The following is a 52,043-nucleotide window of genomic DNA, read 5'->3' as shown; positions in this document are numbered from 1 at the left end:
CAACGGCTCCAGCTTCGGGCCCCGACGAGGAACTGACGCACCAGCAGTAGGAGTCACAAACCAACTAACGATCAACTACTGGCGCAGGACACTAGGCGGTTTCGTTTGGATCAGCGGGCGGCCCAGAGGAGGATGCCGGCGATGTGGAGTCCGGCCAGGTAGATGGTGGCGGTCTTCTCGTAGCGGGTGGCGATGCCGCGCCACTGCTTGAGGCGGTTGATGCAGCGCTCGACGGTGTTGCGCTGTTTGTAGGTCTCGCGGTCGAAGGCCAGTGGCCTGCCGCCTCGGCTGCGTCGTCGCAGCCGGTGGCCTTGCTGGTCCGCCGGGACCGGAATCACGGCCCGGATGCCGCGCTTGTGCAGGTGGTCGCGGATCGCACGGGATGAATAGGCCTTGTCCGCCAGGACCACGTCCGGCCTGGTGCGCGGCCGGCCACGTCGCCGGGGAACACGCAGGCCGGCCATGACGTCGGTGAAGGCCGGTGCATCGCTGGCCTGACCGGCCGTGAGGACGAACGCGAGAGGCCGGCAGCGGGCATCGGCCGCGAGGTGGATCTTGGTCGTCAGCCCACCATGGGACCGGCCGATGGCGTGGTCGGCCGGTTCACCGGCTGGGGCCCCTTTTTGCGGGCCCCAGCCGCGTGCCGGTGAGCTCGCACGATCGTGGAATTCACGGAAACGGCCCAGGGCAGGTCTTCCTCGGCATCGGCCTGGGCCATCAGCGCGGTGAACACCCGCTCCCAGGTGCCATCGACGGCCCATATCCTCAACCGGTTGTAGACGCCTCGCCAGTTGCCGTACTTCTCCGGCAGATGGACCCACTGCGTTCCCGTCTGGAACATGAACGCGATCGCGTCGATCACCTCACGATTATCCCGCCAGCGACCACCTTGCTTCGGCGTCCGGTCCGGGAGCAACGGCTCGATCCGCGCCCACTGCGCATCTGTTAACGGCACACCCGGACCAACGACCGACTGATCCAAACGAAACTGCCTAGACGTCCACGATTTCTGGGCCACCGACGACACCGTTGCCTCCGCGATGCTCGCCTTCCTCGGCCGCCACAACAGCCGAATCCCCACCATCACCTTCCAGCGCACCAGCCTCCCGCCCCAGCCGCTGCTGCTCCACGGCCTGCGCCGCTACGGCAGCGCCACCGCCGAGTCCTGGCACCCGTGGATGCTGCGCATCCTCGACCTGCCGGAAGCCGTACGGCTCCGCGGCTGGCCCGCCGACCTGGACACCACCCTCCCCATCGGCGTCGACCAGGGCAACGGCGGCACCGACCGCTACCTCCTGCAGATCACGCACGGCGCGGCCGAACTCCAGCCCACCCGCGTCGAGCCCCAGGTGACAGTCGACCGCTGCCAGGCCACCCTCTGGTACGCCGGCGGCTACCGCAGCACCGCCGCCCGCATGGCCGGAGCCCACGCCACCGACGAACAGAGCCTGACCACCCTCATCCGCAGCACCACGGAACACGAACTCTGGTGCGCCGAGCACTTCTGAACCATCACCCGGTCACAAAGGGCACCACGAGTTCGACTTCGCTAACGAAAGTGACATCCCCGTGAGAACAGGGTGTCTGGTGTGACAGCCTGCGACGGTGACCCAACCCTCAACGCACCCACCCGTTGACGTCATCGAGGCCACCGAGCTCCGCCTCCACGAGGAGCCACCGCCGCGGCTGTCCGCCGAACACGAGGCCGCACGCGACCGCGCCTGGGACGAACTGGTCCGCAACAACCCCGCGCTCTTCGACGGCCCCGTCGTCGCCTGCACCAGCCTCGACCAGTCCAACCCGCACGAACTCGTCGTCGGCTGGTCCCGCGTCTCCTACCGCAACTTCGCCCTGCGCCGGGTACCCGGCGCCCACCCCCTGCCGTCCCTGTTCGTCGACATCCTCCAGCCCACCGACAACGGCGCCCTGCTCGTCGCCCAGATGTCGACCGCCACCGCCCACCCCGGCCGCTGGCACCTGCCCGGCGGCTCCGTCGAGCACCCCGACGCCGGCCAGCCCCTGGACGCTAGGGCGCTGCGCCATAACGCAGCGCGGGAACTCCTGGAGGAACTCGGGGTCGACACCGCCCCCGAGGACCTGACCCTGTGGGCTGTCACCCGCGGCGACCACGGCAACATCGGCATCCACTTCGCCGCCCTGCCCCAGCCCGCGACGCTCCTCAACGACCGGTTCAGCGCGGCTGTCTCCGCCACCGCCGCCTTCGGCCAGGCCCCCGAACTCGAACAGATCGCCTTCGTCCACGGCCCGGCCGACCTCAAGGCCCTCGACGGCCCGCACGCCGACTACCTCGAACCCCTCATCGACCGGTACGCACGGATACTCCTGTAATTGTTGGTGTCCACTTTGAAAACCGTTGGGACAGCCAAGACTTGCTCTCTACCCTCGGCTCATGACGTGGAACGAGGACAGCGGCACGGTCAGCCGGGCATTTGATGATTGGAAGTGGAACGACCGGGAGAACCGTGCCTTCCTGCGGCTCTCCGCCCAGTGGTCGGACAAGGCCTATAAGAAGACTTGGGACGAGGCCGAGGAGTCCTTCGCCGCGCGCTTCGACCCGGACCGGCACTACGGGGACGAGCACCTCGACATATTCGAAGATGCAGTCGACGGACTCTGGCCCCACTCCTACGCCTGGATCACCGAAGCGTCGGTCGTGAAGAACGCCGTCGCCGCGTTCGAGGTGTACCTGGAGAAAGCGCTGCAGGAAGCTCTGGGCTCGTCCCTCACCATGGAGGGCAAGAGCACACCATCAAACTGACCTCCCCGCCGAAGTTCGAGTCGCCGGGATGGAAGACCCTGGTCACTGCGCACAAGGTACTCGGAACCGAGGTCGAGACCGACGAGGTGACATGGGCCAGGGAACTGCGGCACCTGCTGACTCACCAGAACGCGAACTGCGCAGCGAGGATGCGCTGGCGCGGTTCCGGGACCTGGACGTGGAACGTGGCCAGGACGAGATCGACCGAGCGCGTATTGGAGGCAAGGTTCCCCTCGGCGCCCCGCGCGTGCTGAAGATCCTCGACTCTCTCGCCGCGGTGATCCGGACGGCTGATGCTCCAGCATGGGCCATGTGCTGGTCCCGCCCCGGCCGTGAACGCTGGTCGGACCCGTCTGAGTCGACGTTGCCGCCGCTGGTACTCGCGGAACCCTCGCTGCTGGGCCAGGCTGAAGAAGAGGTCATCGAACCGGGCTGCGTAGTCCTCCAGCGGACCCGGCGCGGGCGGACACGGACGGCGAGCAGTCATCTTCAGCCCCCCAGTCGGGCAGTTGACTCCTACCACCGGCCTACGACCAACCCAACCCGTCGTCAATCCCCACCACCGGCCGGATTTAACGAACTACCGCTACTACGACAACGTCACCGTGACATCGGCCTCCGGCCTGGACATCGACCACATGGTGCCCCTCGCCGAAGCCTGGGACAGCGGCGCATTCACCTGGACCGCACAGCGCCGCGAGGCCTACGCCAACGACCAGGGACAAGAAGCGTCGCTGGTGGCGGTCACCGCCCGCTCCAACCGCAGCAAAGCCGACCAGGACCCGGCCCAGTGGCTCCCGCCCGCAGCCGACGCGCACTGCCGCTACGCCGCGGAGTGGGTAGCCACCAAACTCCGCTGGAGCCTAACCGCGGACGAAGCCGAACTGGCGGCCCTGTACGAACTGGCCGACGGCTGCCCGGCGCAGAACGTCGCGTACGAGCCGGCCACGTAAGCAGTCGCGACGAGGCGAAGACACCCGCAGCTGGCTTTGACCCTCACTGCTGTGGTCCGAGCTCCTGACGGACATCGAGGTAGCAGCGCAGCCGCACACCGGCTCGCCCGGCACCCGAATCGTGCGGTCCGCCGACGCGGTCGCCCAGCGTCCGGCAAGCAGCGCCTGCACGGCGAACGCGGTCTGGTCGTCACACGCTGAGACATCGACGACGGCCAGGCCCGGCTGCGCCACGTGCGCTTCGCTTCCCGCGGCCGGCGAGCCAGGCCGAGGCCGCCGACCGCACATAGAGGTGATCTGCGCTGTCCACGCTGCGGGAGCTGCGCCCGCACACATGCGGCAGCTCGTCCGGATCCGGGTGATGTGCGAAATGACAGGCCCGATCGGTGTACAGCTTCGTGGTCAACTGGCCGCCGCAGCCCCCGAGCAGCGTCCCGCACCAAAAGGTGTCGTCATCGTGAGAACGGCGGAATGCATCCAGCTCGATCGCTTCCGTCGGCAGCGTCAACGGCTCATCCGAGTCCGCTCCGCCGAGTACCGCCGTCTGAATCCGTCGCCTGTCCGTGCGCACAAACTCCCCCCTCCCATCCGGCCAACACATCCTGGCCCCAGCGGAGTTCACCAACCAGGTCATCTTTCGGCTCGACTCGCGCCGTACGCGCGATGATGGTGACGGCCATCTCGATCTGGTGCCGCCGCTCACGACCGGCGGTTCGTCGGGCACGTTCGGCGTGCCCAGGGCCCGGGCGATCCAGTCCGCAGCCGCTGCGGCGGAGATCGGCTCGTGGGGGGAGCGCGGGGGACCTGGTTCGCGTCCTCCGGGCGACCCGCCGCGGCCGTCCTCCCCGAGGTGCCAGAGGCCGAGGCGGCATGTCCGCAATCCCCCTGACCTGGGATTCATTCCGACTCCCGACGCAAAAATGCCCCGCCGGGAAGCCGGGGCATTTTTTCGTCCATCGCCGTAAATGGCGTCTGAACTGGGCTGCGCGCTGAGGCAGTTAGTAGGTTGAGTTACGAACCCTCTGAGGAGCCGGTGCCTCAGGCAGAACTGCGAGGGCCATGCGCCGAACTGTTTAGTGGACGGAGCGACGCAGGCCCCCGCCAGCACACCCAGTCTCGCACTCATCGCCCCCGTTATGCACGTCTTACGTCATTGCGGGCCACCGGTTGTACCCATGTGCGAGCACGGAGAGTCATGATTCATGAACTGATCGAATCCGCGCCGACGGTGCTTGAGCTGGTGTGGCACCTCGTGTTCGCGCTGCTATTCGCCCTGACCGCCCACCAGGTGATCAGCGCGCTCAAGGTGATGCGCCGCATGGCGCCCGCGCTCAAGTCGGCGCTGGACATGACGAATCCGGTCGTGGTCTTCGCCCTCCAGTTCGTCGCCACCCTCGTGGCACTCGGCCTCTACCGCTTCCTGGAGACCCTGTGACTGCCGCGCCGGATTCGGGAGCCGTTCCGGCGGAGCGCCCGAAGAGCAAGGCAGGGCGCAAGCCGAAGGGCATCTCGGACGACATGCCTCCGGCGGCCACCCGGCTGGCTCGGACGCTCGACCGTTACTGGCCCGACCAGAACCTCGAGGTGATCAGCAAGAGCGCACACTGTTCCGTCGCGTCGGCGTCTAAGGTTCGCCGCGGCGTGCAGGTGCCCTCCTGGGCGGTGTTGAAGAGCCTGACGGACTACATGCGCGTCGAGTACGCGAAGAGCGACGGCGGCGACACCGGGGACTTCCCGAGCCGAGAAGCGTGGTACCGGATGTACGGGGACGCCATGCTGGAGGCCGAGCGGAGCCCCGACGCCATCGGCGAGGAGAAGGACGGGCCCGAAACGGCTGGCAGCGGCGTGCCGCTGAACCCCTCCCACGGGGCGGACTCCGCCCGGGTGGTCCGCACGGGCGGTCGAACAGACCGACTTGGCGTACCTGGCGTGGCCGCGCGGATGGCGCGGGGGGCAGCGATGGGCCTGGCTGTCTTTTTCGTCTGGTGTGCCACTCCCGGAATGGACAGCGAGGTGTTCCGTACCCTGACCCTGTGCGCCAGCGCGGCCCTCGTCGACTGGGTGCTCAGGGGCGATGGGGCCCGAGGGATGCTCGCAGGGAGCCGCCTCGGACTGCCGCCGTCCGTCCGGATGATCATCCGACTGCTCGCGATCACCCGGTGCGTGTGGCCCTCGAAGTCGCAGACCCAGTGGGAAGTCTTCATGGAAGAAAGCACCGGCATGCTGTGGCAGGTCCGGCGGGAACTACCGCTATGGCAACTTTGGCTGTGCGCCACACACGTGTTCTGGAACAGCCTGCGCATCGCGGTCGACTTGCGGGCCCACCGGCGACGCCGGTGAGGGGCCCGCACTGCACGGCGGGCGTCGCCCGTATGGCGGCACTCACCGACGTCGAGGAGCCCCGATGAAGTAGCTTCACGACTGCCCGGCCGTCCTGAGCAGCGGCGCGGTCGGGCAATGCGCTGGCGCAGAAAGGCGCAGAACGACAACCACTCAGGCAGGCCCACAGCGACGACCGGCACCGCCGAATCATCCGGGCCAACGTCGAGGTCGGCCTCTCGCGTCCCGAGATGTCGACGAAAGATCGAAATCGCCTTACGCTGCGTGCCTGGAGGGTGACGAGCTGGGGGACGAATGGCCGATCCGATCGAGATTGAAGCGCCGGATGATACGGGTTCGCCCACATTCCGGCGCTACGAGTATCAGGTCCACATTGCGGTCCAGGCGATCTTGGAGATGTTGGCAGGGGGGACTGTCCAGCACGTCACATGCGAGCACATCGAAGACATTGTCGTAGCCCGCAGTGGCGATTCCCGGTGTGTCGAGGGGGACCTGTACTGGGATTTCCAGCAGATCAAGACTCGCGATTCAGTCGAGCCCTGGTCCCTCAAAGACGTGATCGCCAAGGGGCCGTTGAAGAGCCTGTGGCGTACCCACACCGCCGTACAGGGCAGCGGTCTGGGGCTGGTCTACCAGTTGACCGCAGGGATCGAGGGACACCTCGATCCCGCCGACGCCCCGGTCGTCGCGCTGTCGAGGGGAGAGGGCGCAGCGAATGCGAACTGCCGCAAGCGAGTTGCCGCGCACCTCCGCGTGCCCCAGGACGATGCACTGGACGGCTTTCTCGGGCTCGTTCGTGTGCGTGCCCTGGTCCGGCGTGAAGACGTCGAAGCGCGCAACACGCGCGTCCTCGCTGACCTGGCAGGTCAGCAGATTGCCGTGGGCACGGTGGACGCGCTATACACGGAGCTGCTGCGCCGCACCCGCGAGGCCACGCAAGGCCGCCCCCCGGCCCGGTGGACCGAGTTGCTGGCCGTCGATTCCCCTTTGCCGGCCGTGCTGGGCAAACGGATCACCATGGCTGTCATCGCCGACGTTCGCCAACGGCTGACCCGGCCCGACCACGTGCTGCTCGATGACGTCTCCGACGCTCTCCACGGGCCGGAGACCGCGCTCGTACGCAAACTTCGCCAGGGAGCCGCCTCCAAGGACGTCATCGAGGAGGCGAAGATGCTCCGGGCTCAAGCGGACCACCACCGGTTGAGGGAACAGGCCCTGGGAACCTGGCCCGACAACCTGGCCATCGAGACGGACCTGGACCAGCGGCTGCTGCTGCTGGCCCGCCGCGTCGGACGCACCCACAAAGAGCACCCCCAGCCGGCCGACGCCATCTTCGACGGCCTGCAGGAGGCGCTCCAGGACAACCCGGTCGCGTACGACCGCCACCCCCTCTACGCCCAGGACGGCGTCCTGCTCATGGGACGAGCCTGCGCCGTTTCGGACGAATGCCGATTCAACTGGGGGGACGTCCGTGACGCCTCCTGACACGGCCGCGCCCCTGGCCGCAGCGCCGACGGCCGACGGCCAGCCACCCTCGGCAGACGCCCAGGCACGCCTCCTGCTCCTGATCGATGTCTTCTCCGAGTCCAAACGGAGCAAGGGCATCGAGGGCCGGATGAAACTGGCCAAGCTCGACTTCCTGCTGCGCTATCCCCAGCACTTCAGAAAACTCATGGCCGTCCGGCGGCCCAATACGGACGTCGGCGAAGACCCCTGGCTGACCGGTGCGATCGAACAAAGCATGATCCGCTACCGGTACGGGCCCTGGGACCCGACCTACTACGCGCTGCTCGGCGCCCTCACGGGCAAAGGGCTGATCGAGCCCAAGCACGAGGACGCCGTCGCCACCTACCGCACCACCGCGGCCGGACACGACGTCGCCGTCGCCCTGGCGGAGACCGAAAGCTGGCGCCCCGTCCGCGACCGAGCGCTGCTCCTGCGCCGACACCTCGACGTGAGCGGCACCAAACTGAAGGACCTCATCTACCAGACGTTCCCCGAAATCGTCGAGGCGGACTGGGGGACCCACCTGTGAGACTGCGCATCGAAGAACTGACCCTGGTTGGCACCACGCGCACCGTACGCTTTGAGCCCGGCATGAACGCCATCGTCGGCGCGATGAGCGGCGGCAAGACTGCCACCGTCAGCTGCCTGCGGGCGCTGCTGGGCGCCGACGTGAAGGTCGTCCCCGAACTGAGGGGGCGGACGCTCTCCGGCACCGTGCTCATCGGCGAACGCCGCTTCCGCATCGTGCGGCAGCTGGTCACCACCACGACCGCTAAGGTCGACATCGCGGAGATCGGTGGCCAGCAAGAGCTCTGGCGACTCCCCGCAAGCGAGCTGCAGGCAGGCTACGACCAGACGTTCCGCAACTGGTGGCTCGACATGCTGGACCTTCCCGCCATCCGCGTCCCCCGTGCCCCCACGGATGACGCGAGCCCCTTGGTCCCCGTGACCATCAGCGACTACCTCATGTACTGCGTCCTGAAGCAGAAGGAGATCGACAACTCCGTCTTCGGCACCCCGGACAACAACCACAAGAACATCAAGCGCAAGTACGTCTTCGACATCCTCTACGGCCTCTACGATCCCGAGGCAGCGGGACTACGAGAACACCTGCGCAAAGTCACGACCGAGCTCAACGCCCTCACCACGGATGCGGCCACCCTGGAGCGCATCCTCGAGAACACAGTTTTCTCCTCCCGCCCTCACCTCGAAGTACAGCGCCAGCAGACCGAGCAACAGCTCGCCCAGGCCCGGCAGGCCGACCTGAACCTGACCCAGGAGCTCACCGATACCGCCACCGTCTCGCTGCGCACGCAGATCGGCGAGGCGGAAGCCGAACTTGGCCGCATCTCCGACGCCGCCGCGGCCGAAGCCGTCTCTCGCTCCCGCCTGGAAGAACTGCGCGGCCAACTCATCGCGCAAAGCCGCCGCCTCACCAGGGCCCTGGTCGCCGAGCGACTGCTGAACAACTTCGAATTCCACACCTGCCCGCGCTGTGGTGCCGGCGTACCCGACCGGGGTGACGAGAACACCTGCAGGCTGTGCCTGCAGACCCCGCCCCAGACGCCAGCGCCTTCCACCCTCGCCGCCGAGCAAGACCGCGTCATCGAACAGGTCACCGAGACAGAAGAACTCATCAAGCGCAGCACGAACCGCCTCGACGAACTCCAAGCAGCCCGCTCCGCCCAGGCGCGCCGCCGCACCGAGCTCGGCGAGCAACTCGACCGTGCCAGCGCCACCTACCTCACCGACGAGACCTCACGCATCCGAGCGGTGGCCGCCCAGCAAGCCCGGCTGGAGGAACACCTCGCTCGCATCGACGATGCCCTGGCCCTGCACGAGCGGCTTCAAGGACAGAACGAACGCATCGCCGAGTTGGAACGGGAGCAGGAAGACCTCAACGACCGCATCGCCGCCTCCCGGCACAGCAATGCGGCCGTCCACGAGCGCCTGAACAAGCTCGACGAGGGCCTTCGAAGCCACCCTCCGCAGCTTCGACGCGCCCCGCTTCGACAACAAGCCCGGCTCCCGCATCAACCGCGAGACCTACATGCCCGTGGTCGACGGACGCTCCTTCGCCGACCTTCAGTCCCAAGGCGTCGAAGTCCTCGTCAACGTGGCCCACGTCCTCGCCCACCAGAAGGTGGCGCTCGACGGCAACGCCATCCCTCTGCCCAACCTTCTGATCATCGACGGCATCAGCAGCAACGTCGGCCACGAGGGCGTCGACCTGGAACGGCTCCGCAAGATGTACGCCACCTTGTTGGAGACGGCCACCGAACACATCGACCGTCTGCAGATCATCGTCACGGACAACGACTCGCCGCCCATCGACGGCATTCACCGAGCACTGGAGCTCTCGGACACAGACCGGCTCGTACCAGTAGCACCGTCGGCCGCTGAAGACGGCACTCAATCCCCTGAGGGCGATGAGGCTGAGCCCGGGAACGACGTCCGCGACCCTTCGTGATCGCCGAAGACCGCACGCTCGTTCAGGGTGTGGGTGGTGCGGTGGTGTCCTGACTGGCACTCCATCGTGTTGTCAGGACTTGTACGCCACCGGATGGGCCGTGAGGCTGGCGCGTCTGTAGTGCAGCAGCCATCCGTCGCGGGTGGGGTGGCCAATGGAGCCGGTCAGTCCGATCACGGGGGCGGTGAGAGCGACGTGGAGGTCTTTTTTGGGGGGAGTCCCAGTGGAGGGTGCTCTGCTCGCCTTCGACGGACAGACGGCGGTGGTGGGCGCGTCCGCGGTTGGGCCGGTCGGTGAAGGTCGTTGAACCACATGCCGATGTCCCAGCTGCCGTCCGGGGCGTGGGCGCATAGCCGTGCAGTCAGCGCGGCGAGCAGGGTCTCGGTGCCGAGTGGCCCCGCTGTTGCCGCCCACTCCCGAACGACGCCGTCGCCACCCCGGGCGCCTGCGCGTTCCCGACCGAGTAGCACTCGCTGGGGTGATGTACGTGCTGCGAACCGGTGTCGCCTGGCGCGATGTTCCGACAGAATCCGTCATGAGGGGTCGTTTTCGTCGTTCCTCGCCCTCGGGGATTCACTGTCCTGACGTTGCGATGTGGATCTGAATCGGCTGATAGCCAGGGCGATCAAGCTGGTGATCAGCGCGGTGGGAAGCTGATTCATCAGGCCGTCCACCAGGGTTTCAACCACATGTACTCCTTGCGTCGCGTGTGTACTCGAATTCATACACGGTGCGATCGAGGAAGAGAGTATCCGGGCGCAACATCTGACAGGCATGTGCAGACTTTTACAGATCGATACAGCCTGACACAGAGTCTTACGGGCCAGCCACTCACGGTGTGATCCAGGTGGGGCATCATGGTGCGATGAATGAATCGCAGCGCTATCCCGCACGCGAAGAGATGGGCCGTTGGCTGCACGAGGCCTCGCGTGCACGGGACATGACCACGCGTGAGATTTCGAGGCGGATGAACGCGAAAACCCAGATCAGCCATACATCGGTTGCAAACCTCCTGAACGGTAGGACGGTGCCGCGTCTGGTTTTCGTCGGAGAGGTCGCCAGGGTGCTCCGCCTCGACGAGGCACAGTGCCGGAGGCTCTGGTTGGCTGCCAAATCGGAGAAGGACAGGAAGGGATCCGCCTACTGCGAGACGGAAGATTCCGCTGACATTAGATCGGAAACGTTGGGTCGCTTCAATTACTCCCTTTCTCCTTTGGAATTGGAATCTGCGCGCGAAGAAGTGCGCGAGAAAATTGAGAGCAATCAGGAGAGGGAGCGGGCGAAGCAGGAGGAATACTATGACGTGTGGGAAGAGAGGGCGCTGATCGAAGAGGAGATTCAATTCCTTCGGCGTAGAATCGTCGACGAGCGCAACAGCAAGAAAGAGCTAATTCGGAAGCTGGAAACGCTGGAGGCGGAGTACGCGTCCCTCACCACAAAAATTGGCGAACTTGAGGCCGAGCTCAGCCGGCTGCAGGCGCGGCAGCTGGACCTGACGGAGGAGTCGAACTTCATCAACGAGATGCGGGCCGAGGCGGCGTATGAATGGGGCCGCCGCATGGAGTTTCGGGCCATCGTGCTCGAACGTCGGCAGAACGGTCCCTGACGAGGCGGCTGGGGCTGATCGGTTCGTCACTCCAGGCCTGCGGCGAGTTCATAGAAGGCGGGCATGGAGACCGCCACGCCCCAAGGGCAGATGGATGATCCCGTCTCGAACGAGCCGGGTGGTGACCCTAGGGCGTGTGTGACGTTGTGTTCAGTCAGTTGCCTTCAGCAGGTCGTTGATCCAGATCATTGAGGCACGGAGGTGGAGGCCGGCGAGGTAGCTCTCGGGCGACTTGTCGTATCGAGTGGCGATGCCCCGCCAGGCCTTCAGCTTGTTGATGAGCCGCTCGACCGTGTTCCGCTCCTTGATGGAATGACTGCCTTGATGCTGCGTTTTTGCAGGTAAGAGCGGTTGGCGCGGGACGAGTAGGCCTTGTACGCGGCGACAGCGCCGGGCCGGTTCCGAGGCCGGCCCACAGGCAGACGGACCCGAATCTTCTGCAGCACGGGGACGAACTGCGGGCTGTCGCCGGCCTGTCCCGCAGTCAGCACGAGGGACAGCGGACGGCACCTGCGGTCCGCGGCGAGATGAATCTTGCTCAGTCCGCCACGGGATCTGCCGAGCAGGGCTTGGTTCAGCCGGAACTTGCGCCGCCGTCGGATACGCCGTCGCTCTTCCTGCTCGGGACCGTCCCCGCCGTCCTGCCCGTTCTGTCCCGGCGGGCCGCCCCTTTTTTTGCCGGGCCCGCTCCTGTTCGGCGGCGGCTTCCTCAAGGGCGTCCATGACGTCCTTGCCGAGGTGTGTCCCGGCGGCGTCCTGGTGGGCGCGGGCCGTGGTGGAGTCCACGCTGACCAGGGACAAGTCCGTCTGTCTCGGGCGAGCGGCCTCGGCGATCATGCCCTCCAGAAGAGCGGAGAAGACCCCGGCGTCCCGCCAGACGCGAAAGCGCCCGTGGACCGTCGGCCACGGTCCGGACTCGGCAGGCATCTCGCGCCACTGGGCGCTGGAGCGGAACCGCCAGATCACCCCCTCGAACTGCTCCTGCAGCCGCTCGGGGTACGGACCGTACTCGCCTATCGGCAGGTACGGCTCGATGAACTCCCACTGCTCGTCGGGGAGTTGCGTACGTGTCACACCCAGCGTCCTACCAGACCCCACCCCCGCACGGGACCAGAACCCGATAATGATCACGACCTCACACAGGCCCTAACGGCCACACCCTGACCACACCCACGTCAGGCCGGACCCAGGATTCACTGGCCCGGCCTGACTCAGCATGCGCAGCCGTAACGGCCCCGGCGGCCGTCAGCCGTCGGGCTCGCCCCCAGCCCGGGTGTGCGCGGCGAGTGCGGCGTGCAAGCTGCTCCGCCTTGTGCCAGCCGCGTCCCGCGCCTGCTGCTGCAGCTCCTCCAACTCGTCGTCGGTGAGGTCGTCCAGCCAGGCCCGTCGCTGCGCCGCTGCCGGTCGCCGGTGAGCGCGACGATCCGGTGGATAGACACGGAGATGGCCGGGTGGCCGCCTGTGGGGGAGAATCCCACTCGGCCGGTGCCGGGCTCGGTGGAGATCACCGTGCCGTACAGCCGGTGCAGCACGGTCTCGGAACGCATCCCGCACTCGACGTCCAGGCACAGCATCCGGCTGGGCATTGCCGTTCAACGGCGTTCACCGACGGCAACGGCGGCGGCGAGGATGGCGGCAAGCGCGGCCACCGCGGCGACGCCGACAGGCATGACGCCCGAGATAATCGGTCTTGTCGAACGTCGGCTGCCGTCGAGGGCGTCCTGCTTCTGACGGTTGCGGACGCGGTCCACCGGTACCGGGACGGTCGACCTGATCCCACCGGCGGCTTGCCCACCCCCGGTCACCGGCCGGGCGAGATCGAGGAGATCGGCACGATGACCAACAACACTCCCCAGCCTTCCGCCGCCCGCCCGGTGCTCCAGCGGTGGCTCACCGGCGCTTTCCCCACCCACCCCGTACGGGCCATGGAAGCCGTCGCAGGGACGAACCTGGCTGTCCTCGTCGGGCTGGGCGCCCTGGAGACGATGGCGGCCGCACTCGACGCCACGGGCGCCGGCGATCCTCGCTGGCACAGGAAGATCGCGGAGTTCGGGCAGCTGGCCTCAATGGGGCAACTTCTCGAGATGCGGGCAGAGTTCGCGCTCGCCCTCGCTCTGACGGGTGCCGGAATCGGCTACGAACTCGGGGACACCAAGATTGCCAACCCCGACTTCCTGCTCACCAGGTCCGGCGCCGTCTGGGCCGGGGTCGAGGTCACAGCCCGGGCACCGCAGAGCATCAACGAACTCGTCGAGCGTGTGGAGGCGGTCAGCGGTGGCCGGGTCGACGTGGATCTGGCCTTCGACCGCTATCCAGCCGTCTGCAGCCAGAAGTTGCCGACCAGGTCGCGACGGCCGTGCGCACCCAGGCCGATGCCCTCGGCACGGGCAGCCCGGCCGTAGCCGAGGTCATCCAGGTCGAGGACCCGAAGAACGCGGGACCTGTGGAGATAACCGTCCAGGTCTGTCTGGGAAACGGCGCGGTGGGCTGGGAAGTCACCGCCGGGATACTCGACGGCCCGCTGGGCGCGGCCGAGTACGCCGCGTTCGAGGCCGGCCGCGGCGCGCAGAAGGCGGCCCAGGGCCGCTCCCTGGACGGCGCGCCGGTGCTCCTGGCGGTCGACGTCTCCCGCTACGGAGCAGCGTGGATGCGCCCCGGCGCCGTGTGGGCCGCGCGACTCGCCGCCTGCGAGTACTTCACGCCCGACTACCCCTTCGCCGGGCTGGCCGTCATGCGCCAGAGCCTGGACCAGCCGGGCCTGATCGACATCGGTGTCGGTCTCTCACCCCATCTGACCGCAGCCGACCGGCAGGTCCTTGAGAACCTGTGCACCACTCTCGGCTGGCCCTGCGCATAGCGGCCGCGTCTTCGGCCCTGCCGCCGCGGCCGCAGAGTTGTCCGCCCGACTCTCATCCTGTGACGTACCTGTCCCGCGAGCTTATTGATTATCGTGTCGGGCGGTGGGCAAGCCCTCGTGCTGGCTGCCTGACCCTGTGACCCCTGGTTTGGCCGCCCGAGTCACAGGAGTCAGGAGGCCGCCCCCGTCACTGAGGTGAGGAGGTTATGAGACGAGCCTCGCGCTCATTATGGGCGGTGTAGCTGCGGCTGTACCGCCCGACCTGTGCTCCGCCCCGGTCAGCCACCTCGTAACGAGGACCCAGTACGTAGGCCCGGCCACCGCTATCAGGTCGCGGTGGCCCGGGCGGATACGCTTGCTCAGCCAGGTGCAGCCCGGATCACCGGTAGTCGTCACTGGCCGAGGGTTAGGCAATGATCACTGAAGCGGAGGATCACCTTCAGGGGCCCGGTCGTGCTGTTCTTGCGAATTCGTGCCCTGGTTTTCCTGCCGTCGTCCGCGTATGCGTCGTTCAGCCCGATGCTCGCGCTGTTTGGCCCGGCGCTCGCGGTAGCGGAAATAGGCGAGCAGCAGGTCCCGCTTGTGCTCGGACTCATCAGGCACCACGATCTTGGCCAGGCCGAGAAGGAGCGACACCACGAGCGTGGCGCACACGGTCCCCACCACGGCTTGCCAGGGAGCGTTGGCCATTGTCAGAGCCGTGACGATCGCACTGCCGCTGACCACGCTCACAGCCGCCGGCCGGACCCCGCCGAAGCGGGACTGCTGCGGTACGGGCGCGCTCACCGGACGCGCCTCTCTGTGGTGGTCCCGTGCGCCGTGGACTGGCGCTCCTGGGACATCGCGCTCCGGCGGTGTCCCGTCAGCGGGGAGGCCGAGTCCACCGATACCGACGACAGCCCGGAGAAGCGGCCGGAGGTGCGGCGACCGGCCACCGCACCCACCAGGCGCAGGAAGCCGGCGCTCATTCCTCGCCCTCCTCGTCCTCGTCGAGGAGGAAGGAGGCCCGGGACGGCCCGAAGCGCAGCAGGATCTCCTCGGCCTGCCTCAGCTGCGCGCGCAGTTCGTCGACTGTGTCGACGTGGCCGAACACCTCTGGGCCGCGGCTCTTGTGCATGCGGGCGAGTGATCGCGCGGCCTCGAACACGGAGGTGACGCCGCTCGCGAGCAGTCGGCGCTGGCGCACGTCCTCCGCTTCCATCTCCTGCGGCCCGCGGCTGTTCTTGGCGATGGTGGCCTCGGCTCGGGCCGGGTCGGCGGCGTAGACGAGGTCCCACTCGTAGTCGATGATGACCTGCTCACCGATCTTGTCGAGCACGGGCTCGCCGTCCCGAACGAGCTGCCCGTCGACCTCGCGGTCCTGGGTGTGGAACTGCTTGGGCCAGACAGCCGGGTCGGCGGCGACGTGGGCGCGGGCGATGGAATGCAGCATCCGCAGCCCTCCGGCGTTCCTGGCCAGCGCGTCCAGCAGGTTCACGGGCGTGATCCGGAAGGGCGCCGTACGGCTGTCCCGGTCGGTGCCCTCCTTCGAGCCGCGGTCCCGGGTGATGTAGCCGTCGAGGATCGCGGCGGTCCCGCCGAGCACGGTCAGCTCAGCCACCGCGCCCGTCTCGCCGGCCAGGGCGCGGTCGAGGACGTCGCCGAGGACCTCGGACGCGTCGCTGCCTCGGGTCAGAGTCCACGGCTGCTTCCACACCCGGTCGGTGATCGTGCCGCCGTTGCCGAAGGCCCGCAGCGCCTGCTCGATGCTGTCCTGGCTGCGATAGGCAGAAAGCGCCATCGGCGCCAGCCGCTCGCTGATGCGCTGCCGGTCGGCCCTGGCCATCCCGAATTCCTGCTTGACCAGCCGGTTCATGGCGTACGCGCCCGGCCCGGCCAGCAGCACGTGCTGATGGACCGCGGTCGCCCACAGCCGGTGCGCGGGGACCCCGAGCAGATCGTGCATCTCCTGCGCCCCGACGGTGCCCGACAGCACGCGGTACACGTCCGAGCTGATCAGCCCCTCGCGCAGGGCGTGCCGGTAGACCCGCTGCATGCCCTGAGTGTTCTGCGCTCCACGGGTCCAGGGGGTGACGTGCACGTGCAGGCTGGCCAGCAGGTCGTCCCGGGCCGCCACCAGGTCCGTCAGCGGCCCGCCGTCGTCCGCGCGGGCGCCGACGACGACGACGGCGGGGAACGCGAGCGTGTGGCCCTCCCGCCGCGTCGCCTCCGTGATCGTGGCCGCGGCCAGGTTCTTGCGGGTCCGCATCGTCAGCTCAGCGGTCCGTCGACGGGCCTGTCCCTGCTCCGTCCGGCTGCGTGCCCCGGGGTGGTCCAGCGAACCGATGACGGAGGCGATGCAGGCCGAGACCGCGGCGTGAATGTCGCCGCCGGTCCGCGCCAGCCACATGCTCATCAGCCGGCTGTTGCCGTCGCCCGTGACCAGGAAGGTGTCCTCGCTGCCGTCGTCGTACACCACGCGCACCACGAACAGCGTCAGCGGCTCCTTCACCCCCTGCTGGAGCACGCTCTGGGTGTAGTCGTTCTCACCTTTCTGGGCGTAGAACGTCTGGTGCATGCTCTCGGCGACCGCCTGGGCCAGCGCCTTGCGGTCCCGCATACGGACGGTGAAGACCGCGCGCGGCTCCCCGCTCGCCGCATCGGTGAGCGTCTCGTACACGGTGGCCAGAAACGGGGAGGGGACCACGTCCATGGCCGTGTGCAGCTGTCCCGCCCACCTCTGGTTGATGATGTCCGGAAGGACATCCAGGTCGAGGTAGCGGGGGTGCGGTGCGGTCGCATACAGCGTGCCCCCGACGACCGGCTTGGCCGTCAGCAGACCGAACGGCTCAGCCGCCACAAGCGCCTGCAGCCGCAACGGGTCCACCGCGCCCGAGGTGACGACGTTCGCTGCCGCCTCGTCCAGCGAAACATCCGGGTTCTTGAGCAGTGCGCTGCGTACCCGGCGGAGCCTGGTCACCGGCTGCGGATCCTCAACCGCTTCCGGGCGGCGCAGCAGAGGCGGCAGCCCATCGTCGTGATCGAGCCCGTCCAGACCCGCGAAACTGTCCGACAAAGTCATGTCCTGCCCTTCCTGGTGTCGCGCGCAGCAGGAGGGCATAAGCCTCTGCTTCCACTGCGCGTCGCCCCAGGGGGCGGCGTGCACCGTCACGCTCCATCAACGGCTCCCACGCCGTGACATCCCGTGCCGACCGGCGTTCCACGGCAGCCAGGCGAGCTGCTGGTCAGATCGGTCCGATAAGACCGAACGTTCCCCACCGACAGATGCTCGGCCTGCGAGAACCGAACGCTCACGTCGCTGGGTGCCAGCCACTCTTCATGCCAGGGTCGAGCCCTGAACACGCCAGTACCGTCTAGCCAGAGCGGGTGCGCCGCTGGCAAACCAATGCCAGCAGCCCACAATTCTACGCCCAACTCCCCACCGCCCAGGGCGAAACGGAGATCCGGATCAGGAATAGGACTACGCCGATCGACCGACGCGGGATACCCGATCTGAGCGCAGGCCGTTCAAGACGGTGCTCCTGGCGAGCAGCCGCCTCCCTCGTCCAGCGGCCCCGGACGGCCTGCCACCAGCCCGCCGTCACACCGAGTGCGCCTTCGGCCGCCGGTGGATCAGCTCCATGCCGAGGACGAGCAGGAACTGTCGCCCGGCCTGGTCGAACTGCTCCTGCAGCGTGGGCTCGCGGAAAAGATCGGCCAGCTGTCCGGCTTCGGCGGCAAGACCCCCGCGCTGGGCGAGGTAGCCAGCCATGGAAGTGCGGTGGACAGCGCGGGCACGCTCCAGCAGCGCGCCGTCCACCGTTCCGTCCAGGGTGCGACACAGCGCTGTGCGCAGGGCCTCGACGTGGGTCACGACCGCCTCGACGGTCATCGGGATCCGCGCGGGCCCGAGCGCGCGGACGAGGCCGCTGGCGGCGAACACCGACTCCGGCTCCATCACGTCCCGCACGACGTCCAGCAGTTCGGCCCGCCCGCGCACTGTCAGCGCCTTGCCGTTGCCCAACTCGGTGATCACCCGCTCGAACCGGGTACGGGCCGTCTCGGTCGCCAGTTGATGCCCGACCTGCTCCAGCAGACCGCCCGCGCCCTCGCGCGCCACCTCCTGGCTGCGCCGGCTACGTCCCCACCCACGTCGCCCAGGCCCGCTGCGCCTGTAGGTCTTCCGTCTAGTTACGACAGCGGTGTGGCGTTGGGCTGCAGCGTTTGAAGTACGAAGAGAACTTTTGTGATCTTGACTGGTATGGCGCTTGATCAGCAGTGGTTTGCTGTACTTCATCAAGTGCGTGATGTGCGGGTGTAGTTGGGAGGCCTGTGAGCAGCCATGCTGTGAGTAGACAGAGGATGTCGTAACTGGACGCACAACCAGTTGGCTTGGACGTAAGTTGCGCCCCCGATGTAGTTGATCTTGAGAGGTGGGGAGGGGGTACTGCCGGACGTGGCTCGTGATGGCTGACCGGGGGTGATCTGAGTCTCTCGGGGAGGTGTTCTCAGTCACCGCTGTCGGGGGCGTCGTCGTGGGTTGCTGACATGTGGCGGACGCTGATACCGGTTCGGCAGCGGGAGGCACCGATCGTGTCGCACAGGCGTGTGAACAGGTCGGGACGGATGAGGGGATCTGCTCCTGCGATTGCGGGCAGGAGAGGCTCGTAGTTTCCGTCGTGGACGAGGTGGCCGTGCCACTGGCGGCAGATCAGTGCTTCTCCTGCCGTGTCGCTGAGGCGCTGAACCCGCAGATACCAGAAGTGGGGTGGAGTCCGAGGGTTGCCACGACGCTGGCGGCGGGGGCCAGTACGTACAGGGGCAGGCCGAGGCCGCTGTCGCGGTGGGGTGCGTTGACCATGATGGCGGTGCCGGCGTCGGTGAGCGCCACGAGGGTTTCGCTCAGGTGGCGGGTCGCGTATTCGCCGCACTTGGACCAGAGGTCGAACTCCCGTGCACCGTCCGCTGAACCGGTGATCCGCCACAGCCCCGTGGGATATAGCCTTTCCTGCCCGGCCATGTTCTGCGGCACCTCAGCCTTCGCACGGCACGGCCGCCCGTGTGAAGGAGTGCGATGCGGTTACGTCCCCACCAGCAAGAGGCATTGGCCGCGATCCGGGCGGCTGCGGGGGAGGGGCGGCGGCGGATGACGGTTGTGGCCGCCAGCGGCAGCGGCAAGACCCTCATCGCCCAGCGTGCCTGTGCCGAACTCGCCCCCCAGGGAGCGACGCTGGTGTTGGTGCCGACCAAAGCGCTGGTGGTGCAGACCGCCCGTAAGTGGCGCGAGGCAGGCTATCGCGGCCTGCTGATCGGCGTGTGCTCCCTGTCCCAGGACGACAGCGGCCTGCCGTCTCGGGACGTCACCATGACCAGCGCCCCGGCCACTATCGCCGCCCGGGTGGCGGGGTCGCCTGGGCCGGCGGTGGTGGTGGCGACCTACGCCTCACTGCACCACCTGACCGCCGCCCACTCCAGCGGACTTGGCACCTGGGACCTGCTGATCGCCGACGAGGCTCACCGCACCTGCGCCGCGTTCGGAGAGGGCTGGGGCACCGTCCACGACGACACTCTGATACCTGCTGCCATTCGGCTCTACATGACCGCCACGCCGAGGATCTGGGCCGCCCGCCCCGACGCCGGCCTCCTCGATACCGAGGACCGCCCTCCCTTGGCGACGATGGAGCACGAAGCGGTGTTCGGCCCCACCGTCTACCGTCTGGGCCTGGCCGACGCCATCGAGCGCGGCATCGTCGCCGATTACCAGGTCCTGGTCGTTGGCGTCGACGACCAGGACCAGGACCTGCTCAGCATCCTCAACGACCCCCATCCCGCCGGCACCGCGCACCACGACGGCCTGCGCAACGCCGCCGTTCAGGTCGCTGTCGTGCGCGCCATCCACGAGCACAAGCTCCGCCGGATCCTGGCCTTCCACAACCGTGTCGAAGCGGCCACCGGGTTCGCCCGCACCCTGCCGCAGACCGCCGCCCAGGTCCACGGTCCACTGCGCCGCGACCACCTGTGGTCGCACGCCGTCTACGGCGAGCAGGACGACACCGTGACCCAGTCCCTGCTCGCCGCTTTCGACGACCCCGGGCAGGACGTTGCGGTCCTGTCGAACGCCCGCATCCTCAACGAGGGCGTCGATCTGCCCGACCTGGACGCAGTCGTCTTCGCCGCACCCCGCTACAGCACCATCGACGCCGTCCAAGGAGTCGCCCGGGGGCTGCGCCAGAGCCCGGGCGCGGGCAAGCGCACCACCTTGCTGATTCCCGTCTACCTGCCCGAGACCGGCGACGGCGCTGACATCCTCGAAAGCTCCGACTTCGCCGCCCTGATCGCGATCCTGCAGGCGTTGCGCTCACATGACGAGTCGTTCATGGACCGGGTCACCCTGCCCCCGCCGACCCGCCACAACTCCCTGATCACCCGCGACCTGCTCTACAGCGACCCCGAACGCGCTGCCCAACTCGCTCGTGTCCTGGGCCTGAAGGTGCTGGTGCCCGCTGCTGGGACCTGGACTGAGGGGCTGCGCTCCGCCACCGATTACCATCGCTCCTTCCATCACCTGAACGTCCCCTTCGACTACATCGACGAGGACGGTTTCGGCCTGGGCCGGTGGACTGCCGGCCAGCGGCTTCACCACCTGCTGGGTGCCCTGCCCGCCGAGCGCCGCACGACGCTGGAACACCTCGGCATGAGCTGGACGCCGCCCACGCCCGTCCAGGGCATGCTCGACCACGCCCGCCTGTTCGCCCGTACTCACGGGCACCTCGCCGTCCCCACCGCCACTGTGGTCGGCGGATACGCGTTGGGTAAATGGCTGGGCGCGTGTCGCACCCGCGCCAGCGCCGGGAGCCTGGACGTCGAGGTGCAAAGGGCCCTGGACCGGATCGACCGGTGGTGGAACCCGCCCTGGCCGCCCGCCTGGCAGTCCTACTACAGCCTGGCCAAGGCCCGTTACCCCGGCCGGGGCGAGATCTGGAACCTGGCCACGCGTGCACGTTCGCAGCACGACCGTGCCGCCGCCCACTGGCTGGAGAAACAGGAAAGAGAGTTCTTCCGCCTGACGCCTGAGCAGCAGGACCTGCTCCTGCAGATCGGAGCGCAACCCGACACCGAGATCCTGCTGCGGCCTGCCCGGGGCAGCGGCCGCAGGAACGATTTCATCCTGGGGCTGCCCTACGCGGCCCGTTTTCTCGCAGAGCAAGGTCACCTGGACATCCCCGCGGGCCACCAGGTCACGTGGAGGGGAAGCAGGAGCGGTCCCGCCGGCTCCTTCCCGCTGGGAGCCTGGTTCCACGAGCGCCTCGCAACCTTGACGACCCTGCACCCCATCGAACACAGCGCTCTGAACGCGCTTCTTGAACTGGCCCGCCGCGCAGCCGAGTTCGGCCACACCCCCGACGAGTCCCCTTCCCCACGGGCACACCGGAGCCGGACGCGGGCGGGAGCCGGCCGGCAGGATGCTGTCGCAGACCTCACCGGCCGCCCCCACGCGTTGGCTGCCACCTACCGCAAGGCCCGCCGGGGCACAACACCGACCGCCTTCGTCCTGCAGCGCGCCGACGGGTGGAGCGCGAGGGTCGACACCTCCACCACCAAGCTGGTCGTGGTGCACGGCAAAACAGCCCTCGAGCTGCACATGATGATCAGGGAAGCAGTCCGCATGGGCGAGGCGGCGTGGGGGAGCACCGGGCCCGTCCACTTCTCGGTTGGTGGACTGCCCGACGAGGAAACCGCCCGCAGCTGGGCTGCTCGCCTCCACCGCGTGACCCACAAGCACCTGAGTGACATGATCAGCTACTACGGCTGGGTTGTGCGCCCGGGATGAGCGATCCGGGAGTGTCAGGCACGGCCGCCCAAAAACCGGCCGCGTGCCGCCGGCTGCAGCTGAGCGGTGATCAGGTCGCCCAGCCGCCAGCTCAGACATGAACGGTCCACGAACGTCGATTTCGCACCCCGTACCAGGCCGGTGTGCGGGGCAGGCAAAGGCAGACGCCGGTAGCGGCCGCGGGCAGGCCGCACCACGTCGCCCTCTCCCTCAAGCCCGGCCCGGCCCAAAGACGCCGGGGGATGCCGCACCATCCACTCCTCGACCACGACCAGGCCCTCCACCGGGATGCCCCACTCCTTCAGCAGCACCGCCAGCTTCTCCCGCCACGCCCGGTCCGCGTCCCCGGTCAGGGCGCCGCGCTGGCACTGCCGTTCCCGCGCCGCCAGACAGTACGCGAGGCGTACGGCCTCCGGGTAGAACACGAGCGGCGCGACGCGCAGCTCGTCCCGGCCCACGCTGCCCAGCGCCCGTCTGCGGGTGCGCCACACCGGAGCGTTGAGCAGAGGGATGTTCCACCAGCACGACGCGATGGCGTAGGCGTCAGCGAACATCGCACGCCCACCCGCGCCCAACCGGCGCTCCAGCAGCTCCCGCAGGCGGTGGGCGCCGGCGATCTCGGGCAGGGCTGACAGCGGGATGGCCCCGGCGTCGGGGTTGCGCCGGTTGTCCAGCCACCGCCCGTGCGCGGCGCAGACCTGCCATGTCGCGTCGGCGGCCAGATAGGAATCCCACGCCGTGCCCTTGATACGGGCGCACACCTCGCACATCCTCACCAGGAAGCTGCCGCGGGTGTCCCAGGGCCAGTCCCACGCCGGTCCGCCCGCTGCTGTCAGCAGCCGTTTCGTGCGCAGGTTCGGCAGAGCGGACTGCAGTTCCCCGACCGAGCGGCCCGTCATCACCGCGAGCCGGTCCAGTGCGGCCGCATTGAGATACCCCTCGCGGTAGCGCGGATCGTCCGGTACGCCGTCCTTGCGCAGCGGCGTGCCGAACATGGGCCAGAACTCCTGGTCGGGGATGCCGTTTGCATCCGCCAGGCGCCGGATGTAGGAGCCGGTCGACTCCCCGCCGATGAATCGCACCGACAGCGCCAGCCGCTGTGCCGGACGCCAGGGCTTCTTCCGCCGCGACCGGCCGGCCACGGCGCCTCCCGTACGAACCACTCTCACATACCCCTTTCACTGGTCGCCCCTGTGCCAGGGTGACGTCTGCTGGGCCATGCTGACGCCATGAGCGTGATGCCGGGCCATGCTGATGGTCGTGTCAGCCTGCCGGATGATCCAGCCTGGGCCGTGGTGGATGGTCATCGATGCAGCCCAGTTGGTCCGCATCACCTCGCCACCGGGGGCTCGAGCCGCGCTGCGCATCGAACATCGGAACAAGGCCGTCTGGGAACTGGTGAATTCCGGCACCGCAGCAGCGGTGAATGTGCGGTGCGTCGATGAGTCGGAGGCGATGGACGCGTGGCCGTCGGAGCTCACGGTCGCGGCGGGTGACGTGTACCGGTTCATGATGGCCGGCAGCATGACTGCCCGAATTCCCTCCATGATCCGAGTCGTGTGGGCGGCCAGGAGGAGCCGGTGCGGCTCAGGGTTCCGCCCAGGATCGGATGAGTGCTGAGACCAGGCAGCTTCGTTCGCCTCTCAAGCCTCCACACCTGCCTGGTACCTCGCCGCTATTGCCTCTTCCCGAGCACTTCACCCGCACCGTCCTTCGCGGTGTCGCCGAGCAGAAGGGAAGCGTGCCTACCGCCGCGGACCGTTGTGACCTGCGACAACAGGGCCATGCCGGAGAAGGCGGCGCGGGGTGGACGGTGCGCCTCTTGCCGCGGGCTTGGCTCTGCCCATTGTCAGTGGCACATGGGAGTCTTTATGTACGTTACCGGCACAACGAGTGGAGAGTACCGAGGTGCATGCCATGACTGTGCGCGTCCGCCATGCAGGTCCTCCTGCGCCGTCGGGGTGCCGGTGGTGCGGTGAGGAGCAGAGCCGGCACGGGAGGCGCTGGGTGTCGTCGGTGGGTGTGCATTCGTGGGAGGAGCCCACGCGTGAGCAGCGTCTGAGCCGGATGAGAGCACGCCGCTCACTGCGCCGTGGTCAGCCCTCGGGCCAGTAGGCCAGGCCTGCTTCCCGGGCAACCTTGATCGCGTCCTCGAAGGACTTCACCAGGGCGCGCGGGACGTCGGCTGCGGTGCGCAGCCGACGAGTCAGCTCGACGACCATGTCCTCCTTGCCGTTGGGCGAGGTGGTGGAGTGCTGGCGCAGCAGGCCGTGCAGCGACTTGCTGAACTTCCCCTCCTTGCGCAGGTCACCCACGTCCTGGGCGGTCCATTGCCGTTCGTCCTTGCGGGGCCAGACGGCGTTCATGGTGTCGGCCCACTGTTCGTCGCTGAAGACGTCCTCGAGCTCGTTGGGATCTCCCAGGAAGAGGCAGTCGGCCTCGGTGAATCCCTGCTTGTTCAGGCGGTCGATGTTGAACTGCTTCTGCTTGTCGCGCATCGTGTCGGCGTCGACGAGGAACACCACGGTGCGCTTGTGCTTTTTGAGGAACTTGGCGAAGCTCAGGGCCCCGTCATTGCCCTTGCAGTCCCACAGGGCGATGCCTGCGGACTGGATGGGGTAGCCGAACGCCAGCTTGAAGAGGATGGGCAGGGCTGCGTACTCCGTGGGGCCTTCCACACCGACGAAGCAGCGTTCGTGCAGCAGGACACTGTTTCGAAAGCCCAGGGAGAGGGCCATGTTCGACATGAACCGGCGGGTGTCTTCGTCGTCGTCCTCCGCGCCGAGCGACTGCACGTAGGCCCGCCCGTTGCGGCTGTTGAGGTGCACGATGTCCTGGATGTCGACACCATCGATGAGGTTCAGCGAATGGGTCGCAACGATCACGGTGGACTGCGCGGCCGACGCCGACACCTGGATCATCTGCATGATGCGGCGCTGGTGGTCGTAGTCCAGATGGGTGTCGGGCTCGTCATAGGCGATGATCACGCCGGGGCCGTCGTCGGAATCCTCCGACAGCAGCTCCTGACTGGCCTCCCACAGCGCCAGGGAAACACGGCGTGACCGGCCAGAGCCTGCTGCCGTCAAGGACACGGCCCGCTGGCCCTGAGCGGCGGCGGTCAGCGACAGGCTGTTGACGGTCGGCCGGAACTGGACGCCTGGATCCACGGTGAAGGCATCGAATGCGCACCGCTCCTCGACCAGCTTCTGCAGCCGGACGATGTCGTCTTTGAGGAGAGCGGCGAACTCGTCCTCCAGATCCGTGATCTTCTTCCGGGTCTCCTCCCGCAACGTGTACTCGCGCAGCTTTGCCGTCAGGATGCTGCGTACGACCGCCTCGGGAGACTCCGCCGCATCGCCCTTGAAATACAGCAACTGGGGAAGCGCGGCAGCGACCGCCTCGGGCGCCACGACCCAGTCGGTGACCTTGTCGCCGGTGCCGGCGGCGTGCTCCTTGAGCAGTTCTGCCCAGCTGTCCTTCACGTTCGGCTTGCCCTCGGACAGCTTGAGCCCAAGCTCAGAGGCCAGCTCCCTCAACTCGCCGGCCTTCAGGGCGGAGATGTCGCGCAGGGCCGGATTCCGCGGCACCTGCGTCCACCACTCCAGACAGCTGCGCTCACCCTCCGCATGACGTCGGCGCACCCGCAGGAACGGGCCCGTGGCGAGCGCCTTCTCCTCCGCCGGGGAAAGAGCGAACCTGCCCTCGACCGTGACCGTGCGCCGCTCCTCGGCCTGGTCCAGGGGCAACGCTGCACGGACCGGCTCAGCCTCGGCGAAATCGGAGATGTCGCTGTCGATGATGCTGCGTTCGCCGAGCAGGACCGCGATCGCATCCAGCGTCGCTGTCTTCCCGCAGTCGTTGTGCCCGGTCAGGATCGTCTGCTTGTGGATCGGAATGCTCTCGACGTGGCCCAACGAACGGAAGTTGCTGACGCTGAGCTCGACGAGTCGCACAGTGCTCCCTTGCAGTACGGCACGAGCGCGTGCGGTGTGCAGTCGGCAACGCGTCGGTGTAACGCCCCCATTTACAACGGGATGGAACTCTAGCGCCTGCTGGGACACGGGGGAGCGATAATCGCTCGAAGGCGCAGTTGGCGGACCTGGAGCACGTGGTGCACTGGGACGGCCGCCGAGGAGTAACCGTCCATCCGCAGCCGCCAAGCCGTCGAGCCTACGTGAGTGACCAGATGCAGGAGATCTTCCGGCCTGGAATCCCGGCGTGTGCTGGAGGCGGGGTTGTTCGGCCAGGTGGTCGAGCGGGTGGGGCCGGGGCGCGGACGGCGGGTAGAACGGTGTGTTCGTCGTCTTCGGCCAGGGCGCAGGCGGTCAGGCGCCGGTATGCGTGGAGAAGGCCGGCAACGGCATCGGGCGTGGTGTCGGCGGCGAGGGCGGCGAGTATCTGGGAGCGTGATGCCCTGTTCGCCGAGTACGTCCTCACCACCGGAGGTGGCCACTCCTTCGCCCCGCCACCAGGCGAGCTGTGGATGGATGCGGCTCTGTGAACCGCTCCGGGGCCCATGGAGCTTGGACAGCCTCACCCTCGCTGGCCGAACGAGCAGATCGCACCCCCCACAGCCTTGCCCGCTTCGACTCAGAGGCCAATTGCGGGACGGTCCTTGCCGAAGCCCCTGAATGCTGCCAGCCGGCCGACGAGGTCCTTGAAGGCAGCGGTTTCGTGGGGAGCCAGGCCGGAAAGCAGTTCGGCCTCGGCCTCGGCCACTCGCCGGGCCAGCCGCGACAGTGTTCCGGCTCCCTGGGGAGTGACCACCACCTTGCGGGCTCTGCGGTCGGCTGGATCGGGTACACGCTCGACCAGCCCGGCCTCAGCCAGCGCATCGATCTGGTACGTCAGAACGGTGCGGTCGATGGCCAGTTGGATCCCGATGGCCTGCTGGTTGGGCAGGTCCCGGTGGGCCACCACGGCAAGAATCTGATAGCCGCGCAGACCTCCCGGCAGCCCCTCGACGGCATGTTCCATGCGCTGCTGGTGACGGCGCACTATCAACCCGAGTTGGCACACCATGTCCCCGGGGACGGCGGTGGTGTCCAGGGACTGCGGGTTCGGGAACGGAGCCATGGCGTCACCTTACTGATCGCGGATGAACGCAACGCGCTCAGCGGCCTGGAGGAGGGGGTGCACCAGGCCGGCATTCGCGGTGCTGGGGTGCGAAGTCCCTGAGCGGACGCGGATGTATCGAGTCTCAGCCGCCGCACTGTCGAGGGGCAGCTGCTCGACCGTGGCCGGCAGGGATCCCCAGCATGCGGCCATACAGATGATCTGCATCGCATACTATCTGCGAGGTCACCTTGTTCACCGGACCACCAGGAGTGGCTTCCCGCACCGTTCACCTTCCCGGTCCAAGCGATGTGCAGACGCACTGCGGCAGGGGCGAACAGACCCGACCTCACGGTTTTCAGGATTCATGACCACTGCGTACGGCTTCCGCCAACGCATGCCCCTCGTCAACTACTTGACGCACCAGCATGCGGTGTACTTCCGACTCGCCCTGGATGTTCTTCTGGAAGAGGAGGCACGGCTCGGCATCCACCTTCCGACCGGCGAGATCGGTCAGGAGGTGGCCAAGCGGCTGAGCGGTGCCCCCGAGCTGCTGGCCGAGATGCCGCCGATCGACGGCCTTCTGGACTCGCTGAACGCCTGGGGCAACGTCACCCGCATCTACAACCTGCGGCGCAGCGGCACGGCGCAGGAGTTCATCCGCAAGGACTTCCTGTATCAGCTGACGCCCGCGGGCGCGCAGGTCCACAGGGCGCTGACGTTGATCGACCAGGAGCTGGGGGCCACCGGTGCTCTGCAGGCTTCGATGCTGCCGGAGGTCCTTGAGGCGCTGACCGCGCTGGTGAAGGCCGTGAAGGAGTCTCCGCCGGACCTGGCGGTCGCCAATCGCGCCTTCCAGCGTCTGGCCGGCGGCTTCACGCAGCTGACGGAGAACGCGAAGCTCTTCGTGCAGGGCCTCAACCGGTCCCTGGCTGTCGACGACGAGCTGGACGTGGAGGCGTTCCTCGCCTACAAGGATGTCGTCGTCGGGTACTTGCAGACCTTCATCCTGGCCCTGAGCCGGACCGGGCCGCTCATCTCCGGGCTGATCGAACAGGCCGAGGAGGCCGGCATCACGCGTCGGCTCGGCGACATCGCAGCCCTGGAGGCGGCTCCGCAACTGGGGGTTGCGAAGGAGGACATCGTCGCCCGGGACACCGACCGGCTGACGGGCCAGTGGGCGGGCGTGCGCAGCTGGTTCTTCGAGGGACCAGACCGTCTGCCGGTCGCGCAGACGCTGCAGGACCGCGCATCCGACGCGGTCAACCACATTCTGCTGACCATCCGGCAGATCAACGAGCAGCGGTTCCGCAGAGTCGACCGTGCGGCCGACCTGGTAACCCTGGCGACGTGGTTCGACGCGATGGGCGACAGCCCCCAGCCGAAGGTGGCGGCGCTGTGGCGCAGTGCGTTCGGGATGTACGCCGCCCGCCATCTGGGCACACCGCGACCACCGGATGACGACGAAGACGTCCTGCCGCGCGCCAGTTGGTGGGACGGCCCGCCCGCACCGGTCTCCGCGGCCTACCGGGCCTCCGGTCCCCGGATGCGGTCCGGTCCGCCGCCCCGGGTGCGCAGTCCGCGCCGTGCCAAGAGCATGCTCGCCGCGGAACTCGGCAGGCAGCAGCACGAGGAGACCTCCGCAGAACAATCGCTGGCCGCCCGCGGCCCCGTCCGGCTCTCCGATCTGGGGCAGCTGAATGACGCGGAGGCGGACGTCCTGCTGCGCTGCCTGGACTGTGTGCTCTCCGCGCCGGCAGACGGTGCTGGCGTGCGCAGGGCCCGGACCAGCGACGGGCGGCTCGCGATCACGCTCGCCCCGGTGGACGTGCCGTCCGCCCAGGCAGCGTCCGTCGCGATGCGTGGCGGACGGCTGCGGATCGCCGACATGGAGCTGACGATCCGCCTCGCCTCGAGGAGAACCGCGTGAGTGGCCACAGCCGCGAAGCCGCCTTCGAACGCAGCCAGATCATCCGGGCACTGCTGGTGAACCCGCTGCTGCACCGGCGGGGCCGCCACCTGCGCACCCTGGATCTGGCCCGCCGGCACCAGGCCGAGCTGAGGCGCTGGTTCGACCACCACCTGGGCTGGCAACTGCACGTGGAGCGCGACCGCCTCCGCCTGTTCAAGGTCCCCGAGGCGCCCGCGCGGCAGGACATCGAGGCGCCGACGGCTCGGCAGTGCGCCCTGTACTGCCTGCTGCTGGCGGTCCTGGAGGATTGCGGACAGCAGACCGTGATCAGCGAACTCGCCGGGAAACTCACTGCTGTGACTGCCACCCACACCGCACTGCGCCGCTTCGACGCCACCGCGCATCGGGAACGCTCCGACTTGGTGGCCATGGTGCGGCTGCTGTGCCGGCACGGAGTACTCACCCCCACCGGAGAAGCGGGGACCACTCGTGAACAGGAGAGGGAGTACGTCGCGGGCAGCGGCGACGCGCTGTACGACATCGACCACCGCACGGCCTCCCTGATGCTGGCCGCCCCGGTGGCCCCCGCCCAGGCGGAGGGACCGGACGAACTGCTCGGCACCCTTGGAACAGGACAGGGCAGGACAGCCGACGAGCTGACCCGGCAGGCTCTGATGCGGCGGCTCGTCGACGAACCCGTCGTCTATCTCGACGACCTCCCCGGCGAGCAACGGGACTACTTCCTCGCCCACACCGATGAGTTGCTGGCCGCCCTGAACCTCGGCCTCGACACCCGGGTCGAGGTGCGTGCCGAGGGCGCGGCCGTCATCGACGAGGAACTCACCGACCTGGAATTCCCCAAGGCCAGCGCACCCTCGTTCGCGGCCCTGGTCCTGGCCGACAGACTCTGCGCCGAGGCGGACAGCAGATCCCCGCGCCGGATGTTCGTGCCGCATCCGCGGCTGCTCGAACTCACCGCCGAGGTCGCCGCCGACCTGCTCAAAGTGATCCCCAACATCAGCGGCCAGCCGATCGATGCGATCCGCGTCAAGGACGCGGCGCTGCCCGTCCTCGTCCAACTGGGCCTTGCCGAACACGTCCCCGGAGGAATCCGCATCCGCCCGGGCCTGGCCCGCTACCGCGCCCAGCCCGGCCTCGGCGCCCGCCAGGGCGCCGAGAACCTGATGCTCTTCGGCGCGCCCGACCTTCCCAGCTCACCCGGCCTCCCCAGCGAAGACGACAGCGATGACACCCTCTGAGACGGCTGTGACCGACCCCGCCCTGCAACAACTCCTCGACGGCGGCCTGCCGATACCCGAGCGCGAGCGCTTCCAGCCCCTGCGCATGGGACTGCTCGGCATCTGGGAATACGACGAGCAGGTGTTCTTCTTCTACGGCGGCAAGCTGATCCTGCGGGGCCACAATGGCAGCGGCAAGACCAAGGCACTTGAGGTCACCAGCCCGCTCCTGCTCGACGGCATTCTGAGCGCCCGCCGCATGGACCCCTTCGGCAACGCGGCCCGTTCCATGCGCGACAACGTCCTGTACCGAGGACATGCGCAGCGGATCAGCTATGTGTGGACGGAATACGGCCGCGTCACCGAGTCCGGCGAGTTCGAGTACCTGACGGTCGGTATCGGAGTGCACGCGCTGGCCACCGGCAAAGCACTGCGCGACAAGTGGTTCTTCACCACCCCGCGCCGTGTGGGAGCGGATTTCTCGCTCTACGACGACGACCGGCGGCCGCGCAACCGCGCCCAACTGGAAGAGGTCCTGGGCAAGGAGGACGTCCACGAACGCGCCAAGCACTACCGCGAGGCGCTCGCTGCGCGCCTCTTCGGATTCTCCTCGTCCAGGCTCCTCGCGCTCATCGATCTCCTGCTGACACTGCGCCGGCCCAAGCTGAGCGAGGACCTGACGGTGGCCAAACTGAGCCGGCTGCTCAGAGACGGCCTGCCGCCCGTCAGCAGCCTGCTGCTGGAAGACCTCGCCGGAAAGTTCGACGAACTGGCGCGTGAGCGCGAGGAATTGCAGGCCCTGGTCGACAACAAGGCCCATGTGGACACGTTCTTGTCCGTCTACGGCCGGCTGGCGCGGCGGATCGTGCGCCACGAAGCCGAGGTACTGGTCGCCACCGGAGCACAGCGCAGCACCGCGCACCGGACCCGGCGTAAGAAGGCCGACGAACTCGGCGGGGCGCGGGACCAGGTGCGCCAGCTGGAGGCGGAGCGCGAGCGTCTCCAGCTGCACGGCCACACCCTGCAGACCCGTGTCAACGAACTGAACAACAGCCCGGAGATGAAGCAGCACGGGCTGATCACCGCCTTGCAGAAGCAGCAGGCCGCGGCCGAGGAACAGCTACGCAAATCCACCGCACGGCATGAAGAGACGGACGAGGGCCGCGACAGGGCCGCAGGCGAAGACGAGGCGGAACAGGGCGAGCTGGGAACCGCCCTCCAACAGCTGAACGCTGCAGATCAGCGGGCCGACCAGTGTGCGGCCGCCACCGCCCTTCACGCCGTACACCAAGGTCAGCGGCAGGCCATCCGCCACACCCCCGAGACGGCCCGGGACACCCTCACGGGCCATGTGACCTCACGGACGAAGATCCTCTCCCGGGCAGCCGAGCTCGCCGAGGACGTCATAGAGGCACACCGGAAGCACGGTTCGGCAGCCGACCTGTGCTCCCGCCTGGGCGAACGGCTCAACACAGCCAAACAGACCTGCGACGGGCAGGAGGAGAACCTGGCACAACGCATCCGTGAGCTGCGCGACTTCCTCGTCGAGTGGTCCGAACAGTGCCAGCAACTCCGGCTGACGGAACAGCAGTTGGGTGACCTCTTCGCGGCTGTACCCGTTCTGGGCCAGGACGGCACCCTCACTCTGGCCGAGCTGGTCGCAGCTGAGGCCCGGCACATCGAGGGGCCGCTCAACGCCACCCTCGCCGAGCAGACGGCGTCCAAAGACAGGCTCCAGACCAAGCACCGGGAGCTCACCGCGGAACGCGGCCGTGTCGCCGCCGAGGAGGACGCCCCGCCTCCGGCTCCCCTCACCCCGCGCCGCACACGGACGGCCGACCTCGGCGACGGTGCGCCCCTGTGGAAGCTGCTGGAGTTCGCGCCGACGGTGACCGGCCGGCAGGCGGCGCAGCTCGAAGCCGCCCTGTTCGGAGCCGGTCTGCTCGACGCCTGGGTCACCAGCGACGGCCGTGCTCTCGCCCGCGACACTCTGGAGACCGTACTCATCGCCCTCGACGAGCGGGAGGCACCGGCCCGCTCCGCTGCCGACGTCATCCAGCCCGTCGACCACCCGCTGGTCCCGGCGGCCGTGACCCGGCGCATCCTCAGCTCGATCGCTCTGGACGACCACGACACCACACACCCCCACCCCCTGCGTGTCGGAATGGACGGCACCTGGCGCATCGGCGCCCTCCACGGCCGCACCACAGGCACCGCCGCCGCCTACATCGGCGCAACGGCACGAGCCGCAGAACGCAAACGGCGGCTCGAAGCCCTGGACCTGCAGCTGTACACCCTGGACGCGAGCATCACCGAACTCGACGCTCAGATCACCGCTACCCGCGGGCAACTGGACCAGCTGGACACCGAGCGCGCCGAGACCCGGGACAAGGACCGCGGCGTTCGGGAGGCCCGGATCGCACTCGAGGGTGCCCGTGCGCTGTTCAGCGGGCTCGAACGGGAGCTGCAGCAGGCCCAGACGGACAAACACGGGCTGTGGGAGCAGTGGCAGGAGGCCCAGCGGCAGCTCGACGACTACGCCCGCCCCCGCGACGTACGCCCCGACCACGCCTCCATCCTGCAGGAGCAGCACTTCCTGGCCCGCTACGCCGACAGCGTCACCACGCTCTTCCATGCCGCCAAGGAACACCTCGCGCGGAGCGAGAGCGCACGCCGCTCCGGGCAACGCCTCATCGAGATCTCCGCACAGCTCCAACGGCGCGTACAGGAACTCACCGAGGCCCGCACCGATCTCGAGGACATCAAGGAGCAGCTGAGGGTACGAACGGAACTGGTCGGCGCCGACGTGGACACGGTCCTCGCCAACCTCGCCGCAGCCACCAAGGAACTTGCCGCGGCAAAGGACGCGCTGGAGGACAACCGCATCAAGTCCACCCAGATATCCGAACAGGTCGGCACCCTGATCGGCGCCGTCGACACTGCCACGAAGGAGTGCACAGCACTCGACGGACAGTACGACACCGCGGCGAAGAACTATCGCCGGCTGGGTGAGTGCGGGTATCTCGAACTGGCGGGCGTGAACGCGCTCGGCACCGACGGCATCACCGACGCCGAGACGCAGGCCCGGACTGCAGTGGCCCAGCTGGCCGACGAGCCCTGGAACGAAGACGCCCTCAATGCGGCACGCACCGACACCGACGCCCAGTTCAGACTCCTGCAGTCCGAACTCGACGGACCGGACTGGCGGCCCCGCGCCACCTACGAGGGCCCCCTCTTCCTGGTCGCCCTCGTGCACAACGGCGACAAGCGCAGCGTCCCCGAGGCGCAGGACATCATGGCCAACGAAATCCACACCCGTCGCAGCTACCTGAGCGACGAGGAACACGGCCTGTTCACCGAGGTTCTGCTGGGACGGCTCGGCGATCACCTCCGGCGCCGGCGCGCCCGGGCGAAGAGCCTCATCGAGCACATGAACACCCTGCTCCGACAGGTGCCCACCTCCTCCGGGCACCTCATGAAACTCATCTGGGAACCCGACCCCGGCCAGGGCCAGGACGTGCTGGACGCCCTGGATTCCCTGGACGGGCAGGCGAGCAAGCACCTGTCCGAGGACACGCGCGAGCGGCTCACCCGCTTTCTCGTCGATCGAGTACAGACCGCCCGGGACAACGAGAGCGGCGCGGACTGGCGGACCCATCTGCGCGAGGCCTTCGACTACCGGTCCTGGAGCCGCATCCGCATCCGCCACAAGGCCGGCCCCGACCAGAACTGGACCAATCTCACCGACCACAAGCAGCAACGAGGCTCCGGCGGCGAACAGGCCGTCGCACTCCAACTGCCCCTGTTCGTCGCCGCGGCGGCCCACTACCAGGGCGCGGCAGCGACCGCCCCCCGCCCCATCTACCTCGACGAGGCATTCGCCGGCATCGACACCCAGATGCGCGGGCGGTGCATGGGGCTGCTCACACAGCTCGACCTGGACGTGGTCCTGGCCAGCCACGACGAATGGGGATTCCACGAAGAGGTCCCCAAAGTGGCCACCTACCAGCTCTTCCGGCACTCAGGCCTGCCCGGCGTGCTGACCGTACCGACCCTGTGGGACGGCGCCGAGCGCCACGCCCTGCCGGACCCCGCCCTGCACCAGGACACCGCCTTCGATACGGGCCTCGACTGGGACGACGAAGAGGACCTCCTCGACGAGGAATTCGACCAGGACGAGGAGACCGGAACCGACAACGGCGACTGTGCGTTCGACGACGAGGAAGCCGACGATGACGAGGAGAGGTGAACTGCCCCCGGAACTGGCGCAATGGGCCAGCACCCCGGGCGGGGAAGTGCTCTGTGGGGCGCTGCGCCGCCGCATCGCCAACGGCGGCGGGCTCGACCGCAAGATGAAACTGGCCCTGACCGCACGGCAACGAGCCGACCTGGTAGATCTGTTCGGCACGAAGAGCCTGAGCGGCCCCCACGTACACCTCGACCGGATGAACCAGGTCCTGATGGAGGGCGCGTACGCACTCCCGCTGCGTCAGTTGCTGATCGGCGTCGATGGTCCCCTGCTGACCAGACGAGGCCAGGCCCGGTACCGCAGAATCGTCAAGAAGCACCGGATCCATCATGCGCGGACCACTCTGGCCGAGCGCATCACCGGGGTCCCCGAACTGGAAAAGGAACTGACGCTGCTCACCGCCCTGACGGACCCCGTCTCCTGGCTGCCGCCCGAAAACTCCACCGCCGGGACACGGAACTGGGGGACCTACAAAGCCGCTCTCAGCGCGGCCGCCGAATGGTTCCAAGGGAAGTCACGCCAGTGGACGTTCGCCGAACGCGAGCTCGCCGTGCGTGCGCTGGGCGGCAGCAAGCAGTGGACCCAGCCGGCCAAGAACGCCTTCAGCAAGGTGATCGGCGTGCCCTTCGACCAGGCGGTCTACACCGCCGACACCGGCATCCGGATGCTCGGCCCGGCCAACTGGCGGCTCGAGAGCCTGGTCGCGGACGCGGCTGCCGCGCGGCCGTTCGTGGACGTCCCCGGCAAAGCTGCCGCCACCCAGGGCACCCTCGACGTTGCTGCCGACGGCGTGCTGCTGATCGAGAACCAGGAGACGTTCCAGGCACTCAGCCGCACCAGCGTTCCGGAACAATGGCTGTGCATCTGGATGGAGGGCTACGCCTCAGAGGCTCTCGTCATGTTCCTCACCCGTCTCCCCGACATCCCGGTGACCGCATGGGGCGACCTCGATCCGCCCGGCATCGACATCATCGCGAAACTCAGCGCCAAGAGCGGCCGCACCATCATCCCCGTCGGCATGACCCCCGAACTGTACGCAGCCGGATACATGCTGGAGGAGGAGGACGAAGCGCTCGCCGCCTGGCGCGAACAAGCCGAAACGCTGACTGTCACGGCACCAGCGGAGTTTCGCCCGCTGGCCCGCGCCATCGCCGACAACAACGGCTACCGCTGTGAGCAGGAAGGCCTGCACGAACTCGTCCTACCCCACCTGCACGACCGACTCAGGAGCATCCTCGCCTGACACGGCGGGGCGCCGCGCGGGAAACGACCGCTCCCCGTACCCCCATTCGCACGCACGGCACTGTCGCAGTCGCGCTCCTACAGGCCAGGTCCTTGCCCCGCCACGGCGGCTGACGGTCGGTTTTGCAGGCGTAGACCGGATGCATGGAGCCCGGGGACGTCCTGTGCCCCGGGGGCGGCACAATGTGGGGCGATGAGGCCTCCCGGCCGGTCATCGCGGGTGCGGATGCGGCCGGGTGCCCCGCAGAACTCACAGGTGCGCTCCGCCTCCGCCTCGGCGCAGGCGATCAGCGTACGCCGGGTCTCGCCGCTGCCCGCCGGCCGATCCACGTAGACGCGCAGGCCGCCGAGCTTCTCCTTGAGATCGAGGAGATGGTAGCCGGGCAGGACCGTACGGATCTGTTCGTGCAACCGCTCCAGCAGCTGCCGCCAGCCCGGCCCCACCGCGTGTATCCGCGCGGGGATCTGGACCGGGTGTGCGGCAGCGGAGTCTTCGGGCATTCCCTCATCCTCGCGTACAGCGCGTCCATGCAGGCCATGCCCGTGTGCGTGGCGCCTCGTCGCCCGACCCGGACGGGGCGGCCGGGTGGCTGAGCCCCGACGTACGCAACGCCGAGACGCCGCGCCGTCCGAGGAGGTGGACACGAACGTCGCCCGGGGCGATCCGTGGACGGGCGGCGGGCTGGGGCGCGCAGCCTGTCCAAGGCTTGGGTCTTACGCGCGGCCGCCCAGAGTCCAGCCTCCCGGGGCGGGAAACAGCTCGGTGGTGATCATCTGGCCCAGCTTCCAGGGCAGGCAGGAGCGTTTGTCGAGCGTCGCCTCCAGTGTCTGTTCGGTGTGCGGAGCGTGCACCGGCAGACGCCGATGGCGGCCGTGGGGCGGCCGCTCCGCCATATTCGAGGTCTGGCGGGTGCGCCGCGGCTCGGGCAGGAGCGGATGCTGGCCGGCCCAGATCTCGACCACGTCCAGGCCCTCGGCCGGGATGGCCCACTGCTCGAGGAGCAGCCCGACCCGCTCCAGCCAGGCGTGGTCCTCGTCCGAGGTCAGGGTGCGGCGCAGGCGCCGCCGTTCCCGCGCGGCCAGCATCTGGGCCAGGTGGACCGCCTCCGGGTAGAACACCAGCGGCGCGACGCGCAACTCGTCGCGCCCGCCGTGTCCCAGTGCGCGTCTGCGGGCCTGCCACACCGGCGCGTTGAGAGTGGAGACGTTCCACCAGCACGAGACGATGGCGTAGGCGTCCGCGAACATCGCGCGGCCGCCCGCGCCCAGGCGCCGCTCCAACTGCAGCCGCAGCCGATGGGCAGTGACGACCTCGGGCAGTGCGGTCAGGGGGAGGGCGGCCGTCCCGGGTTCGCGGCGGTTGTCCAGCCAGCGGCCGTGGCGGGCGCACACCTGCCAGGTCGCATCACCGGCCAGGTAGGCGTCCAGGCTGGTGCGCTTGGTGCGGGCGCACAGCTCGCACACCCGCACCAGGAAGCAACCGTCCGTGTCCCAGGGCCAGTCCCACACCGGCGGCCCGTCCACCGGCAGCAGCCGGTGGCTGCGCAGGTTCGGCAGCGCGCGCTGCAGCTCGGCGACCCGGCGGCCGGCCATGACGGCGAGCCGCTCCAGCGCCGCCGGGTTCAGATACCCGTCGCCGTAGCGCGGGTCGCTCGGGCACCCGCCCTGGCGCAGCGGGGTTCCGAACATGAGCCAGAACTCCTCGTCCGGGATGCCGCCGTTGAGGTCCGCCAGGCGGCGCGTGTAGGAGCCGGTCGACTCTCCACCGATGAACGGCATCACCGACCGCCCCAGCCGCTTCGCCGGACGCCAGGCCTTCGTCCGGCGCGGCCGGGCCCCGCGGGCACGTGGAATACGGGCCGCTGTCACAATCACACACCTCCCACAGCACCTGCCCTCAGCGGGCGCCGCTCTTCACCGCCGGTCCGAACCGAGCGCGACAGCCGCGGCCGCCGGCAGCAGACAGGCGAAGCCAGCGAAGCGACACCTCCCTCTGCCCGGCTACTTCTCTACGGCCTCGGGCTGCCGCACGCAGTGCGTTCGGCCACCGCGTCCCGCACCGGACGCGTCTTTGGCCGAAACCTGTCGATGTCCCGCCCGGAGCGGCGGGTCCGCCGGGTACATTCCCGCGCGATCTGAGGGCTCGGCCCACGGCGGCCCGGCCCGGCACGAGGCGGCGCCTTGGCAGCTGGGTGAGGAGAGGGTATGGAGTTACGCGAGCACCAGATCGAGGCGCTCGCCGCGATCGAGGCCGCCGTGGCCGCCGGCGAACAGCGCATGACGGTGGTGGCCGCCTGCGGCACCGGCAAGACCCTGATCGCCCAGCAGGCCGCGCAGCGTCTGGCCCACCAGGGCGCCGTGCTGGTGCTGATGCCGACGAAAGCCCTGGTGACGCAGACCATCAGACGCTGGCGCGAAGCCGGCCGGGTGGGGCTCGCGCTCGGCGTCTGCTCCCTGCGCCAGCGGGAGAGCGGACTGTCCCCCGGCGAGGCGGTGATGACCCGTCACCCGCGGGCGATCGCCCGCGCGATGCGGGTCGGCGGCCCGGTCATGGTGTTCGCCACCTACGGCTCGCTGCACCACATCCAGCGTGCCCACGAACAGCACGGCCTGCCGCCCTGGGACCTGGTGATCGCCAACGAGGCCCACCGCACCTGCTCCGCCTTCGGAGACGGCTGGGGCACCGTCCACGACGACAGCGCGATCCCCGCCAAGACTCGTCTGTACATGACCGCCACGCCCAGGATCTGGGGCGCCCCGGCCCAGCCCGAGCTGCTGCCGTTCATGGAACGCATCCCGCTGGCCACCATGGACCACCGCGAGATCTTCGGCCCGACCGTGTTCGAGCTGGGCATGGCCGAGGCCATCGAGCGCGGCATCCTGGCCGACTACCAGGTCATCATGCCCATCGTCGACGACAGCGACCTGCACGCCATCCTCGCCGCCCGCCGCCCGGCCACCAGCGCCCACCACAACGGGCTGCGCAACGCCGCCGTCCAGGTCGCCCTGCTGCGGGCGATCGCCGAACACCGGCTGCGCCGCGTCCTGGTCTTCCACAACCGCGTCGCCCTCGCACAGGCCTTCGCCACCTGGCTGCCGGCCACCGCCCTGGAGGTCGGTGAGGAACTGCGCATCGAGAACCTGTGGGCGCAGGCGATCCACGGCCAACAGCCCAGCGACTGGCGCCGCGACCTGCTGGACGACTTCGCCGACCCGGACCGGGACTGCGCGGTGCTGTCCAACGTGCGGGTGCTGAACGAGGGCGTCGACATGCCCGACGTCGACGCCGTGGTCTTCGCCGACCCGCGCTACAGCACCATCGACGCCATCCAGGCCGTCGGCCGCGGCCTGCGCCAGCCCCCCGGCGCCGGGAAGAAGACCACCCTGATCTTCCCCGTCTACCTCCACCCCGGCACCGACACCGCCGACCTGCTGCACAGCTCCGCGTTCGCGAACCTGATCACCCTCCTGCAGGCGCTGCGCGCCCACGACAGATCGTTCATGGACCGCATCGCACTGCCCGCCCGCACGCGCTCCACCGTCTCGGCGCGGCGGGCCGTCTTCTACGCCCATCCCGAGCGCGCCGCTCAACTGGCCCGCGCCCTCGGCCTGGAGATCACCCTGCCGGCCATCGGCACCTGGGACCAGGCCCTCGCCTCCGCCACCCGCTACCGCACCGGCTTCGGGCATCTGGACGTCCCCGCCGACTACACCGACCCGGACGGCTTCGCCCTGGGCGAGTGCGTGCACAACCTGCGGCTGCGCCACTTCCTGGACCGCCTGCCGGCCGAACACCAACAGGCCCTGGACGCGCTCGGTCTGCCCTGGACCGTGCCGGCGCAGACCTTCGAGTCCATGCTGGAGCACGCCCGTACCTGGGCGGCCGAGCACGGCCACCTCGCCGTCCCCGTCAAGGCCGACATCGGCGGCCACCGGCTGGGCACCTGGCTGGCCACCCAGCGCCGCAAGGCCGCCGCCGGCCGGCTGCCCGACGCCCACCAGCAGGCACTCGCCGCCCTCGACCCGCACTGGAACGTGCCCTGGATGGACTGGAAGCGCAAGTACGCCCGCGCCAAGGCCCTTGCCCAGACCGCCGGCTGGCGGTCCACCTCGCGCTCCTCCAAGGACACGAGCCGGGAGGACCGCATCACCATGAACTGGATCTACAAACAGCGGCTGAAGTTCTTCCGCCTGGACGATGCCCAGCAGGACCTGCTGCTCCAGCTGGGCATCCCGCCCCTGCCCGACGGCGTCTACTACGACAGCCACCACGACCCCGAACGCCACCGCTTCTACGAGGGATTGGGACACCTCGGCGCGTTCCTGGCCCGCGAAGGCCATATCGACGTTCCCCGCCGCCACCAGGAGCCGTGGTGGTGGGGCAACGGCGGCGAGCAGTCAAAAATGTTCCCGCTGGGGGAGTGGATCCACCAGTGCCGCAAGCACCCCGAGGTGCTCACCGAAGAGCAGCGCCGCGCCCTGGAAGCGCTGCGCATGGTCTGGGACCCCGGCCTGGGACGCCGCAAGCGCCCCCAACCGCCCCGCTAGCCACAGTCAGCCGCGGCCACGCCCAGGCGACCGCGAGCCCGTCACCCGCCCCCACCGCCGCCGCTCCCTGCCGCCCGGAGCGGCGGGGGCGGGAGCAGGTCACAAGTGCACGACACCACCGAGCGGGATCGAGTCCAACAGCTTGGGGGTGATGCGCTCCTGCTTGGAACGGATGGCCTCCTGCGCCGCCTGGCAGATCAGATGCGACAGCATCCGCATGTTGCCGCGGCTGCGGGTGTGCAGGTCCTGCGACAGCTCCAGCAGGTCCCCGCGGGTGTGCCGGTACAGCCGCAAGTTCTTGTCGAACCGGTCGACGATGACGGCGAACGTGCGGGTCTCCTCGTCGCTGAAGCCGATCCGGCTGGTGCGCAGCAGCGGGTGATCGCCCCACGGCTGCTCGTTCGGTTCCAGGGGCGTCTCGTTGTCCCGAGTGAGCGGGTCGACGATGGAGCGTGCGCCGCGCCCGCAGTAGATGAACGTGGCACCAGTCTCCTCGCTGATCATGTCCAGGTACTGGAACGCCAGTTCCGCCTCCACCGCGGTGCGCAGCCGCTCGATGCCGTCGATGAGGACGAGCAGGGTGCGGGCCCTGCGCATCGTACGGATGACAGACTCGGTGGGATCTCCGCTCTCGCGTGCCTGGCCCAGAAATCGAGCGAAGGCGCCCGCCCAGTTGCGGATGCCGCGCGCCGTCGGCGGCACGTTCAACGTGATCACCGGGATGCGGTTCTCGTCCGGCCCGTACAGCTTGGCCAGCTTCTGTTCCCAGTGCACGCCGATCCACCGCAGCAGGGCGCTCTTGCCGGTGCCGCGCGGGCCTTCCACGATGATCCCGACCTTGCCGCCCTCACGCTGCCGGTTGGCGGACACCCGCGCGGCCACCACCTTCAAGGCTTCGGTGATCGCCGGCGTGACCACGATGTTCATGTGCCCGTGGTAAAGCAGCCGCGGGTCGTGTTCGGTGACCTTCGTGCCCTCGGGCGCGCAGTCGGCCAGATCCGGCGGCTTGGCCAGCCGGGCGGCCAGCGCCCGCCAGGCATAACAGTCCTCGGGCCACAAAGGGGCCGGCGGGGCCAGGAACATCGGCTCCGGTTCGCTCATGCGGGCCAGCAGCAGCTCTTCGCCGGCCTTGTCCGCCTCCATCACGAAGTCCCCTTCCCGCTCTCTGTCCAGTCGGCGATCCCGGCCCGCCGGGGGCGCCCAGATCGCCTGGCACGAGGCTCACGCCACGCCGTCACCATCGTCGTCACCGTCCTCCTCGTCGGTGGTGTGCGTCTGGCGGATGTCGGCGATGATCCGCCGGTAGCGGGCAGCCCGGTCCTCACCGCCCTCACCAGCCGCCCCACCGGCCGGGGCGCTTTCCCAGGCGGCGAGCGAGGCGTCCGGGGCCACCGGCCCGCTGTCCCAGTCGATGACCGCCTGCGCCTGGCCGGCCGCGTACAGGCCGGTGTCGTCCAGCGCCAGCGGATACCCGTCCGGCTCCGAGCCCAGCCGGTCCCCGTGCGACTCCGCGTCCAGGGCCAGCAGTTGAGAGCGGTCCAGTCGGTCGCGCCCCGCATACGGGTCGAACGCCGCGGCCGGCGCCGGCGGCGGCACGGGCGTGTAGCCGTCGGGCAACTGCACCTGTCCGGTCCGGTCCGGGCCCTCGGCGGCGCGCTCCAGCAGTTCGGCGAGCGCCTGCGCGATGGCTTCCTCGTCGATGATCCGGCCACCCCGCTCGAGATGCTGGGAGGCGGCGATGTCCCACAAGAACTGCGTGAACGGCTGCCCGACCAGGTGCTGGTGCACCCACGTCGCCTCCACCCACTCGTTGGTGTCATGGTTGCGCAGCCACACCCTCGACAGGTCGTTGGGCGTGTACCGCAGCTCCCAGCGGCCCTTTCTCCTGCCCTGCAGCCCGGAGCGGACTTCGCGGCAGGGGTTCAATCCCTTCTTCGGATCGCGCTCGAGGTTGTCGTAGGTGCGGTTCTTGAACCGGATGCCCTGCTTGCTCACCCCCACCCAGGCGGTCGGCAGCAGCCGCAGATAGTCGTCGCGGGTCAGCGGGATCGGCAGATAGCCGTCGACGGCCACGCAGGCGGCGTACATCTGGTTCGGCGTCAGCTCGGGCAGGTAGGCGTCGTAGGGGTCGGCGAGCTCGGGGTGCGGCGTGTTCTGCCAGTCCAGCGCGATCCACTGCTGGAGCATGTCGTCGAGTTCGGCCAGCGTCCACAGCCGCTCGCCGTCCACGGTCCGCCGCACCCGCACCGGATCGTTGCCGGTGTAGGTGTTCACGTGCTGGCTGAACTTCGATTTCACGGTTCCGAAGGTGCGCTCCACGATCGACTTGTCCTGGCCCGTGCGTTTGCGCGCCGGCCGCACCGAGATGCCCAGGTACTCGCAGGCGTCGAAGAAGGTCCGCCCGGCGAACACCGTGCCGTGGTCGATGACGATCAGATCCGGGATGATCACCGGCCGGGCCGCGGCCTGCGCGAACCGGGCATCGACGGCAACCAGTTCCTCGAACGGCAGGTCGGAGGCGCTGGCGTGGACGGCCGCGTCGAACCCGGGCCGCATCGGTGCCGGCACCAGGGCCTGGGCCAGCAGCTCGCAGGCATCCACCGCCTTCGTCGCCCGGCCCTTGCGCCGCGGCGCTCCCACCAGGCCGCCCTGACCTCCCTTGCGGCGTTTGCCCCGCCGCCCGGACTGCTTGGGCCGCACCACGGCGGCGATGATGCTGCGGGTCGCCACACACACCGCGCAGGTCAGTTCCACCCGTGCCGGCTGACCGTCGTCACCCAGCACCCAGATGTCCAGATCGGTCGAGTCGATCTGGACGAGCTCGCCCGGCATCGTCGCCGACGTCACCGAAAACGGCGGCACCGACCCCGGGCCCGCCAGACGGCGACCGCCCCGGCCGCCCAGGTCTCTGGCATCGATGCCCAGCCGCTGCAGCAGTTTGTACAGCGTCGGCTCGGCCGGGACCTTGACCGACTCCCCGTGCGCGGCGCGCACCGTCCGCCGCAGCTGCTTGAACAGCTTGCGTGCGTCGCTCGGCGTATCCATGCGCCGCCGCTGCCGGTCCACCAGCATCAGCAGCTGGTCCACCACCCGCGCATCGGTCAGCCCGTACAGCCGCCGCTGCTTGGTACTGCGCCCATCCACCAGCACCGCCACGGTGCGCTTCCTGCGGTACGCCAGCCGTTTGGCCTGCACCGTCTGCCAGGACACCGACCAGCCCAGCACGGCATGCAGCTCCGCCGCCTTGGCCTGGTAGCGCTCGATGAACGTCGTGGTGGCCGGGTCGTACATCGGCCGCGGCCGCGCCCCCGCGGCTGCGTCGGGCGGCAGCCCGGTGTCGACCTCGATGACCGCCCGCCACCACGCCTGCGCCGCTTCCGCCGCAGAGACGGGGACGCCCTCCAGGGCAGCGAAGTCGGGCAACTCGGCCTGGACGACGGGCTGCCCCGCATCGTCCAGGACCGCGAAGTCCACGGCGGCGGCCAGCACCGCCAACGGCACCGACACCGGGGCCTGGTCACTGCCGACGGGGACCAGATACACCGTCACCCCGTCCAGGCCGGCCACCGCATACACGCTGCCGCGGCAGCGCACCCGGTCGCCGCGCACCAGAACTCCGCGCGGCGCACGCCGCACCACCAGCGACGCCCGCTCCACCACGGACGCGCTCAAGGGCGCCATCATGGCTGCTCCGTCGTGAACGGCCGACGTACCACGTCCGGTTCCCCCGCACCCAGCGGCCCCACCAGCGACCCGGGACCGAGCGGCACACCCCAGTCCACGCCCAGCCGCCGATGCCACAGCATGTGATAGAGCCGGGGCAGGGCCAGCATCCGCGGCACCCCGCACTGCGCCACGCCCTCCATCAGCGGCCGCGGCCGGGCGAAGGCCTCGCTCAGCGCGGCCTCCACGCCCGCCTCGCCGTACCGCCAATGGCGCCGCCGCGAGACCCACCGCAGATTGAGCAGCGCCACCGCCCCGGGCAATCGCGGCACCGCGAGCTGCCAGCCCGCCTGCCCGCACGCCTCACGCAGCACCGCCAGCTGCCGCTCGAACCTCTCGCTCGGCCCCTTCTGAGGCGGGCACGCCACCACCAGCGTGCCCCTGGCCGCGGTGCGTACGAAGAAGTCCGGCACCAGCTGCCGCTCCCGGCCCCGCTCGCGCCAGATCAGCTGCCCCGACCAGGCGCTGAAGCCGGTCACACCCGGGTGGAAGTCGAGCAGCATCGCCGTCGCCAGCCGCTCCAGCGACCGGCAGCCCACATGCCGCCTGGTGGTCGCCGCCCACCACCAGGTGACGATGCTGCGCTGCGAGGGATGCCGCGACGGCTTCCACACCTCGCCCCGCTCAGCCAGCGGAACACCGGCCATCCGCTCGACCGGCCGGGTCCGCCGCACCCCGTACCGGTCCTGATGGAGAACCCGCAACTCCCGTGCCATGAACGCCCCTTGCATCACGCGGCCACACGTCCGTCAGACCTCATAGCACACCGCCCGCCCCGCTGCCCCTGCCGCACGACGCGTTCCGGACAGCATCAGGCCCGCCCGGCAGCCCGCCTCCGGCCGAGCGGCGGCCACCGGCACACCGCGGGCCGCCAACTCGCCCCTATTGACAAGTGATTCGCGATTCGCGATAAATAAATCATGCAGCATGCGGAGGAGTTGCGGCGCCTGTCGGCAGGAGTCTTCGGCAACCGCTACCGGGCCGAACTCATCGCCGCCCTGGCCGCCGCCGGCGACAGAGGTGTCTGCCTGGGGGACCTGGCCATGGACCGGCAGGTGCCGGCGAGCGTCTACCTGCCGCCGGTTCACACACTGATCACGCTCGGCCTGGTCCAGCGGGTCCCGCCCACGGCCGGGCAGCGGCGGCGCTTTTACCGGTGCTGCGGCAGCGCCCAGGCCTGGCAGTCGCTGGCCGCCACCGTGGCCCGGCTCCAAGAACACCAGGCACCGCCCAGCGCGGCCTAGCCCGCACCGGTCAGCAACCACGCAAGCAGAGCCGAAAGGGGGCGGCATGGCGGCGCCGACAGCACGAGCACGGGCCTTCGTCCAGCACGCCTCGGCCCCCCTGGTCGGCCAGGGCGCGCAGCTGGCCGAGACAACCATCGAGGGCAGCCGCAACACCCTCGTCTTCTACCGGCGCGATCACCTCGAATGCGAGCGCCGCCGCGCCCAGGGGGCAGCCGAACTCGGCATCGCAGACCTCACGGTCCTGCTCGACCTCCCCGCCGACCTCCCCGTCCGGCTGAACTCACTTCCCACCCCACTGCGCGAACAGATCCGCGCACTGCCCCGCGGTGCCGTGACCCTCACCGGCGAACACGTCTGCCGGCGAGCGGTACGCCCGCTGACCGTGGACCTCGCCATCGTCCGCGCCCGCAGCACCCACTGGGAGAAAGGATTGGCCCGCGCCAGCCGCTTCAAGCCGTTCGCCCGCCGCGCCCTGCTCGTCGAACCGCCCGCCCACGCCCGCGACGAACTGCTGATGCGATCCGCCTACCTGGGCATCGGCATCCTCGAACCGACCGCCGAGGGCCTTGCCTGGACGCTGGCGCCCGAGCCCTACCGGCCCCGCCGCCATACCCCCGTCGCCTGGCACTTCACCGAGCAGCTCCACGCCCGCCTGCCCTGACGCCCCGTCAGCCGACGTGCTGCGCCGCCCGGTGCGCGGGCAGTTCGGCCCACGCGGACAGGTCCGGGGAGGCGGTGAACCCCGGCAGCTGCTGGATCCGGGCATTCCACACCGCCGAGCTGTCCAGCGCCTGCCGGCACTGCTGCCGCCACCACGCCGCACGGTCGGCGGCGTCGACCGCGCGCAGCTGCCGCACCCACACCATCAGCGAGCACGCGTTGTGCCCGGCGGCCGGGATCTGCTGCGCCATGCTGGTGAACCGGTCCAAGGGCTCGCCCCGGCACTCCTCGCACGAGCAGGCCGGGGCCTCGCCGTCGAACCGCTTGGCCAAAGTGAGCCCGAGGAAGAAGTCCATCAGTTCCGGGAACAGGACGGCCGGGCTGCCCGGGCCGCCCCCCGATGCCGCTTGCGCCGACGCCGGCGGCACGGTGTGGCGCATGCTGCCGTCGCCGCCGAACGCGGTGAAGCCAGCACCCCGCGCCAGACCGCCGAAAGCACCAAGGCCCGCGCGCAGCACCCCGACGCCCGGCACCAGCTCCAGCAGCCGTGCCAGCCCCGCCGCCCCGCCTCGTGCATCCGGCCGGCCGCCCACCAGGACCGCCTTCGGCCCCGCGACCCGGTGCAGCACCTCGGCGAGATACTCCAGCGGTCCCGGATGCAGCCAGCTGGCGTCGACGGGCACCGCGAACACCACCCGCGGGTCCCCCAGGCACGTCACCCGTGCCGCTGCCGCCTCAAGCGCGCCGGTGGCCCCGGCGTGCAGATACCCGGTCGGCGTCACGGCGAGGTCGGCGAACGCGAGGTGAGCCAGCATCAGGTGCTCCAGCGGATCCCCGAACAGCGGCGCAGGCCCGTTGTCCAGGCTCGGGAAGGGCGCTTCCTCGCTGGCCGCAGCGACGCGATAACAGGCCTCGTCGACCAGCAGGGCGGCATCGAAGCCGTCCTCCCGCAGCTGGACGGCCTTGGTCAGCGCCCCGTCCCCGGTCAATACCAGGCCGCTCGAGGACGGATCGACCCGACCTCGGTAGCGCGCCGCGCGCCGATGGCCGACCTGCAAGAGCACCCGGTCCGCCACGGCTGCGGGAACTGTGCCGCTGAGAGGAAGAGGCGCACGTGCTGTCATGTTGCCTCCGCGCAGGTCGACAAGGCGCAAAAGACGCTGAACGCAGGGCCTGCGGCAGGCCGGGGTGCGAGCGTGGCACAGCAGGCGCACAGGCCCATCGCTCAACTCCGGGCACAGTAACAGCACTTGCCCGAGCGGAGGGGCCGCTCAGGTCAACAGCCGCCGGCCGGGCGGCCGGACCTGAGGAGGAAGCAGCCCAAGCCGCTGTATCTGATCACTGCCTCGGCGAAGACGAAGACGTGAGCGGGAAGAACCCGAAGCGCTGGCCATGGGCCTCGCGGCTGAACATGTAGACCTGCGCCCGATCGAGGATGTCCGGGGGCGGGTCGGTGTTCTCCGCGACGACGGCCTGGCCGTGGAAGGACTGGAACTGACGTGTGATTCAAAGTGAGTCGGAAACGCAGGCCGGCGTGTGTGACCGCTGCGGGTCGGTGATCATCTGGTGCCCAGCCTACGAAGGAGCCGGCGCCCTCGACTCAGGGTGAGCAGAACTGTACCTGTGGCTTGGTGCATTCGGTCTTCCAAGATCACGCTGATGACAGCAGCATCGAGGTCACCCGGGTACGGCAGTGCTCGAAGGCGGGAGACCGGAGCCGGGCGATGCCGGCACGCGTCTTCTTGCCGGATTGGCCACCCAGGTCATGCTCGACGACGAGCGCCGTTCCGTCTTGACGGTTTTTGCGTCTGCCGCAGCCCCTGCCCGCGGATAACCCGGTGGCTGTGGAGGCGGGCAACGGCGCGATGCGGCGACTGAGCAGGTGATGCCGCAACAGGGCCTGAGTGACCGGGAGTTGACTCAAGAGCCGGACAGGCGGGCGAGGTGGGTGTTGATCCAGGAGAGGCCGCCGAGGTCGAGGTGGCGGCCGCGGGTGACGGCGACGTAGGCGAGGCGGGCGTCGGTGTCACTGACGGGTTCGGGGACGGGGCGGCCCTGGGCGTCGTGCTGGTCGGTGTCCTTGGGCGGGGGGAAGTCGTCGCCGATCCGCACGGTGGGCCATTCGCGGCCCTTGGCGGAGTGGGCGGTGGAGACGGTGACGTCGGCGGTCTTCTCGTCGGTGAGCTGGTTGATCGCGGTGAGGATGGCGTCGGGGCCGTGTGTGTCGACGAGGTTGACGAAGGGCTGCAGGTCGCATCCGGCGGGGTCGTGTTCGGCGTACTCCTGCAGCTCGCCCCAGGAACCGAAGAGAACGAGTTCGGGATGGGTGGTGGGGCGTCCTTCCTGGAGGTCGCGGGCGGCGAGCGCCAGTGCGGCCAGGGCTTGTGCGCCGCGGGTCAGGGCGACGCGCCGGCCCTCGGTGAGCAGGCGCATGACTTCGGTCATGGCACCGATGTTCGTGCGGCACAGTACCGCGTCCGGCCGGGCCAGATCGCTGGCTTCCGCTGCGATGGCCGTGCTGCCGGTCAGCCGGATGGGGGCCTCGGCGAGCTCCAGCCACCGGTTTGCCTGTTCGGCGATGACAGGGCCGAAGCGGAAGGACTGTGTGAGGGCCAGCTGCACGGCGTCGAAACCGGTCATCACGTCGCGGGCGCCGCGCCAGCCGTAGATGGCCTGGGCGGAATCACCGACCATGACCAGCTGCGCATGGTCGCGCTGGGCGGAGAAGACCTGTTCCAGGACGGGGTTGGTGTCCTGGGCCTCGTCGAGCAGGAGGAAGTCCGCGTTGATCTGCGGCTCGGTCAGGGCCCACATCTTCAGGTAGTGGTCGTGCTCGAAGCGAACCACTCCCTGGTTGGGGTTGTGCAGGTCGGCCCAGGCGCGGCGGGCGAACGGCAGGACCGCTTCGGCGAGTTGGGCGTGTTCGCCGGGGGTTCCCAGGCGGCGCAGGGTGGGGACGTGGTGGCGGCCCACGGCGCGGTCGGCCGAGTAGCAGAAGCGGGTCACGGTGCGCAGCACGGCGTAGGACAGCGATCTGGTGCTGATCTCGTGCTCGCCGATGCGGACGGGCCGGGTGATGCCGAGCGCCTGGCCGGTCTTCCAAGCGGGCTGGCGGGGACTGTTGAGACGGCCGGTGTAGCGGTGGCCGAGGGCCGCGTATGCGGTGGCATGCGCGGTCTTGCACTGCACGGTGCGGGGGAAGCGGGCTGCGGCGTCCTGGGCGATGCTTTTGTTGAAGGCGAGGTAGCGGCCGCGGCGCTGGGTGCTGGTGGCGAGCAGGGCGAGCGTGGTGGTCTTGCCCGTGCCGGCGCCGGCTTGCAGGGCGAGGTGGTGGCCGGCGCGGAAGGCGTCGGCGGCGTGGGCCTGTTCGTCGGTGGGCGTAGGCAACTAGGACTCCGCGAAGGACAGAGGACGGCATGCATGTCCGGGGCGTGTGACGGGGATGACGCAGGGGGCGCTGTGTCAGCGGGGTGTTCGGCGGTGTCGGCTCAGGACGTGGCCGGCGCAGGCCAGGACTTCGTCGAGCGTGTGGTCGGCGAGCAGGGCCTCGAGCCGCCTCTCCAGCGCATGCAGGCGATCACGCTCCCGCGCTGCTGCAGCCGCGGTCACCCGCTGGCTGAGGAACTCTGCCGGCCGCTGGCCCCGCGCAGCTGCTATCCGGCGGATGGCGGCCATGTCGCTCCGGCTGAACGCGACGTTGAGCCGTACCTGGCCGTCGCGGTCCGCGTAGTGCGTGCTCAGGACGTCGACGGGCAGCCGGGAGTCGAGGCGGCGCCGCAGCGTGTGCAGAGCGTTCCCCGGGCCGTGGGCCCGCTGCAGGGCCATCAGCCGGGTGCGGTCGGCGTTCACGGCCAGCGGCACGTTGCGGCCGGCGCGTTTGAGCTCGCTGGGGGAGAGGGGCCGGGTCAGCAGGATCTCGACGGCGTGGTGCCGCATCATCACCGCACCGCCTTCGGTCCGCGGCCCGACGGCCTCCGGCGGCCGGCGGCGGGGAGGCGGGCGTGGATGTGCTCGTGGTGGATCAGCGGGTCGAAGGGCTCCCAGTCGGCCACCGCCAGGTCGGGGACCGTCGGACTGGCCGCGTGCTGCGGGCAGCGCTGGGCACGCCAGCGCAACTGCTCAACGTAGGGGAGCGGACTGAGGTCGTAGAGGGCCATCACGTCGGCCGGAAGCGCCAGTTGGCCGGCTGCTGCTGTGGCCGGGACCAGGGTCCAGATCCCCGCAGGAGTCTCAGGAGCAAGCAGCGGGCGCGGACAGCGGTCGCGTCGCCGGGTCCGGGCAACACACCGGATCGCCTCGATGGGGCAGGCGGCCAGGTAACGGACATACAGCAGTTGCACGATCGGCCGGGCCGGCCGGCACGCGGCCGACTGCGGCGCAGGTTCGTTCGGCGGGCTGGCCGGCGGGACGAAAGCACCGGTGTCGATCATGCGGCGGGTGTGCACGGCCAGAGCCCTGCGCAGCCCCGCCAGGCCGATGGCTCCCGCCGGGGCATCCCGTGCGGGACACAGCAGAACGTGCGGAAGACGGCACCAGCTGCTGTTGTCCCCGGCCGGATGGGCGACACCGGAGCTGACGTGCCAGCGGCAGGCGGCCGGGACCGCGGCGGCCGGCAGCTCGTGCGGATGGAGACGGACCATCCGCTCGTCACTGCGCTGGTACCACTCGATCCGGTTGCCGCACTCGCGGCAGCGGCCGTTCTGGCCGCAACGCAGCAGACGGCTGCCGCCACCGGGGAACACCCGCAGTGAATGATGCACGGGAACGGCAACCGGGCTGCCGTCCCGGTGCCTGACAGAAGACGAAGGCCGGGATCGCATGCGAGCGAACCTGCCAGCCAACACGCCGCACGTGCGGAACTGGCACCGCAGTGTCGCCCGATCAGCCCTCAGCGGGGCAACTGGTGTACGGAGAGGCGCTCGGGTGTTCGGTGCGGCGTCGCCGTTTCAGGTGATCTGCGACGGCCTTGTGCGGGGCGTCAGATATTGGCGGGGCCGGGCTGGTCGTGGTCGTGGCACAGCGTGGCGAAGAGCTGCTCGAACGGGGTTCCCAGGGCGTGCGCGAGGGCGTGCCAGGTCTTCAGGGTGCCGATGGTGCGGCCCTGCTCGATCTCGATGACCGTGCGCCTGGCCAGGCCGCTGCGGGCGGCGAGCTCGTCGTACGTCCACCCGCGCACGGCCCGCAGACGCGCGAGCTCCAGCCGCAGCGCGTTGAGGTCCGGATCGGGCGGCAAGATCGTCACCCATCCATCCGACGGTGCAGACCCCTGCCCTGTCAGTGCAGACCTCTGCCCTATTTGCCCAGGTGGTAGCAGCCACTGAAGGGCAGAGGTCTGCACTACGGTGTCCGCCGCCGCCAGGCATCGAGAGGAGGGCACCCGCCCATGAGGCTGCGCGCGCTGTGCCCCGCGACACCACGGGCCTGGACCGTGGAACTGCGCTCACACACCGGCGGGCTCACCGTCGTCTGCCAGCAGTGCCCCGGAAGCGGCCCCATCACAGCGTCATCCGCCCGCGCGGCCGCCCTTACCCACCTCGCCCGGCACGCCCGCAGCGACGCTCTTGCACCCCACCTGAGGATCTGCCAGTGCCACGAGCGAGGCTGCCGCTGGCACCGCCGCCACCGCAGCTGCTCCGGCCCCGTCCGACTGCTTCTCGCCTGCGAACGCGGAGGCCGGGTATGGCGACTCGCCGACACCTGCACCGCCTGCGCCGCAGCAACAGCCCACGCCGCCGTGGTCCCCGACACCGCCCTGCGCATCCCGCAGCCGACAACGACCCCGCCCCGCCGACGGCGGCAGCGGCGGCGCAGTGAGCAGGACGGGCGAACCCGGGTCCGGGAAATGCTC

Annotated in this window: 41 protein-coding genes and 5 pseudogenes; 23 read left to right on the top strand and 23 right to left on the bottom strand. The window is 69.3% G+C overall.

Annotated features, from left to right (window positions below; all coding sequences use genetic code 11):
- Nucleotides 1-110: 110 nt before the first annotated feature.
- A pseudogene (locus tag ACZ7MG_RS41830) lies at nt 111-982 on the bottom strand (IS5 family transposase).
- Nucleotides 983-995: 13 nt separating this feature from the next.
- On the opposite strand from ACZ7MG_RS41830, the pseudogene ACZ7MG_RS41825 reads away from it, so the two are divergent.
- The 4 genes and pseudogenes from ACZ7MG_RS41825 to ACZ7MG_RS41810 all read left to right on the top strand — a co-directional run.
- A pseudogene (locus tag ACZ7MG_RS41825) lies at nt 996-1,178 on the top strand (GNAT family N-acetyltransferase); the annotation flags it as partial.
- Entirely contained in the window at nt 1,179-1,508 is a 330-nt protein-coding gene (locus ACZ7MG_RS41820) for a sterol carrier protein domain-containing protein (protein ID WP_471395980.1), read from the top strand.
- A 97-nt stretch (nt 1,509-1,605) separates the two neighbouring features.
- The gene (locus ACZ7MG_RS41815; RefSeq protein WP_471395977.1) at nt 1,606-2,349 is read left to right on the top strand and encodes an NUDIX hydrolase; all 744 of its coding nucleotides are present in this window, start codon (nt 1,606-1,608) and stop codon (nt 2,347-2,349) included.
- A gap of 61 nt (nt 2,350-2,410) precedes the next feature.
- Nucleotides 2,411-2,779, top strand: coding sequence for a hypothetical protein (locus ACZ7MG_RS41810; RefSeq protein WP_471395975.1), 369 nt, complete (start codon nt 2,411-2,413; stop codon nt 2,777-2,779).
- Between the two features lie 307 nt (nt 2,780-3,086).
- Here ACZ7MG_RS41810 and ACZ7MG_RS41805 read toward each other — a convergent pair.
- A pseudogene (locus tag ACZ7MG_RS41805) lies at nt 3,087-3,266 on the bottom strand (IS701 family transposase); the annotation flags it as partial.
- Between the two features lie 94 nt (nt 3,267-3,360).
- On the opposite strand from ACZ7MG_RS41805, the pseudogene ACZ7MG_RS41800 reads away from it, so the two are divergent.
- A pseudogene (locus ACZ7MG_RS41800) lies at nt 3,361-3,732 on the top strand (HNH endonuclease family protein); the annotation flags it as partial.
- On the opposite strand, the gene ACZ7MG_RS41795 reads toward ACZ7MG_RS41800, so the two are convergent.
- Nucleotides 3,643-4,020, bottom strand: coding sequence for a DUF6207 family protein (locus ACZ7MG_RS41795; RefSeq protein WP_471395973.1), 378 nt, complete (start codon nt 4,018-4,020; stop codon nt 3,643-3,645). The pseudogene ACZ7MG_RS41800 and the gene ACZ7MG_RS41795 overlap by 90 nt on opposite strands.
- Before the next feature lie 907 nt (nt 4,021-4,927).
- Between ACZ7MG_RS41795 and ACZ7MG_RS41790 the strand changes: the two genes are divergently transcribed.
- The 6 genes from ACZ7MG_RS41790 (at nt 4,928) to ACZ7MG_RS41765 (ending at nt 10,652) form a co-directional block, all read left to right on the top strand.
- Nucleotides 4,928-5,167 carry a hypothetical protein gene (locus ACZ7MG_RS41790; RefSeq protein ID WP_471395971.1) on the top strand — a complete coding sequence of 80 codons (240 nt, stop codon included), beginning with the start codon at nt 4,928-4,930 and terminating at the stop codon, nt 5,165-5,167.
- Nucleotides 5,164-6,072 carry a hypothetical protein gene (locus ACZ7MG_RS41785; protein ID WP_471395969.1) on the top strand — a complete coding sequence of 303 codons (909 nt, stop codon included), beginning with the start codon at nt 5,164-5,166 and terminating at the stop codon, nt 6,070-6,072. The genes ACZ7MG_RS41790 and ACZ7MG_RS41785 overlap by 4 nt, the downstream gene beginning before the upstream one ends.
- Before the next feature lie 294 nt (nt 6,073-6,366).
- The gene (locus ACZ7MG_RS41780; protein ID WP_471395967.1) at nt 6,367-7,557 is read left to right on the top strand and encodes a dsDNA nuclease domain-containing protein; all 1,191 of its coding nucleotides are present in this window, start codon (nt 6,367-6,369) and stop codon (nt 7,555-7,557) included.
- A complete protein-coding gene (locus tag ACZ7MG_RS41775; protein WP_471395965.1) occupies nt 7,544-8,107 on the top strand; it encodes a hypothetical protein in 564 nt (187 codons plus the stop codon). The genes ACZ7MG_RS41780 and ACZ7MG_RS41775 overlap by 14 nt, the downstream gene beginning before the upstream one ends.
- Nucleotides 8,104-9,981 (top strand): hypothetical protein, encoded by a 1,878-nt coding sequence (locus ACZ7MG_RS41770; protein WP_471395963.1) that lies wholly within the window; start codon nt 8,104-8,106, stop codon nt 9,979-9,981. Before ACZ7MG_RS41775 ends, ACZ7MG_RS41770 begins: the two co-directional genes overlap by 4 nt.
- Before the next feature lie 422 nt (nt 9,982-10,403).
- Entirely contained in the window at nt 10,404-10,652 is a 249-nt protein-coding gene (locus tag ACZ7MG_RS41765) for a transposase (protein WP_471395961.1), read from the top strand.
- Here the strand turns inward: ACZ7MG_RS41765 and ACZ7MG_RS41760 are convergent.
- Nucleotides 10,582-10,737 carry a hypothetical protein gene (locus tag ACZ7MG_RS41760; protein WP_471395982.1) on the bottom strand — a complete coding sequence of 52 codons (156 nt, stop codon included), beginning with the start codon at nt 10,735-10,737 and terminating at the stop codon, nt 10,582-10,584. The two genes, ACZ7MG_RS41765 and ACZ7MG_RS41760, sit on opposite strands and share 71 nt — an antisense overlap.
- A 176-nt stretch (nt 10,738-10,913) precedes the next feature.
- Here ACZ7MG_RS41760 and ACZ7MG_RS41755 point away from each other — a divergent pair, with 176 nt between their 5' ends.
- A complete protein-coding gene (locus ACZ7MG_RS41755; protein ID WP_471395959.1) occupies nt 10,914-11,654 on the top strand; it encodes a hypothetical protein in 741 nt (246 codons plus the stop codon).
- A 150-nt stretch (nt 11,655-11,804) separates the two neighbouring features.
- Here the strand turns inward: ACZ7MG_RS41755 and ACZ7MG_RS41750 are convergent.
- Nucleotides 11,805-12,728 (bottom strand): annotated as a pseudogene (locus ACZ7MG_RS41750) (transposase).
- Between the two features lie 449 nt (nt 12,729-13,177).
- On the opposite strand from ACZ7MG_RS41750, the gene ACZ7MG_RS41745 reads away from it, so the two are divergent.
- Entirely contained in the window at nt 13,178-14,056 is an 879-nt protein-coding gene (locus ACZ7MG_RS41745; RefSeq protein ID WP_471395957.1) for a hypothetical protein, read from the top strand.
- Nucleotides 14,011-14,511 (top strand): hypothetical protein, encoded by a 501-nt coding sequence (locus tag ACZ7MG_RS41740; protein ID WP_471395956.1) that lies wholly within the window; start codon nt 14,011-14,013, stop codon nt 14,509-14,511. The genes ACZ7MG_RS41745 and ACZ7MG_RS41740 overlap by 46 nt, the downstream gene beginning before the upstream one ends.
- 417 nt (nt 14,512-14,928) lie before the next feature.
- Here the strand turns inward: ACZ7MG_RS41740 and ACZ7MG_RS41735 are convergent, their stop codons facing one another.
- The 5 genes from ACZ7MG_RS41735 to ACZ7MG_RS41715 form a co-directional block, all read right to left on the bottom strand.
- Nucleotides 14,929-15,297, bottom strand: coding sequence for a hypothetical protein (locus tag ACZ7MG_RS41735; protein ID WP_471395954.1), 369 nt, complete (start codon nt 15,295-15,297; stop codon nt 14,929-14,931).
- Nucleotides 15,294-15,479 (bottom strand): hypothetical protein, encoded by a 186-nt coding sequence (locus ACZ7MG_RS41730; RefSeq protein ID WP_471395953.1) that lies wholly within the window; start codon nt 15,477-15,479, stop codon nt 15,294-15,296. The genes ACZ7MG_RS41735 and ACZ7MG_RS41730 overlap by 4 nt, the downstream gene beginning before the upstream one ends.
- Nucleotides 15,476-17,572, bottom strand: a complete 2,097-nt coding sequence (locus ACZ7MG_RS41725; RefSeq protein WP_471395951.1) for a hypothetical protein — start codon at nt 17,570-17,572, stop codon at nt 15,476-15,478. The genes ACZ7MG_RS41730 and ACZ7MG_RS41725 overlap by 4 nt, the downstream gene beginning before the upstream one ends.
- A gap of 519 nt (nt 17,573-18,091) precedes the next feature.
- On the bottom strand, nt 18,092-18,610 hold the full coding sequence (locus ACZ7MG_RS41720; RefSeq protein WP_471395949.1) for a hypothetical protein: 519 nt from the start codon (nt 18,608-18,610) through the stop codon (nt 18,092-18,094).
- Nucleotides 18,611-19,201: 591 nt separating this feature from the next.
- Nucleotides 19,202-19,510 carry a hypothetical protein gene (locus ACZ7MG_RS41715; protein ID WP_471395947.1) on the bottom strand — a complete coding sequence of 103 codons (309 nt, stop codon included), beginning with the start codon at nt 19,508-19,510 and terminating at the stop codon, nt 19,202-19,204.
- A gap of 54 nt (nt 19,511-19,564) precedes the next feature.
- Here ACZ7MG_RS41715 and ACZ7MG_RS41710 point away from each other — a divergent pair, with 54 nt between their 5' ends.
- Complete coding sequence (locus ACZ7MG_RS41710) at nt 19,565-22,321, top strand: helicase associated domain-containing protein (protein WP_471395945.1); 2,757 nt, start codon at nt 19,565-19,567, stop codon at nt 22,319-22,321.
- 14 nt (nt 22,322-22,335) lie between these two features.
- Here ACZ7MG_RS41710 and ACZ7MG_RS41705 read toward each other — a convergent pair whose 3' ends face one another.
- On the bottom strand, nt 22,336-23,463 hold the full coding sequence (locus tag ACZ7MG_RS41705) for a TniQ family protein (RefSeq protein WP_471395943.1): 1,128 nt from the start codon (nt 23,461-23,463) through the stop codon (nt 22,336-22,338).
- A gap of 106 nt (nt 23,464-23,569) precedes the next feature.
- Here ACZ7MG_RS41705 and ACZ7MG_RS41700 point away from each other — a divergent pair, with 106 nt between their 5' ends.
- Complete coding sequence (locus ACZ7MG_RS41700) at nt 23,570-23,941, top strand: hypothetical protein (protein WP_471395941.1); 372 nt, start codon at nt 23,570-23,572, stop codon at nt 23,939-23,941.
- Nucleotides 23,942-24,417: 476 nt separating this feature from the next.
- On the opposite strand, the gene ACZ7MG_RS41695 is transcribed toward ACZ7MG_RS41700, so the two are convergent.
- Both ACZ7MG_RS41695 and ACZ7MG_RS41690 read right to left on the bottom strand, forming a co-directional pair.
- Entirely contained in the window at nt 24,418-26,274 is a 1,857-nt protein-coding gene (locus ACZ7MG_RS41695) for an ATP-dependent nuclease (RefSeq protein WP_471395939.1), read from the bottom strand.
- A 637-nt stretch (nt 26,275-26,911) separates the two neighbouring features.
- On the bottom strand, nt 26,912-27,397 hold the full coding sequence (locus ACZ7MG_RS41690; protein ID WP_471395937.1) for a MarR family winged helix-turn-helix transcriptional regulator: 486 nt from the start codon (nt 27,395-27,397) through the stop codon (nt 26,912-26,914).
- Nucleotides 27,398-27,743: 346 nt separating this feature from the next.
- On the opposite strand from ACZ7MG_RS41690, the gene ACZ7MG_RS41685 reads away from it, so the two are divergent.
- The 4 genes from ACZ7MG_RS41685 to ACZ7MG_RS41670 are packed head-to-tail and all read left to right on the top strand — an operon-like array spanning nt 27,744 to nt 36,018.
- Nucleotides 27,744-29,306, top strand: a complete 1,563-nt coding sequence (locus ACZ7MG_RS41685; protein ID WP_471395935.1) for a TIGR02677 family protein — start codon at nt 27,744-27,746, stop codon at nt 29,304-29,306.
- Nucleotides 29,303-30,547 carry a TIGR02678 family protein gene (locus ACZ7MG_RS41680; RefSeq protein WP_471395933.1) on the top strand — a complete coding sequence of 415 codons (1,245 nt, stop codon included), beginning with the start codon at nt 29,303-29,305 and terminating at the stop codon, nt 30,545-30,547. Before ACZ7MG_RS41685 ends, ACZ7MG_RS41680 begins: the two co-directional genes overlap by 4 nt.
- Nucleotides 30,534-34,775 (top strand): TIGR02680 family protein, encoded by a 4,242-nt coding sequence (locus ACZ7MG_RS41675; protein WP_471395931.1) that lies wholly within the window; start codon nt 30,534-30,536, stop codon nt 34,773-34,775. Before ACZ7MG_RS41680 ends, ACZ7MG_RS41675 begins: the two co-directional genes overlap by 14 nt.
- A complete protein-coding gene (locus ACZ7MG_RS41670; RefSeq protein WP_471395929.1) occupies nt 34,732-36,018 on the top strand; it encodes a Wadjet anti-phage system protein JetD domain-containing protein in 1,287 nt (428 codons plus the stop codon). Before ACZ7MG_RS41675 ends, ACZ7MG_RS41670 begins: the two co-directional genes overlap by 44 nt.
- Nucleotides 36,019-36,095: 77 nt before the next feature.
- Here the strand turns inward: ACZ7MG_RS41670 and ACZ7MG_RS41665 are convergent, their stop codons facing one another.
- Together ACZ7MG_RS41665 and ACZ7MG_RS41660 are read right to left on the bottom strand one after the other, a co-directional pair.
- Complete coding sequence (locus ACZ7MG_RS41665; protein ID WP_471395927.1) at nt 36,096-36,518, bottom strand: hypothetical protein; 423 nt, start codon at nt 36,516-36,518, stop codon at nt 36,096-36,098.
- A 213-nt stretch (nt 36,519-36,731) separates the two neighbouring features.
- A complete protein-coding gene (locus ACZ7MG_RS41660; RefSeq protein ID WP_471395925.1) occupies nt 36,732-37,886 on the bottom strand; it encodes a hypothetical protein in 1,155 nt (384 codons plus the stop codon).
- A gap of 336 nt (nt 37,887-38,222) precedes the next feature.
- Between ACZ7MG_RS41660 and ACZ7MG_RS41655 the strand changes: the two genes are divergently transcribed.
- Complete coding sequence (locus ACZ7MG_RS41655; RefSeq protein ID WP_471395923.1) at nt 38,223-40,565, top strand: helicase associated domain-containing protein; 2,343 nt, start codon at nt 38,223-38,225, stop codon at nt 40,563-40,565.
- A gap of 99 nt (nt 40,566-40,664) precedes the next feature.
- Here ACZ7MG_RS41655 and ACZ7MG_RS41650 read toward each other — a convergent pair whose 3' ends face one another.
- The 3 genes from ACZ7MG_RS41650 to ACZ7MG_RS41640 all read right to left on the bottom strand — a co-directional run bounded on the left by ACZ7MG_RS41650 (nt 40,665) and on the right by ACZ7MG_RS41640 (nt 45,004).
- Complete coding sequence (locus ACZ7MG_RS41650) at nt 40,665-41,708, bottom strand: AAA family ATPase (RefSeq protein ID WP_471395979.1); 1,044 nt, start codon at nt 41,706-41,708, stop codon at nt 40,665-40,667.
- A 78-nt stretch (nt 41,709-41,786) separates the two neighbouring features.
- A complete protein-coding gene (locus tag ACZ7MG_RS41645; RefSeq protein WP_471946761.1) occupies nt 41,787-44,237 on the bottom strand; it encodes a transposase in 2,451 nt (816 codons plus the stop codon).
- An 8-nt stretch (nt 44,238-44,245) separates the two neighbouring features.
- Nucleotides 44,246-45,004, bottom strand: coding sequence for a TnsA-like heteromeric transposase endonuclease subunit (locus ACZ7MG_RS41640; RefSeq protein WP_471395920.1), 759 nt, complete (start codon nt 45,002-45,004; stop codon nt 44,246-44,248).
- 204 nt (nt 45,005-45,208) lie between these two features.
- Between ACZ7MG_RS41640 and ACZ7MG_RS41635 the strand changes: the two genes are divergently transcribed.
- Both ACZ7MG_RS41635 and ACZ7MG_RS41630 read left to right on the top strand, forming a co-directional pair.
- Nucleotides 45,209-45,532, top strand: a complete 324-nt coding sequence (locus ACZ7MG_RS41635; RefSeq protein WP_471395918.1) for a hypothetical protein — start codon at nt 45,209-45,211, stop codon at nt 45,530-45,532.
- 46 nt (nt 45,533-45,578) lie between these two features.
- Entirely contained in the window at nt 45,579-46,196 is a 618-nt protein-coding gene (locus ACZ7MG_RS41630; RefSeq protein WP_471395916.1) for a hypothetical protein, read from the top strand.
- Between the two features lie 7 nt (nt 46,197-46,203).
- On the opposite strand, the gene ACZ7MG_RS41625 is transcribed toward ACZ7MG_RS41630, so the two are convergent.
- The 5 genes from ACZ7MG_RS41625 to ACZ7MG_RS41605 all read right to left on the bottom strand — a co-directional run bounded on the left by ACZ7MG_RS41625 (nt 46,204) and on the right by ACZ7MG_RS41605 (nt 51,437).
- On the bottom strand, nt 46,204-47,271 hold the full coding sequence (locus ACZ7MG_RS41625) for a hypothetical protein (RefSeq protein WP_471395914.1): 1,068 nt from the start codon (nt 47,269-47,271) through the stop codon (nt 46,204-46,206).
- Nucleotides 47,272-48,115: 844 nt separating this feature from the next.
- A complete protein-coding gene (locus tag ACZ7MG_RS41620; RefSeq protein WP_471395912.1) occupies nt 48,116-49,582 on the bottom strand; it encodes a UvrD-helicase domain-containing protein in 1,467 nt (488 codons plus the stop codon).
- Between the two features lie 75 nt (nt 49,583-49,657).
- Entirely contained in the window at nt 49,658-50,134 is a 477-nt protein-coding gene (locus tag ACZ7MG_RS41615; protein WP_471395910.1) for a hypothetical protein, read from the bottom strand.
- The gene (locus tag ACZ7MG_RS41610) at nt 50,134-50,955 is read right to left on the bottom strand and encodes a DUF6083 domain-containing protein (protein ID WP_471395908.1); all 822 of its coding nucleotides are present in this window, start codon (nt 50,953-50,955) and stop codon (nt 50,134-50,136) included. The genes ACZ7MG_RS41615 and ACZ7MG_RS41610 overlap by 1 nt, the downstream gene beginning before the upstream one ends.
- 218 nt (nt 50,956-51,173) lie before the next feature.
- Nucleotides 51,174-51,437 carry a helix-turn-helix transcriptional regulator gene (locus ACZ7MG_RS41605; RefSeq protein ID WP_471395906.1) on the bottom strand — a complete coding sequence of 88 codons (264 nt, stop codon included), beginning with the start codon at nt 51,435-51,437 and terminating at the stop codon, nt 51,174-51,176.
- Between the last annotated feature and the right edge of the window lie 606 nt (nt 51,438-52,043).

The sequence above is a fragment of the Streptomyces sp. NPDC107538 genome (assembly GCF_055657445.1).
The sequence above is the reverse complement of the archived record's forward strand: the minus strand, read 5'-3'. Positions and strand labels throughout refer to the sequence as shown.

Coding starts and splice junctions, on each gene's coding strand:
- ACZ7MG_RS41700 (WP_471395941.1), top strand. CDS start 23,570: ATGCTGATGGTCGTGTCAGCCTGCCGGATGATCCAGCCTGGGCCGTGG.
- ACZ7MG_RS41630 (WP_471395916.1), top strand. CDS start 45,579: ATGGCGGCGCCGACAGCACGAGCACGGGCCTTCGTCCAGCACGCCTCG.
- ACZ7MG_RS41780 (WP_471395967.1), top strand. CDS start 6,367: ATGGCCGATCCGATCGAGATTGAAGCGCCGGATGATACGGGTTCGCCC.
- ACZ7MG_RS41810 (WP_471395975.1), top strand. CDS start 2,411: ATGACGTGGAACGAGGACAGCGGCACGGTCAGCCGGGCATTTGATGAT.
- ACZ7MG_RS41755 (WP_471395959.1), top strand. CDS start 10,914: ATGAATGAATCGCAGCGCTATCCCGCACGCGAAGAGATGGGCCGTTGG.
- ACZ7MG_RS41710 (WP_471395945.1), top strand. CDS start 19,565: ATGCGGTTACGTCCCCACCAGCAAGAGGCATTGGCCGCGATCCGGGCG.
- ACZ7MG_RS41725 (WP_471395951.1), bottom strand. CDS start 17,572: ATGACTTTGTCGGACAGTTTCGCGGGTCTGGACGGGCTCGATCACGAC.
- ACZ7MG_RS41715 (WP_471395947.1), bottom strand. CDS start 19,510: ATGGCCGGGCAGGAAAGGCTATATCCCACGGGGCTGTGGCGGATCACC.
- ACZ7MG_RS41665 (WP_471395927.1), bottom strand. CDS start 36,518: ATGCCCGAAGACTCCGCTGCCGCACACCCGGTCCAGATCCCCGCGCGG.
- ACZ7MG_RS41790 (WP_471395971.1), top strand. CDS start 4,928: ATGATTCATGAACTGATCGAATCCGCGCCGACGGTGCTTGAGCTGGTG.
- ACZ7MG_RS41635 (WP_471395918.1), top strand. CDS start 45,209: ATGCAGCATGCGGAGGAGTTGCGGCGCCTGTCGGCAGGAGTCTTCGGC.
- ACZ7MG_RS41675 (WP_471395931.1), top strand. CDS start 30,534: ATGACACCCTCTGAGACGGCTGTGACCGACCCCGCCCTGCAACAACTC.
- ACZ7MG_RS41685 (WP_471395935.1), top strand. CDS start 27,744: ATGACCACTGCGTACGGCTTCCGCCAACGCATGCCCCTCGTCAACTAC.
- ACZ7MG_RS41730 (WP_471395953.1), bottom strand. CDS start 15,479: ATGAGCGCCGGCTTCCTGCGCCTGGTGGGTGCGGTGGCCGGTCGCCGC.
- ACZ7MG_RS41650 (WP_471395979.1), bottom strand. CDS start 41,708: ATGGAGGCGGACAAGGCCGGCGAAGAGCTGCTGCTGGCCCGCATGAGC.
- ACZ7MG_RS41640 (WP_471395920.1), bottom strand. CDS start 45,004: ATGGCACGGGAGTTGCGGGTTCTCCATCAGGACCGGTACGGGGTGCGG.
- ACZ7MG_RS41820 (WP_471395980.1), top strand. CDS start 1,179: ATGCTGCGCATCCTCGACCTGCCGGAAGCCGTACGGCTCCGCGGCTGG.
- ACZ7MG_RS41615 (WP_471395910.1), bottom strand. CDS start 50,134: ATGATGCGGCACCACGCCGTCGAGATCCTGCTGACCCGGCCCCTCTCC.
- ACZ7MG_RS41795 (WP_471395973.1), bottom strand. CDS start 4,020: ATGTGCGGTCGGCGGCCTCGGCCTGGCTCGCCGGCCGCGGGAAGCGAA.
- ACZ7MG_RS41655 (WP_471395923.1), top strand. CDS start 38,223: ATGGAGTTACGCGAGCACCAGATCGAGGCGCTCGCCGCGATCGAGGCC.
- ACZ7MG_RS41690 (WP_471395937.1), bottom strand. CDS start 27,397: ATGGCTCCGTTCCCGAACCCGCAGTCCCTGGACACCACCGCCGTCCCC.